Origin of the sequence: Trichococcus sp. K1Tr (assembly GCF_028309625.1) — a bacterium.
Classification (GTDB): Bacteria; Bacillota; Bacilli; order Lactobacillales; family Aerococcaceae; genus Trichococcus.
This window is the reverse complement of record NZ_JAQMHR010000005.1, coordinates 106,725-164,395: the sequence shown is the minus strand read 5'-3', so window position 1 is coordinate 164,395 and position 57,671 is coordinate 106,725. Positions and strand designations below refer to the sequence as shown.

The window sequence follows — 57,671 nt, the reverse complement described above, 5'->3', positions numbered from 1 at the left end:
TTACGAGTCGCTACCATTCCTCTCGATTGGAATCCTCATTAGCCAGCTTGCTCATTGATGAAAAATCGGCAACCGTGATTTAGCGATACTTCTTCACCCTCTGTATCTATTCGAAGTGAACTTCGTATGTTTATGGTAGGTTCTATTTGACAACAACGAAAATACGTACTATATTTCGTATGAAGAAAGAGGTTTACTATGGACTCAAGGGAATTGATTTCGATAATCATGAATGACGGTTGGGTATTAGTTAATATAAGAGGCAGTCACCACCATTTCAGACACTTTCAAAAACCTGGTCGCGTAACAGTACCGCATCCAAAAAAGGATTTGCCTAAAGGCACAGTGCACAGCATCCTCAAGCAGGCGGGATTGAAGTAATCCCTTGCCGTCTTAATTTATTCAACAATAGAAAGGAAGTATCCTGATGGTTTTATATTATGCAATTTTCAACCCGGAAGGCACACAGTTCAATGTATCGTTTCCGGATTTACCAGAGTTGTTCACCAGCGGGGATGACATGTCTGATGCCCTCCACATGGCAAAAGATGCTTTGGAAGGATATCTGCTTTGGCTTGAGGATGAAAAAGAGGCTATTCCTCCGGCATCCGAATATGATGAAATTTCTCCTTCTAAGGGAGATTTGTTGATTCCAATCGAAGCAAATCTCGAAGTGGCAAGACTCAAGGAAAACACGAAAATGATCAAAAAAACTTTGACGATTCCAAATTATGTCAATGCACTCGCGGAAAAAGAAGGCATCAATTTTTCGCAAACATTGACAGAAGTGTTGAAGGAGAAGTTGCAGATACAATAAGCCGTTGGATTGTTCTTATGGAGCAGGACTATTAGGAGGACCTCCCCTGTTTGAGCTGCTGATCTCCGATGAAACAGTTGTCGTCGGAAATCGAGTCGGTTTAAGTTTGCTTATCTCCTGTCAAACAACCCTCCCCGGAGATTCATGCATTTATGATATGCTGTCCTCCGACCAAACGGCTTTAACCGGAGAACCGATATAAACAAACCTGCCCAAAAAACCCATCATCCTCTATTTTGCATAAAGGATGATGGGTTTATTTTGTTATGTAAATTCCGGCTAGCCGGATGATTTTATCTAAAGAACAGCAGCAAAGGTTTCCTTCAACAGCTTGATTTCTTTGGCTGATGTGCAGCAACAGCCGCCGATCCATTTGCATCCTGACTCATGCCACTTCAATGCTTCGTTTGAGAAAACTTCGTCTACAGCATGACTGTGTGTCCATACCTTGGTGGTAGGGTCATAAATTGCGCCTGAATTTGGATAAGCAATCAACGGCTTTGTCGCAATTTCCTTAAGATATTCCAAGGAAGGCAAGACCAAATCAGGCTGCACGCAATTGACGCCGTAGGCAATGATTTGCTCGGACGACTCTGCCAACAGCTGGAACACGCGCAGATCGGTCCCATCGCATAAATGGTGCGCGTCCTTCAAGGTCACTGTCAGCCAGGCTGAAGCCTTGGGATTTTGCGCCAACAATTCAATCAGTGCCTGGATTTCCGTTATGTCCGGAATGGTTTCGATGGCCAAAAGATCAGCCCCTGCTTCCAGTAAAAGTTCCAGCCTTTCGCTGTGGAAATCAACTAATTCGGTTTGCGACAGTCCGTAATTCCCCCGGTATTCGGAGCCGTCCGCCAAGAAAGCACCGTATGGTCCGACCGAAGCCGCCACCCATTTTTCTTGCGAGCCTTGGCTTTTCGCCTGGGCCTGTTTCGCAAGCTCGACCGTTTTTTTGATCAATGCTCGGCTCTCTTCGGTTGTGTGACCCAAACGCTCAAATCCGGTTACCGTCGCTTGATAGCTCGAGGTGATGGCAATGTTTGCCCCTGCATCGTAGTAGTTCTGATGCACTTTTTCAATTTTATCCGGTTCATTCACTAATGCTTTTGCGGTCCATAACGCATCGTTCAGGTCCAAGCCTTGTTCCTCCAGACCTAAAGACATTGAACCATCGATGAGGATCACTTTTTGATTCTTTTGCCACTCTTTAAAATTCATCGGAAAGCTCACCTACTTCTTGATTCTCGATTGCTACAGAAGCCTTTTTGCTGAAGAATAATTGGTAATAAAAGAAGCATAAGATTGTGAACGGGATGCCGATAATCAAGGCAATCCGTTGGTTTGGATCAAAAGCGATGCCGATGATCGACACGGAGCAAAGGATGATGACGAGCCAAGGAACGATTGGATAGAATGGCGTTTGGTAATCCAGTTCCTCCAGTTTATGCCCCGATTTCAGATAGTGTTTGCGGAAATTCAGTTGTGCCCACGCGATGCTCAACCAAACAGCCACGACCGCGAATGCCGAGATGGATACCAAAGCAAGGTAAACAGTGTCCGCGGAATAAATGCTGGAAAACAGCGAGAGGAGTCCACCCAGAATGGTCAGCAGCAACCCATAGATCGGCAACCCGCGCTTGGATAATTTGGCGAAGCGTTTCGGCAGCGTTCCTGCATTTGCCAGCGACCACAGCATTCTCGACGCGGCGTAGACCCCGGAGTTTGCGCCGGAAAGAACTACAGTGATCAGGACGAGGTTCATGATGTCGGCGGCATATGGGATACCCATCAAATTCAGGATGACGGTCACCGGACTTTCATCCAAATTAGCCGCAGAATCCGGAAGCAACGCACCGATCACAACAATCGTCCCGATGAAAAGGACCACCAGAATGACGATTGTCTGCAGGATCGCTTTCGGGATATTTTTCTTGGGATTTGTCGTTTCGCCAGCGGCTACGCCGATCAATTCCGCACCTGAAAAAGCAAAGTTAGCCGACAGGATCGCCAAGAAAACGGAGCCTGCTCCTTTCGGGAACCAACCATTTTCCGTCAGATGATTAAAAAGTGGTGCTGATTCATTTCCCTGAATCGGTATAAACCCAAAAATGCCACCTAGACCCAGGATAAGGAAAATTGCCAGTGCGAGCACTTTGATCAGCGACATCCAAAATTCGCTGACTGAGAACCAACGCACATCAATAATATTTGAAAGTAAAATAATGCCGATAAAAAAAATGCACCAAAGCCATGTGGGAATGCCAGGGAACCAGCGCTGCGATAAAATCGCCAAGGTGATAAACTGCGAACCCAATGCCACTGTCCACGTCAACCAATAAAGCCATGCCACCACGAAACCTGCTCCGGGATGGATATATTTTGAAGCGTAGTTGTGGAACGAACTCGTACTAGGCTCGTGAACCGACAATTCGCCCAAGCACATCATGATTAACGTCACCAAAAACGCTCCGATCAAATATGCGATGATGGTTCCGATCGAACCCGTGGTTTGAATCAAATACCCGGAACTCAAAAAGATTCCGGTTCCTATAACTCCACCCAATGAAAGCATAACTAAATGCTTTGATGTCATTTCTCTTACAAATGATTGCTCCATATTTTCGCCTCCAAAAATGTTTTAAAAATATATAAAAAAAAGCACTCCCCCTATTGAAAGGGCGAATGCTCGCGTTACCACCTTTGTTCATAATCATAAAGATTATCTCAGCAAGGGACTGTCATCCCTTCACGCTCTATCGGGCGTACCCGTCTCTTGCTAAGTTTCCCTCACAAGCGATAACTCAAAGACCATTTTCGCTGATTCCGAAACATCTGCTCTCACCATCCGCAGACTCTCTGTGGTTTCTTTCCCAACTACTTATCTCATCAAAGTTTCATATATTTTTAATAAATATACAAGAATGCTAGTAGGTTGTCAATTAATTTGTGAAATATTTTCTGCTTACTTTCATTCTTGTTGTTTTGGTTGGTGTGGGTTTTGGGGCTAGCCGGAGGTGGCGGTCCGTTTTGGTGCTGTCCTCCGGCCGAGCGGTTTTGGCAGGAGCTACGTTACCAATCACGTCGCTCTGCTCCGGCGGGGAGACTCTGGACGGAGAACAGATTTTTTGTCGGTGCTCTCCTCCGTCCAAACATTCCTTCATCGGAGGAGAACAATCCGGTAACATTCAGAAGACACAAAAAGAAAGCCTGCTGCACTATGTCATGCGGTGCACCGGGCTCTCTTTTTAGTAATATTTATTTACCAAGGCTGAATTGTCGGTCCGATCGTAAACTCGTTTACGTTGGTATCCTCGGGCTGATCAATCGCGAATGCGACCACATTGGCAACGCGATCTGGGCTGATGCCGTATTGTTTATAAATGATCCCCATATCTTTGGCTATCTTATCGTCGCTGATGGTTTCCAGCAATTCCGTGTTGATTGCGGCCGGATAGATCGTGGCTGTTCTGATGTTGGTGCCTTCCATCGCTGATTCCATGCGCAACACTTCCATCAGATCGCGCACTGCCCATTTAGTGGCGCCATAGACTGCTCCGCCCGGGTATGCTTTAAGGCCCGCAACGGACGATGTGGTGATGACATGACCGGATTTCTGTTTCACGAATTCCGGAAGGACCGCTTCGATCCCGTTCAGCACGCCTTTGATGTTGACGTCCACCATAAGATTCCAATCCTTCGATTTCAACTTCGATAGCGGCGAATTCGGCATCACGCCGGCATTCAGGAAAATGACATCCACTTTGCCGAATTTTTCTTTTGCCAGAACAACCAGTTTTTTATTATCTTCGATTTTGGTGACGTCCGTAACGTGGTAAACAGCTTCCCCGCCAGCCTGGACGATTTCATCAACCAATTTCCTCAAATGCTCTTCTCTGCGCGCGCCCAAAACCAACTTGGCTCCTTTGCTTGCCAACAGTCGGGCTGTCGCCTCGCCGATTCCTGAAGAAGCTCCCGTGATGATTACTACTTTGTCTTTGATTGCCATTATCTTCATCCTTTCCATTCTGACCCGGAGTATCAATAAAGAATCGAAAAACGGTTTTCTGCAGCTGACAACTGTTTGTCCATTTTCATTATACCACCGGGCACCCGTTATAGGCTTACCAGAACCTTACTCCTTAACCTTGAGGTGAAGTCAAGGGATAGCAGTTGGAAATTCTGAAAATTCGCCTAACCTCTGAACGGTAATCTCCGGTGAAGCAGCTTTGGCCGGAGTTGGGATTCTGTTCGTTTCGCTGTTCTCCGGTTAACCGGTCTACATCGGAGGACAGTCCCGGTATCTCCGCTCACCTACGGCCAGCAGCCCCTCCCCGGAGGTGAACCCACCCCGCTCATTCAGAGTGGTGCCCTCCGGTGAATAGGGTTTCTCCGGTAATTCGTCTTCATATTTGAACCCATCATTACCGGAAACCACAAAAAGGAGTGCTCAACTGGTTGGTGAGCACTCCTCTGTTATTTGGTGAAACTCGTTTACTTCGCTGTTCTCCGATAAAGCGGCTTTGGTCGGAGTTGGGATTCCGTTCGTTATGCTGTTCTCCGTTTAATCGGTCTACACCGGAGGACAGGACCGGTATCTCCGTTCTCCTCCGGCTAGCAGTCCCTCCCTGGAGGAGAGACCGTCCCGGTCACAATACACAAGGACGCAACACTGGATCTATCCCTCCAGCAATCCTCGCTCGCGGTACCACTCGTCCGGTCTCCAGACCCACTCATGGTTCTCTTTTTTCAACAGATCAAACGCTTCTTTTGGTCCCATTGTTCTTGCCGCATACTTGGGAATCTCGGTATCTTCGCTGTCCCACGTTTCGCGGATCGCGTCAATGATTTTCCAGGATTGCGCGACTTCTTCCCAGCGCGCAAAGTTGGTTGCATCGCCCAAAATAACGTCATAGGTCAGGCGTTCGTATGCTTCCGGCGTATTCTCCATCATTTCGCTGTCATGGCGGTACTCCAATTTGATCGGCTGGGTATTGAATCCCTGTCCGATTTCTTTGCGGTTCATAGTCAAAGCAAAGCCTTCTGTTGGCTGGATATAGATGGTAAGATCGTTTGCTGGGACATCCTTCTCTGCATCAAACGGATTGACGGGAACTTTTTTGAAAACGATATTGACGCGCGTTCCTTTATCGGTCAGGCGTTTTCCGGTTCGAACATAAAATGGCACTCCGTTCCAACGCGGATTGTCCACCATGAATTTGCCGGCTACAAACGTTTCAGTCTTCGAATCGCTTGCGACATTCGGCTCTTCTTGATAAGCAACAAATTCCTTATCACCCAAATGCCCTGCCGCATACTGTCCTCTGACGAAGTTTTCGCGGACTTCCTCCGGCGAATAGACACGCACATCATTCAGTGCTTTGATCTTGGCTGTCTGGATATTCGCTTCGGATACGGAAGCTAAAGGTTCCATCGCCAGCAAGGACAACACTTGCAGAATATGATTTTGGACCATATCCTTCAAGGCTCCGCTGTGATCATAGTAGCCACCGCGCTCTTCCACGCCCAATTCCTCGGCAAACGTGATCTGAACATTTTCGATGTAATCACGATTCCACGAGGATTCCAGGAACGGATTCGTCAAACGCACGGCCAAAATATTTTGGATCATCTCTTTGCCCAAATAGTGGTCGATCCTGAAAATATCCTCTTCCGGGAACACTTTTGTGATTTGATCATTCAATTGCTCGGCTGATGCATAATCCATCCCGAACGGCTTTTCGATGACGACGCGGTTGAACCCTTTGTCCGTCACAATATGCTGCTCTTTCAAATGGGTCACAATCGGTCCGAAAAATTGCGGTGCCATCGCCAGATAGTACATTCGGTTCTGATCCAAATCATATTTCGCATCCAATATGTCAGCCAACTCTTTGAGATGCACGTAATGCTCCACATCGGAAACATCATGCGCACGATAATAAAAGTGGCTTAAAAAGGCAGTTTTTTCCGCTTCTGTCGGTTGGAATGATTGAATCGATTCAGAAACCACATCCCGAAAATGCTCGTCGCTCCACTCTCTTCTTGCCGTCCCGATCACTGCGAAACGTTCTGCCAACGCACCGCTTCGGAATAATCGGAAAAATGAAGGATATAACTTTCTTTGAGCTAAATCACCTGTCGCACCGAATAATACAATCAATACTGGATTTGTTTTTACCACTTTATCGCCTCCTGCGTTACTTAATATTTCCATAATACCATGATTAGCGCAAAGTTCCTTCACTCTTAGAGAATTTGAGCACCTGAAAAATCAAAAACATTTTTAATAAAAGGATGGTTTCGGAAAATCTGTGTTGGGTTCGCTGACGCCCAGGCTTTTGTTTGAATAGACAGCCGGATTTTCAATGATGTCCATGATCAACCGCGCGACCGCTTGGCGAGCCACTTGCGCACCGATGAAAGGTTCCCCTTTTTGACTGATCCTATACTTTTCGTTGCCTTCCTGATTGTAAAGCCAAGTCAAGCGCAACAAAGTATAATCAATCCCGGAATCTTCGATGATCTTTGCCGACTCTTTGTGGCGGTTTGTTCCCGTGCGGCCGACCATTCTGGCATTCCATTTCCCGAACTCGCCGACCACTTCGTCATAAATCCCAAGAATGGTGGCGCAAATTATTTTGGCAACACCGGATTTTTTAGCAGCATTGACAATGGTTTGGGTAGCATCCGGAGAATTCATGTCATTCAGATAAACAATCTCCACACCTTTCATGGCGTCCATCAACTTAGCTGAATCGTTGAAATCCCCGTCGATGATCGCGATTCGGCTTGGGTCACTGTTGGCGATCCGTCTGTTCGCATTACGGGCATACAGAACTAATTCTGCATCAGTTTCCTGCAATAATCGGTTGGTTAACATCTTCGAGATTTGTCCTGCCGCCCCTAAAATCAATATTTTCATGTCAAAAACCCCTTTTCTTCTAGTCGATATCCATAGTGTAGACCCTGAAGTTCACTCCAAGTCAATCGTAAACTTTATCGATATGGTTGTTCGTTTCATATGGATACCGTAAAATCTGGCCGATTGTGCATTGTAAAACGAGAAAAACGCGAATTGGCATAAGGAAAATCGGTTTATAAACTGAAAAAACAAGCAGAAACGTTGAATAGCTAACGTTTCTGCTTGTTTTGTTGCATTCGGATCTTCGGGTTTGCTTATTTTTCTCCGGTGATACGGTTCTTGCCGGAGAACAGCACTGTTTCGTCGTAGTCTCCTCCGGTCAAGAGACCTTCATCGGAGATCAGATTCCATTTTCACCGTCCATCTCCGGCGAGGCAGCCCTCATCGGAGATGAGGACCCGTACTCCGTTTTGAAAAAATATAGTCTTACCAATTTTTCATTAAACCTTTATAAATCATCAGTAGTATATTCTGTATATCCCTCGTAATAATAACTGACATCGATACCTTTCATGTATACTTCCCTATCATCAATTGACGTAGTCAAGGCATTACTGATCAAGTATCTGATTTCCAAGTCATTTACAGGACTGCGTTCCATGGCAGAAAGATAATTATCTTTGTCGATCAGGTTCCAGTCTACTACTTTCCCCAGTTCTTTCTTCAGAATCAAGTCCAACCAGATGCGTGTACTGCGTCCATTTCCTTCACGAAAAGGATGCGCAATATTCATTTCAACATATTTCGCTACAATTTCCTCGATAGTGGATTGTGGCATACCGTCAATGTGATTCAAAGAAACTTCCAAATACATAACGGGTGCAAATCTGAAGTTTCCCTTCGAAATATTCATGGCACGGGTCTTTCCCGCAAAGTCATAAATATCATCAAACAAATATTTCTGAATGTCTGTTAAACCTTTGTACGTACCGATTTCCAGATCATTGATATCACCAGAATCATATAAACGTTTAGCGTTAGCTTTACTGATTCGTTCTTCCGCTTTCGCCAACTCAACTTGATTCGTGATTCCCAATTTGTTATCTAACACGGCTAAGCTCCTTTACTTGAAAATAAGCTATTCATCTAATACTACTATTATAACCAATCATCGGTTTGTCGTCTAAGGCGAGAAGGAAATGATGTTCTTCAACAACTAGCGCTCCTCCCCGCCTAATCAACATTCGCGGCAGCTCCGGATACGATTGCATTTGAGCATTAGCTTTTTATCCGTTACTGATAATTGCAAACTATACACAAAAGACTTGAAACGTCATTTCGTCGTTTCAAGCCTTCTTATTCACAAAATTTAGTAAGACACTACTATTTCAAAATTCCATTCTGAAATGGCACCAACTTGAGGACCTTTTTGCATGATTTTTGTCTGGAAAACAATCAAGCTTCCTCACTGAACCCCATAACGTAGGTAAGCCCAAATCCCAGAACGAATGCAAGCAATGCTCCAGCGCAAGCCAGTACAAAATTGCTCATGCCTTCTCCGCCGATAAAAATCGGCAACGACAACAGATTGGGGCTGGCTATTGCATAAGCCTTAACTTTGAATATTCCTAAAAATGCTCCCGAAATTCCGGCGGCTGCACATGCAGCAATTAGTGGTCTTTTCAGTCGAACCAAACATCCATAGAGTGCTGGTTCTGTGACGCTCAACAGAGCTGTTACTCCTGATGAAAAACCTGAAGATTTGTTGATCGATTTCTTGGCTTTGAATCCAACCGCAAAGGCAGCTCCTGCCATTGCAAAGTTTGCCGCTAATGCACGGTCAAGCACAAAGGAATATCCGGTCATAGCAACTTCGTTTGTCATAATCGGCGTAAACAGGTAATGCATCCCGAACATAACTGTGATTGGATGCAGGGCGGATAGAACAGCCAATGCAATGGGTCCGGTGGTTTCCAGCAGCCAGATGCACGCATTAGCCAGCCCGCCACCTATAAGTGAGCCTACCGGTCCAAACACAACCAGCATAGCAGGCAAACAAACTACTACCATTATCAACGATTTGAGCGTAAAATGCGCAACACTCGGGATGTATTTGTCGCATAATCTATCAACGACGTACAATAACGGAACCATAAGCAAGACAGGGATTATGCTGTTCATGTACTTGATATTCGGAACAGCAAGGTTGAACAGATTCAACTCTGCTTGCTGGTTAAATACATTAAGCGTGATTAGTGAAATAAAGGCTGCAATAAATTCGTTCGTTCCTATATGTCTGGCGGCAGAAAAAGCTACGAATACCGGCAGGAAAGCAAAACCCACATTCACAACAGCAATCAGTGTGGTATATGTAAGACTTTGATTATCCATACCCATAGTTACAGCGATCGCCAACAGTGCACTGATCATACCTGCAGATATCAACACAGGCAATGTCGGTTGTATCGACCCAGAAATATAAGCCAAAACTTGGTCGACAACCTTTGTTTTTGATGGATTTGATGCATTTTCCGAATTCTCAAGACTCGCTCCATCAAGAGCAAGTTCACCTGCGCCTTTTTGATTTTTCAGTAGTCCTGCAAACCTGTGGTAAACTTGTTCGACAGCAGGTCCGATAATGATTTGTGTTTGTCCCCCTTTGTTTATGACTCCGAGGACACCATCGGTTGATTTCAGAGCATCATAACCGACTTTACTGTCATTAATCAATTGGAATCTCAACCGAGTAGCACAATGTGTGTAGCTTTTGATATTCTCGGATCCACCAATATTTTTTAAAATCGTCTCTTCCAACTTGTAAATGTTTTCTGCCATTTTTACGCCTCCTAATTAGTCAATGATTTTTCCGTTCGTTTTGATTACATCCTTGTACCAGTTAAATGAATCTTTCTTTATTCTGCGATTGGTCCCTTTTCCCTCATCATCAAGATCAACATAGATAAAACCATATCTTTTGCTCATCTGCGATGTTGAAGCGCTTACAATATCAATGCAACCCCAAGCAGTATAGCCAAAGACATCCACACCATCTATTACCGCTTCCTTCAATTGTTTAAGGTGTGCGTTTAAGTATTCAATCCTATAGTCATCATGGATTTCGCCGTTTTCGACTTTATCCAACGCTCCGACACCATTCTCAGCAACCAATATCGGAAGTTGGTATCTATCATACAATTGGTTTGCAGCAACTCTGATGCCCTGAGGATCAATTTGCCAGCCCCAATCACTGATTGCTAAATACGGATTTTTGACGCCCTTAACCAACAAGTTCCCCGCCACTTTTTCGAATTTATCCGGCTCGCTGCTTACTGCGGTCGTCATGTAATAACTGAAGCTCACATAATCCACTGTCCCCTCTTTTAAGACAGCCCAATCCTCGTCCTCTGTCTCCAGCGAGACACCTATGTCATCAAACCAGCGTGCGGTATATGCAGGATATTCTCCCCTGACTTGAACATCACTGAAGAAGAGTGTTTCCCTTTGCAAATCAACTGCCGCTTGCACATCGCTGGGATTGCAACTGTACGCAATAGGCAGCTGATAGCTGATCATACAGCCCATTTTTGAGTTTGGATACATTTCGCGCAATTTTTTTGTGACTGCCGCACTAGCTACAAACTGGTGATGCGCCGCCTGATAAACCTCAGTTTTCAGATTCTGGTTATTCTCTTCCAAAATTCCGGCACTTGTGAACGGGTGCTTCAGTATGCTGTTTATTTCATTAAAAGCCATCCAATATTTTACATATTTTCCGAAATTTTTGAACAACACTTCTGAATACTTTTCAAAAAAACCTATCAGTTTTCTGTTGGTCCAACCGCCATAATTGATGGAAAGGGCTAAAGGCATCTCGTAGTGGGATATTGTTACAATTGGTTCGATACCGTATTTTTTTAATTCTTCAAATACGTTTGTGTAAAAATCCAGGCCTGCTTGATTGGGCTCCGCTTCATCCCCGTTTGGGAAAATTCTCGTCCAGGCAATTGACATCCGGTAACATTTGAAGCCCATTTCAGCAAATAACCTGATGTCTTCTTTGTAATTTTGATAAAAATTTATTCCCGTTCTTTTCGGGAAATAATGTTTATCCCCTTCATTTAAAGCCCTTTCAATTTGCTTGCTGGTCATTTCATGCCATTGATCGCTCCAATTTTCTCTGGGCAGATTTTTGTCGAATGAATAACAATCAGCTACTGAAATCCCTTTTCCACCTTCTGAGAAACCGCCTTCAATTTGGTTGGCTGCAGTAGCGCCGCCCCATAAAAATCCTTCAGGCATTTCTTTTTTTAATTCTCTAATCATCTTAACCCTCCCGTTTCTTCTTTATGCTAATAATATAATTTATCCAACAATAAAACACCATTCCTAAAAAGTCTCTGTTGACGAGCACTTTTTGAGAATGGTGTTTTCTGCTTGCTGATGCTGATAAGTTTATTTGATCAATCCGGTGACAGCCTGAAAAAACTCTTGTTTGGAAGGATAATCTTCATCACAGGAAACAAGATATACTTTTTGAACAGACTGGTTCTCAATGCTGATTTCCTTCTCGAAGACATATTTTTTCACCGCTTGTTTCAGGCCAGCTTGCATATACAGAATCAATAATTCATTGCCATGTATAGTAAATTTACTTGCAAAATCGCTGGGGATGGCTTCGATTTCATCCAGGATATCACGTGCCGATTCTTCTTTGGCTACATGCATTTCAGTAAACTCAATTTTGCTCATTGTACTCTGAATACGCTCTTCCGATTGCTTCTGATCCTTCAGGAATACCAGGGAGATGTTCTCATCGGACGGGATCGCATCCATCAACTCGAAAAAAGGATAACGGACAGTGATCTCATCTTCCGTTGTTATGAATATGTTGTATTTCCCAAAATTAAAGTTCCCATCGTCGAGAAAATACTGAGGCAAGTAGTGCACATGCGCATCTGCTTGGTGCACCTCAAACTTGTACTTTATGTTTTCCAGAACTTCCATATTGGATTTACTGACCAAAAGAATATTTTTCCCTTTCCTGCTCAGTTCATCAATGTATAAATTGATCAGCAGGACGATTCTGGAAAGTTCCTTATCGATTGACAATTTCAAATCATTTTTGAATAAAAGATAAGTATGATGGGCTGCAAAAAGGTATTTCTTGATTATTTCGTCATTCAGAAGATTCAGGCTAGTGATACCAAGCTTTTGCTTCCTTTTTAACGCCGAGAGGGTCCGAACGACTTCATCCGTAATGGTTTCATTTTTATCCCCATGTGCCTCGTGAGCATGCAATGGTTCTGCAATAGTCCGCAATTTTTTCTGAATTAATGCATACTCTGCCTGATTGATAAAATCCGTCGTCCGCATCGAGAAAATATTGATTAAATTTTCAATCTCGCTTGCTTCAAAATTTGATAACAGATAATCCAGTTCATTCTTGATCTCACTGATTAATTCGTCCATAAACACTGGCTGAGTAGTGTGCATTTCATCCGCAAATTCAAGAAGAGCGCCGGCTTTACTTCTTAAAATCGAAATGACGATGTATTTGCTTACCCGATTAAAATCCATGTCGGAAATAAAAATGTGATTGTTTATCAAAAAATCCCTTAAAATCCTGGTGATTGCTGAAAGATACTTTTGATATTCCTCTTCAGCATATTGTTCGAGCATCAGTTTTTTTAAGCTTTCGTTGTGGATGATGTTGGATATATAAATCCTTTTATATCTTTCCTCGCCTACAATTTTAAAGCCGAGCCTGTTTTTTTCAAGCGTTAATCCCTTGGTCCTTTTTATCCATCGTTTCACGATCGAAAATTCTTTTGCCACGGAAGTTTTTGACATATAAAACGTATCCGAGATGTTCTGGAGGCTGACTTCTTTTCCCATAAAAATAAGGTAAAGGATGAAAACAATCGGACTATCTTTTAAAGTGTGAAAATTTTCTTTTTCAAACTCTGTTTGGATGATTTGCTCTTTCATTTGATCGGACAAATTTTTAAACCTGAAGCCTTTGTTCCTCACATATTCAATAAAAAGGTCATTCTGATTAATCTCGTTTATCGAATTGATTTCTTTTAAAACTGTCTTGCTGCCGACATTCAGGAACGCAGCCAACTCTTTTGTCTTTACCCAATCCTTGAGGTTCAATAAATAAATGAGTAACTTACTTTGCCTTTGCGTAAACATATTTCCTCCTATAAAAACAAATGCTGTATACAGAATCTGCGACACAACAAGAGAATACGCTTTTTCATCTGATAACACTATTATAGCCTATCATCGGTTTAGAATCTTTAGTAAAAGAGAACTGAGATCCATTTTGAGAAATGTCGCCAAAAAAACAGATTAACGCGCTTACGTTTAAATTTAATCCGTATCACTATCAAATCCAGACAATAATATTCCGGTGTAACGTGTTTCGCAGATGTTTGCGTATATTAAAAATAGTACAGTAAATAATTGATTTATAAAATGTTTGTCTATAAAAAAGGTAGATTTACTCATTTACCATCAACGACAAGTGAAGAATAAAATGATATAGTTGTCGTAATAAATGACTGCAATGAAGATAAGTATTTTTCTGGGTTTGTTCATTTAAATATCACTGATGATGAAACTTACGTTGAAGCTGGTAGGATTCTGGCATTCATCACAAAAAATACTAATTGTCACTGACAAGATGGAGATGACTGTAATTTGGAACAGGCACTTTTCGACGAGTTATTTAATTGTCTTAAGATACTGGAGAAACAGATATTGGAATTCCCTCATATCGGCAGTCAAAATCACCATCATTTAAAGAGCCCAGAATTAATAAACGAAAAATTTGACATGCTCATCAATCGAAAAGGCCATTTGAACATAGACAACCTCACCTACCTTATGCGTTCAAAAAGGCATGGCTTAATGGTAAGGTTGGATATGACTGGACCACCTCATGTAGGATTGAATGGAGTTGATATTGATACTCCTCATGTCCATATTTTTGATGAAGAGCATTACAATGGCACCCAAGTTGAACCACTTAATAAAATTAGTGACGAAGAAATCATAAATGAATTACATGACAGCTTAGTTGCATTCTTATTATATAATAACGTTGATATTAAAAACACAACGATGCCACTGACATAGAAAATGAAAGGAGTCGAACAATATGCCCAACACATCCCAACAGTTGATCAGTGATTACGTGGACTGGTTCAAAAACAAATATTCAATTAAACAACTGGAAAATGCTGATGAGATTGTCACTCCTTTTGTTAACCACTTAAATGACCGGATCAGATTATACATTGAATTGAAAGCAAACAACACAATCCGAATTTCTGATGATGGAAATACCTTCAATGAACTTGCAATGTATGGATTGGACATCAAGACTAATACGAGGCAAAAATTAATTCATAATACCTTATCCAACTTCGGAATCCAGTTGAATGATGAGATTTTGTATGTTGAAGCAACCATAAAAGATTTCCCTTTGAAAAAACATAATCTTATCCAAGCGATTTTGCGCATCTATGATATGGTTCTCCTCTCAAAACCGAATATCATAAGTCTATTCAACGAAGAAGCCAAACAGTATTTATTCGATAATGAGTTAGGCGGTAATTTTGATATCAAAATGACTGGAGATTCTGGGCTAGAGCATCAGATAGATTACAGTCTTGGACCGACAAAATCCCGGCCTGAAATATTGATGCAGTTCATCAACAATCTGTCATTCGGGGATGTCACAAAAGAAGGTTTCATATACGATGACTTGAATAAGAAAAGAAAAACCAGTAAGAACCAAGTTCGCTATATTTTGGTCGCAAATGACATTGATAACAAAATTCCGGATAAAGCCATTACAGCAGCACAAGCATTAGAAATTGATATCCAGCCTTGGTCAAAAAAAGAAGAGCTATTGAAATTGAAATAGCTCCATAAAACATCAGTTTCTGTGTAGATCAACAGCTCCAAACGTTATCAATTCAACGATTGGGGCTGTTTTTAGAATTTTCCAAATGGACATTTTAGGCTACATCACATTGAGTCCAAGCCGACAAGCTTTCATTGTTTACAGACGGCTTCATCCGCGACATATTTCAATACCGTTTTGAACTCCTAGTGAGTCGCATTTTTAGTAAAAGTACTTAAGTTGCGATTATATTTCCCCATTATTCGCTCTGACTTTTCTTTATCATTCATGCAAATTCTCCTCCAATATTTCATGAGAATGCTGTTTCAGTAAAACTAGATTCAGGTTATCCATATTTTCAAATACGTCTGAAATCCTATTTTGATAGTAACTATTATTTCAATCGATTCACCAAAGTGTTATTTGATTATTGCGAAAGTTCCTTTGAATTTGAAATAAGTGCTGTCGCATTCTCATGACTTCAGTCGATAGTTAGGTAGCACAGCTTTTCCCTTACTTCACGTTTTGCGAACACAAGTTCGGAGGTGTATAATGAAGCCAAGGAGGTGAGTTTCATGCTGAAAGCCTATCAGTTTCGTTTGTACCCCAATCAGGAACAGAAAATCTATTTCGCAAATTGTTTTGGCTCCGCAAGATTTGTCTACAATCAGATGTTGGCTGACCGAAAAGAAATTTATGAAACCTACAAAGACGATAAAGAACTGCTGAGAAGCATCAAGCCACGCACCTACACGTCCTTCAAAGAAGAATTTCCGTTCCTGAAAGAAGTGGACAACCTGGCCTTGGCAAATGCCAGCCAAAACCTAAATAAGGCCTACAAAAACTTCTTCCGCGACAAAGCCATCGGTCATCCGAAATTCAAAGCCAAACATAAATCGAAAGCGTCCTACACCACCAACAATCAGGGCGGCAATATCCGTATCGAAGACGGAAAGATTAAACTCCCAAAAATCGGCTTCGTATCAATTAAACAGCACCGGAATTTTGATGGGCTAATCAAATCCTGTACCATTTCCATGAACAAGGCCGGCAATTATTTCATTTCCATTTTGGTGGAACAGGAAACACCGGAATGGCTGCCTGCTGAACACAAAATCGGTATTGATCTCGGCATTTCCGACTTCGCCGTCACCACAACCGATGCCGGCGAATCCGTGAAATATGCGAACCCGAAATGCCTGTCCCGATCTGAACAGAAAGTCAAGAAAGCCCAACGCGCCTTGTCCCGCAAACAAAAAGGCAGCAAGAACCGAGAAAAGGCACGATTGGTACTGGCAAAAAAACACGAAAAGATTGCGAACCAACGCAAGCATTTCCTGCACAATCTCTCCAATAAAATCACGGACGAAAACCAAGTCATCGTGATTGAGACGCTGCGGAGTTCGAATATGATGAAGAACCACAGTCTTGCGAAAGCGATTGGGGATGTCAGTTGGTCCGAATTCTGCAGGCAGTTGGCGTACAAAGCCGAATGGAAAGGCCGGACGCTCATCAAGGCTGATAGGTTTTATCCGTCCACCCAAATCTGTTCCACTTGCGGACATCGGGACGGCAAGAAAGCCCCACATATCAGGGAATGGACCTGTCCGGCTTGCGGTGCAACCCACGACCGGGACATCAATGCCAGCAAGAACCTCTTGGCGTTAGCCAAGTAAAAGAAAATACATGAGGCAGGTACTGCCTTTTGAGCCTACTAAATATCCACTCCCTCTGCCTGCAAAGACATACGTAGGTAAGGAAGGAGTTCGTAGGAAGCGTGCGACTTAAGTCGTGAGTAGTTCACCAAAAACTGTCTAAAGTTGAACACTCTTTGTATGCTAATTCAGATGAGAATGCAAAAAATAATTGTATTAGAGCCTATTTTTATACGTCTGGCTTAGGGATGAACAGCCTGTTTTTTTGTGTTGGTTCCTCCGGCCAGGCGGGCACAGTCACGGAAGTAGCGCCACGAAAAAACGATCGAGTCACTTCGATCGTTTTTTGCGTGGGTCATTATTTTTGTGAACACAACAGTCGGAACCAGCGCACCTGTTTCATTTCCCTAATGTAACGTAATGGAGAGGATCTCTAAAGCATCCGCTTCAAGGGTCCCCAGATCATCCACGATTGCTTCGCGGTCGAACGAAAACAGATCGTCGTTCAGTTTCACACGGTGAGAAAAAAGTTGCCCCCAGTAGAAATATGCTTGGCCGTCCTCATCGATGAACACTGCCTGATCAATGCCGCCACAAGGCAGTTGGCCCGGATCGTAGAATAGACCAGTTGGATTATCGGCTAACGTGACTCCTTCGCTGTCGTCAGGCATGCAGAAATACAGATAATACTTCCCGTCTTTATGGACGGCATCCGGCGCGAACAGTAGCGGGGGCTTCACTGCTCGGGTGCCGTTTCGAACTTTTCCTTCTCGGCTACGTGGTCAATGCTTTCGAGCATCTTCCAGATGAATGGAGTAGGATTACTCCATTCATCTGGGGTACTTGGGCGCATCTGGATTGTTGAACCAAGGAACGTCATTTCCTTCCAATGCTGTCCCGTGCATTTCCCAGTTCGCCAAATCGGCAGTGGAAACGACATGGTACTCCTCGCTACAAAAATACATCCGAACGTTTGTCGAAGCTGCCGGAGATGTGGAGTTTCCCGTCCAGCATGACGTGGGCCTCGCCGGCCGGAACAGCTGGCCGGACTTGACCGGTGGAGCGGGCTTCATCGGAGATGAATGTTGTTTTCGGTATTGTTCTCCGGCCAGATGGTCGCTCCCCGGAGGTAGGGCTCCCCCGCAAGTCCCGCACACATCATTTTCCATCCCCGCACAAAAAAAATAAGCAAAAACGCCGAAAATGACTCTCGGCGTCTTTGCTTATTCGTTTATCTGGATTTGCAGGCCGCGGGGACCGACATTTGTTGAAAAAACAATATGCGTTTTGGTATCGCCAAAGCGTTGCAGGTCCGTAATGAATTCATCAAGCTCGATCGTATTTGTAAAGTAGACCTTCAATAACATCGAGAAATCACCCGTAATGCAGTCGCACTCCACGACATTGGGGATTTCTTCGATATAACGGTAAAAATCTTGTTTATCCTTTGCATTGACCGCACAATTCACATAGGCCTTTATCAAAAAGCCCAATTTCTGATGATCAAGAACAGCTTGATACGTACGAATGTAACCCATACTCTCCAAATTCTGTAAACGCACGGATACAGATGGAGACGAGATGAAACAGTCTTCGGCAATCTGTTTGACAGTGATCCGGCTATTTTTTTGCATAATATTCAAAATTTTCCGATCTAACACATCCATAATGGCCCCTCCATTCTCTCATCATATTCTTAATTTTAGTAAGAAAGGATAAGAGTTGCAAGGCTGGGCTCACAAGATGTGTCATGCTTTATGACATTTGCTTCTTCTTGCCATCAAACAGAAGGTAAACAAACAGAGCTGCTAATCCAAACCCTCCACAAAAGAGGTACATGACTTGAAAGCCATACACACTGGCGATGATGCCCCAAAGCATTGCACCACCCCCGTACGCTACGTCCAGAGCAGCCGAGAAAATCGCTATCGCGCGTCCGCGTTCATGATCGGAAATACTTTGCAAAACAATCGTATTCATGACCGGCAGCAAACTGGCAAAACCAATTCCGTATAGGACCGCCGCTAAAAGAAGATGAACAAGATCATCGGCATAAGCAAGCATGCCAAACGCTGCACTGATACTCAGGATACTGCCGCAAATCAAAAACGTCTGATTGATGCGCTTCAACATTTGTGGGAAGAGAAAACGAATGAGAACCGTGACAACCGTCATCACGGTAAAATAATAACCAGCTCCGCTTATTTTCTTTTCGATCGCAAACTGCGCGATAAATGCAATGACACCGGAATTCGCAAAGCAAATCAAAAACATGATCAGGCTCGGAAACGTCACACCCCGATTCTTCATGACGGACAACGCTTCCGTCGCTCCACCCTTCGTCTTTGGCTTTTCTCCGAAAAAAAGCGTTCTTGGCGACTCCGTACTTAAAAAAAAGCTTAAAACAAAAGCGATACTTGTCAGCAAAAGCGCCACTCGAAACAACGCCTCAAATCCGTATGCTTCCACCACCGACAACCCCAGCAAGGGTCCGATTGCGCCAGGGACCGCCTGGGCGATGCTGAAGTAGCCTAAGCCGACAGATAACTGTTCCTTTGGGATAAAATCCGCCGCCATCGTCGCTGCGCTTGTCGCTTGGATGCTGTTGCCGATGCCTTGGATCAAACGTAAACAAAACAGCATCAAGAGCGTTTGCAGCACATTCAATAAGGCAAAATCGAGAAATAGAATCCCTAACCCGATAGTGAGCAACAGCCTGCGACCGTATCGATCCAATAAGATTCCAATCGGCAAGCGGAAAAACAAAGCCGAAATGCCTAAAATCCCTACGATACTTCCGGCAACCGCTTTAGACCCACCCAGTGCAGTAACGTAGAGGGGCAACGTTCCCATTTGGGTCGTGATTGCCGTCATTGCCAAAAACGTGATGCAGTTCACCAAGAGGAAATCTTTGGTCCAAAGCTTGCTTTTTACTTCCGTATATTCCACATGTCATCCCTCTCAGACTGCTGTTTTGAAACGGACTTGCATCAAAAATTGTTTTGTCCGTTCTTGTTTAGGGTTATCAAAGACTTCTGCAGGTGTTCCGGCTTCAACGACTACCCCATCCGCCATGAAAACAACTTTGTCCGCCACCTCTTGTGCGAATTGCATCTCATGGGTGACGATGATCATCGTTTGACCCGTGTCGGCCAATTTTCGCATCACATGCAGCACATCCCCGACAAGTTCTGGATCAAGGGCTGATGTGGGTTCATCGAATAACAGAAGTTCTGGAGACAGCGCCATCGCACGGGCAATGCCGACCCTTTGCTGTTGCCCACCGGATAGTTGAATCGGGTACATCCCTGCTTTGTCCGCCATGCCCACTTTTTCAAGGACGGAGGTGGCAATTTGTTCTGCCAGCTTTTTGGGAACTTTTCGGGGTGTAACCAATCCTTCCATCACATTTTGCAGAACCGTCATATGACTGAATAATTCATAAGATTGAAAAACCATCGCTGTTTTCCTGGCAATTTCACGGCTCTGGTGCGAACCGATACGACTGAGGTCATAGCGAAGGTCGCCGAGTTCATACATGCCTGCATCCGGCCGTTCCAAGAGATTCAAACAACGCAAGAAGGTGGTTTTGCCAGAGCCGCTCGGGCCGATAATGCAGACAACTTCGCCTTTATTGATGGTCAAACCTACGTTTTTCAATATCTCGTTCTTACCGAAACTTTTTTTCAGTCCACTTATTTGCGCCTGGATCATCTTCATCTCCTCCTTCTTTTTGTTCTCAAAGTGAGATCGTGTTGCGCGAACTTCCTGCTATTATGATATCCCGCGCATTGTTTAACGAGGTCTCAACAATTTCTTGCACGGCCAATTCTGTATGGTAGGCAATATGGGGTGTGATCATCACATTCGGGAAGGCCATCAAGCGGGAATAATAGGGGTTCTTTTCCCAACCGACGGAAAAATATTTTTCCTCGTCTTCCAACGCATCCAATGCTGCACCAGCCAGTTTCCCGGTTGCCAAAGCTTCGATCAGCGCTTCGGTATCGACAATTTTTCCGCGCGCTGTATTCACAAGACAGCTACCGGGTTTCATTTTCGCAAAAGTTTCCTCTGAAAATAGATAAGTCGAATTTTCAGATAAGGGGATGTGTATGGACAGAACATCCGATTCTTCCAAGAGTTCTTCAAAAGAAACATAGCTGACTTTCCCTTTCAAGCGCGGATTTTCTTTTGAACTCGAGGCGATCACGCGACCGCCCAAAGCATGGATCCCTTCTGCGACCACACAACCGATCCGACCAGTTCCTAAGATGCCGACCGTCACATCCTGCAGTTCTCTGCCGATCGTTGTTTTACGGGATGAATTAGTTTGCAGGACGGTCGGGATATTCCGCAGGACCATCAAAATCGACATGATCGCAAAATGACCGACTGAAGTGGGACTGTAGGAAGGAACGTTCGTCACGGTCAATCCGTATTTCTGGGCCCATTCGAAGTTGATCCCATCCACCCCGGTCGACTTGACCGACAATTGGTGGATGCCTTGTTCCCTCAATTTGCGGTAGAGCAGCTCGCTTTGGCGCATTTCCGGACTTGGATACAGGCAGACCCCGTCGTGTGGGCCGGCGAAATGGACATTTTCGCTGGATATGCCTTCGTTGATGATGGTCACGGGTATCTTGTTGCTGAAACTCCACCGCTTGATGAATTTTTCTTCGTCAGCACTGACCCCATAATAAATCAATCTCATAAATATCCTCCTTAAATCACTTGTTTGGATGATGCAGGTGTCGCTTGTTTCAAAGCTTCACCGATTACTTTTACCCCGGCCACGATTTCCGAAAGTGTAGGTTTGGTGAAATTCAAGCGGAAATAACGTTCATACCCTTCTTGCGCCACGCTCATCACATTTCCAGGGATAACGGCGACCTTGGCTTCGTCCAATGCCGTATAGAATGTTTCCGGATCCAATTCATCCGCCATTTTGCAGCAGATAAAATAGCCGCCAGTCGGTTTGATGAACTGAATTTTGTCTTCAGGCAGCGCTTCAAGACCGGCAATCATCGCTTCAAATTTCCCCTTATAATACAGTTTCAACTCCGAGACATGTTCTTCAAACTGATGATTCTGCATGAATTCCGCCAGCATCACTTGCCAATAAAAATTGGTATGGGAATCAGATACTTGCTTGGCTAAAGCCAGTTTTTCCATGATTTCATCTGGCGCCATAATGAAGCCTAAGCGTGCGCTGGGTGCTAAAATTTTGGAGAACGAACCCGCATACATGACGCGCCCGTCCGTATCCATCTCCTTCAGCTTCATGATCGGCTCACCGTAGTACAAGAGATCCCCGTAAGGGTCATCTTCGAAAATCAGCACATCATATTTTTGGGCCAAACTGTAAATCGCTTGGCGTTTTTCCAGAGGAATCGATGTCCCCAATGGATTTTGGAACGTGGGAATGAGGTAGATGAACTTGATGCGTTGGTCGAAACGCAACAGCTCTTCCAGTGCATCCAAATCGACGGATTCTTCTGAGACATTCATCGGGATCGGTACGGGAATGGCTCCGTAGCCTTTGATCGCATTTACCGCCCCTGAAAAGGTTTGTTCTTCGCAGAGCACGACGTCTCCCTCATCACAAAGGACCTTCACGGCGATATCCATCGCTTGGGTGGAACCCGATGTAATCAACACCTGTTCCTCATTCTGAAGATTGGCGGTTGCCGCGAGCCTTTCTTTTACCAGCTTACGCAGCAAGGGATAGCCTTCTGACGCACCATATTGCAAAAACGTTTCCGGATCGACTTCTGTGTATAATTTTTGGGAAATTATTTTCAGAGTCTCCATCGGAAAAGCCTCAACCGGCGGAAATCCGTATGCAAATGAGATCACATCTTTGAGTTCCATGTTCTTACTTGCATTTTCCCTTAAAGGAGATGTTTTCAATTCCTTGATACGATTTGCGAAACGATATGCCATCTTTTTTCCTCCCCTATTTAGCCATTTGAGTTGTGAAACGGGCCAAAAAGGCTTTGGTCCGTTCTTCTTTTGTTTGTTCAAACACTGCTTTTGGTGTTCCTTGTTCAACAATTTGGCCATTCTCCATAAAGATGATTTTGTCTGAAACTTCATATGCGAATTTCATCTCATGTGTCACCAGCACCATCGTTGCGCCGGTTTCTGCGATGTCCCGCAGGAGCGTCAGTGTTTGTCCGACTAATTCCGGATCCAATGCTGAGGTCGGTTCATCGAACAAAATCACTTTGGGATTCAGCGCCAACGCCCGCGCAATTCCGATCCGTTGCTGCTGGCCGCCGGATAATTGGCTGGGATAAAAATCTTTGCGTTCGGTCAGGCCCACTTGTTCCAACAAAGCATCCGCAACTTCATACGCTTCCTGCTTTGTCCTTTTTTTCGTCAGCAAAAGCGGCATCACGATATTTTCGCGCGCTGTCTTGTTATGGAACAACGCATAATTTTGAAAGACCATCGCGGTTTGGCGTTGGTGCGCCAAAATCTCTTTCGGATTGGCTTTGTTTACGATCGTTTCGGTCTCTCCCAACAGAATGCTGCCTTCATCTGCCCGTTCCAGAAAATTCAGACAGCGGAGAAAAGTTGTTTTGCCGGAACCGCTTGGCCCCAGAAGGGTGACAACTTCCCCTTTGGCGACATCCATATCGATGCCTTTGAGGACTTCCTGCTTGCCGAAGCGCTTGTGGATATTGCGTACTTCCATCATAAAATCGCCCTCCTCAATTTACGGGTCATGCGCTGTTCAAGGATTTGCGCACCTTTTTCGATCACCAGGCTGATTCCCCAATAGATGACCGCAACCGCCACATAGGCTTCCAGGAACCGGTAGTTTTGCTGGGCTGTGATCTTCGCAGCTGCAAATACATCGACGACACTGACCATCGAGGCTAAGGAAGAAGCCTTAACCAAGCTGATCAATAAATTACTGAACATCGGTAATGAGATAGGGATTGCTTGCGGCAAGAGTACCCGGCGAATCGTTTGCATGTTGGTCATGCCCATCGATTTGGCTGCATCGAACTGCCCTTTTTTGATAGCTGCAAATGCCCCGCGAAAAATCTCACTGCTGTTGATTGTGGCCAATAGCGTCAATGCGGAGATGGCGATCCATACCATGTTGAAATCTCTGAACCGAAGCGACCAATTCATGGATTCCGACCAAACATCAAACTGTTTGGAAGCGATCAAGTACAGAGCGAGAATGATCAGTACCATCGGAATACCTTTCAACAATGTGACCACCACTTGGAAAAACTGGCTCAGTCCTTTGATGCGATAGAGCCGGATCAGCGCTATCCCTAACCCTAAAATAACGCCGATGACTATCGATGTGATGGCCATGAATAATGTTGTGCCAATGTATTGGCTTGCTACTTTCAATGATTGGATCATCACCTCAAATTTGAAACTCATGGCCCTCATCCTTTCTTATTCTGGCACGTAATCACCATCTAAGTATTCTTCGGAAAGTTCTTTAATGGTTCCATCCGCTTTTAATTCCTCTAATGCTGTGTTCACGGCATCGATAAAGGTTTGATCGGTTTCTTTATTGAATAGCAAGTAAGCATCCGAATTATGGACTGGTGCACTGCCGATTGCTAAGTTTTCATCAAAGGAATTATTCCAGTTATCAACTTGATATTTTGGCGCTAAACTTGCGTCCACTGCTCCTGAAGTAATAGCTTGAACAATCTGTTCGTTGTTGTATTCGCCATAAACTAGTTCAAAAGCGCCCGGATTTTCTTCTAAATACGTTTCAGCCATTGCTGCCTGATTCGTCGCAGTAGTGGCGTAAACTTTTTTCCCGGCAAGATCGTCAAAGGATTCATAAACCGTTCCTGCATCCGGATCTGAGACAATATACGTATCCCATACAACGTAACCAACATCCCCGTATACAAATTTCTCTTGGCGCTCTGCATTTACTTCATATTCATAAGCCGCCATGTCAACCTTATTGCTCTCTAAATTTGATAATGTTGTGGGAAAGTCCGCTCCTTCAAAAGTGAACGTGTAATCCGTCAGTTTTTCATCAATGGCTTTTACTACAGCGACATCATAGCCATCGTATTCGCCATTTTCATCCAAATAAGCATACGGCAGAGCTTCATTCCCTGTACCTACTTTAATCTCTGTCGCTCCGCTGTCTGCTGCACTCTCAGTATCAGCAGAACCGCTGCTGCACCCAGCCAATACAACCCCTGCTACCAATAAACTTGCTCCGAAACCCAATGTTGACTTTTTCATAATAATTCCTCCTTCAATTTATCTCGATTTTTTGAACCTTTTTGATTTGAACCTTTTTATTTTTAATAAGTAGTAATCTCGGCAGTTGGAATGAAGATTTTTTTGCTTCTGTGAAATTCATCCGTTTCTCCAACAAGGCAAAAACTCGTTCAAGAATAATGCTCAATGCAATAAACAGAACAGCCGCGCCTACGTAGCCTTCCAACGTGTGGAAGGTCACAGCACCAATGGCCCGCGCTTTCCCGACCACATCCACAATCCCGATCGTAAATGCCAACGATGTATCCTGCAGCAATGCGACGGTAGTGGTACCAAATGATGGTAATGCCACGAGAACAACTTGAGGAAGAATGACACGCAGGTACATTTGCGACTTCGTCAATCCACATGCGATGCTTGCTTCTTTCTGCGTGATAGGAACACTCAAGATTGCGGCTCGAATGGTTTCGGATTGAAACGCTGCGGTATTCAATCCATACGTGATGTAGATGAAAATAATTTTGTCCCATGATGACACATCAATTTGGATCGCCTGTAAGAGGCTGGGCACACCGTAATAAACGATGTATAACTGGACTAGAATCGGCGTCCCACGAATAAAGGAAACAAATACTGCGGCTATCTGATTCAATATCGGTATTTTTTCCACCCGTACGAACGCAATAAAACTTCCTAACACCAAGCCTACAAGAGTCGCAATGCCTACAATCAACAATGTCACGGGCAACGCACTGAGAATTTTAGGGAAAAACTCCCACACTAGATCCCAACTAAAGAAACTTGACATTTTATTCCCTCCTCTCACATTTCGTTAAATTCATTACTGTCAGAACTTTCTGAACTTCTTGAATTTCCAATAGAATACCTTACTACCCGCTTCTTCCACAATATGCTAGGGCTTTTCTATAACTTAATTCGTAAATATCGTGCTTTTGATTATGAAAATAAAAAATGAAGCGTAACCATGGTTATTTTATTTTGTGGGGAAAGAGGGAGGGGATTGCTTGGATCGCAGGGCAACCGGAGGAGCGAAATCTGTTTTTTGCTCTTCTCCGGTTGCCGGGTCCTCGCCGGAGATCAGATCCCACATTGACCCCTCTCCTCCGGTGGCGCGTTCCTCATCGGAGATGAAGGATCATTTTCGGTGTTGACCTCCGGCCTGAGGGTCCTTGGCCGGAGGTGGTGCCATTTTCGAGGTCTCCGGTGATCAACCGCCATCATCTGTAACACGCAAAAGAACCGCAAACGTCAATATATCAACGGTTGCGGTTCTTTATTAGTGTAATTTTATTTTGCATCAGGTTATTAAACCCAATGTCATAGGTAATAATATAAAAATCAATTAAAACCTGACTCTATAACATCAAACACTTAGAAGAGTTCTTCTCTGGTAAGAAATCCTATTGTTGACCCTCGAGAAACTAAAAAATTCAATATCGTCAATAAGTTTTCTCTAAAAGTCGTATTTTTTCTGACATCATTTGCATACTCTTTAGAAAATCTAAGCACCATTTCTTCTAAATAATATACAGTATTAGAGTGTAGTTGTGAATGAACTAAATAACCATTTTCTGAAATCAGAGTTGATATCCATGTCACGCCTTCTTTAGTGAATGAATAACCAATACTATTAGCAAACCTCGCTATTGCCTCTAAAGTTACTGGTAAAAAACCTAAATCTTTTACTACTTTATCAAAGAAACTTAGGTGCTGTATCTTAAATCCAGCCCATTCTTTTTGTTTATTTCCCCAAAAGTTCCAGGCAAAACAATAGGTAGAAATTACGCCATCAAAATCATAAGAATTTTCATTTTTAATCACTAATTCCTTATATGGGTTGACAAGTCTGACTATGGGCTCATACAAACTATTCCATATTTGCCAAAAAATGCGATTATCTTTTGATCTATCATGTTCGCTTATTATATGAGACAGGTAACTTTCAAAATCTCTAGAAATAGCCATACAAGATTCTAATGTTTCAATTAAATCTTTCCTTATTTTCTCAGTTGTATGGTATGTGTGTTTTGCTAACCAAAAAATATATTGAGCTTCTACATCATAATTCCTATATCGCTGAGTATCTCCTCTATAACCATCTTCAAATATCACTTTCCATATTGGAGGGCCTAATTTCTTTAAAACAGTCCAATTTGACTCGCTAAGAGTATCAAGTAGCATCATTGTCTCCATTAGTTCATTATAATTTAATGATGAATACTCACTCTCATCTATTTTTACTGTCCCTTTAAAAATTTTCCGAAGATACATCTTCTTTTTTTTGATAAATTTTTCAATTGACTTTGTACTAACCCCTTCTGATTTAATCCAATCATTGAATTCCTTTTTAAGCAATACAAATATCTCAAAAATTAGCTTTGCTTCAACTGGATTCTCGCTCCACATCTTACTAGAAAATATCTTATAAAAGTCCTTTTCTCTAGAATTATCTAATAATAATGCAATTGAAAATGAAATACTGTAATTAAATTTTTCCTCCAAATCATTAGCGTTCCTAATCAAATATGGCAAACTATCAACAATAGCAATAGTACCATTGGAGATGTTATCTATCTGATTTGTGGTGTTCAACAAACTTAATTTTTCTTCCAATATTTTTACACAATACTCTTTTTCACCAATTGAAAGTTGTTTTTCAAAAAATCTTAGTAGCACTGCAGATATATAAACAGGAGCACTCTCTATTATATTATCATATACATATCCTTTATTTATATTATCTAGTATCATTTTCATTTCATTAATTGCTTTTGCTGGCTGCGTCTCATATTCTTCGTATTTTTCTGTAGATGATATTTCTTTAAATTTATCTCTAGCCCATAAAGAAACTCTTAAAAATTCATATTTCAGATTTGTTTCTTTTTCGTTTTTTTCTCGCAATACTCTTAAGTCCTCATCCTCATCAGCTTCTAAAACAATGTATTTTTTTCCATCTATAATTTTTTCTGGTGTATTACTAATCTTAAAACGTCTTAAATCTATTCGATTTAACGCATAACGCAAAGTTGTATTTTTAGTATCTATACTCTCACTTAATAAATCAAGACAACTATAAAGTATTTCAGTTCTTTCTATGAATTGTTTTTCTTCACGAATCCCAGATGATATCTGATAATCAACTATTACTTTTTCTAAGCTTTTTTCTCTAAAAGGCAGGGCATTTGATTTAAACCGTTCTTGATCGTACTGATAACTAGTTCCTAATATGCCTCTAGTCATATTTGCCATATCTTCACTTGCTAACCGCCCGTTATCTAAAGAAAAAATATGCTCTCCTAAAGATATTAAGCTGCAAGCAGTAGGAAATAACTTGTCAGGGAAAGACAGCACTACACTATTTATTACAGAGGTTATTGCAATAGACTTTGAATTGCGTAAAAAATGTTCACATAACATATTAGCCTCATCATCATCTACAGAAGAAATAGTATGTAAAAGCCACTTTTCTAACGCCATTAGAATGCAATCTAATAAATTAGGTCCTGCCGATACCCCTCTATGCGACATCCACAAACGATGGCTACATATCTGAGTAACTTCTGTGCCATCCTGCAGTTTCAAAATAACTTGATAAGTTTCCATATACTCTTGATTTCTTTCAGAAGCTTCAAAATTTCCTGTAATTTCATTTATAAACTTTAAAACAAAAGGAATACCTTTATTGGGAACATGTTGGAGCAACATAAAGGTAGGAGTCCACAAAGCACTTGTTGGATAGTAGTCATGATTTGTACTATTCTTTAATCCAAAATCACTTTCAATACTATCTCTATCATAAAATCTTGGACTAAATGGATCATTTGATTCCTCAGTCTGATTCCTCTTCCAAAATACTTCACAAAGCTTTATAACCGTGTCAGGCATAACTTGGCAAGGTATATAGCTATTAACACAATTCCCCAAAAGAACTTCAACTAAATCATTATACTTGTGGCGATGATTTAAATAATTTTCTTCAAGCATAGAATTAAAAATTTGTAGTAGCTTCTCTTTTAGTTCTACTGAAGCTTCTAGAATAGTTACACTTATTTTTTCTTTTAAGTCTCTATCTATTCGATATTTAAATTTAGAATCTTCAAACAATCCGTACAGATACAATGCAATAATCCCCGCATACTTTGTTGTTGCCCCATGCTTAACATTTTTTATCCAACTTGAAACCACTTCATAAACCAATGGTACCAAACCTTCATTCCAGTTTATTTCTGTTAAATGCATATATACATATTTAATCAAATACTCCCAACCAGCACCTGATGGCTTTGTATATCGATATAATAGATTAACTCTAGAATCTATTTCTTCTTGAGTTAGAATTGAAGAAGCAGAATTATAATCTATCATTTTACATGCAGTTTTCAGTAAAAAAATGGAGCGCATAAGTAATTCACCATCTTCATTAAACAGCTCTTCTAACAGACTGAGCGCTCGATTATCCGTTTCAAATTCCATTAAGGTAATTAAAATTTCATCTTTCCATATCTTGTTAATAGTTTTATTAGTAATTGATTTGACAATAAACTCAGCGAAATCATTATCCTCAGCTTCATACAATCTGTCATAAAGCCACAATCTATAATGCTTACGCATGATCATACTAATATGGAGTGAACTATGAAATTCTATCTCATTTCCTGAAATTTCATACACGGACGTGATTAAATATCGAGCAACTAGTTCTTCGTAAATGTCATGCGCAAAATAATATCCCTTGTACACATCATCGTAGTCAACAACTCCATCCTCTTTTAAATTTTGTAGCATTTCTCTCTCTTGAGAAACCTCACTGAAATAATAAGAAGAGGTGGTCTCTAAAATCCCTTTAAACATGTTGAAAATCGTCTTCTCACGAGCAATTGAATTGAATTCAGTATCGTGAGGGATTCCTTTAATCCTAGTATCCCAAATGTGCTCAAAAAATAGATTTCTAGTCTTAAAAGAATCATTGTTTTTATGATAGGTACGTATATATAAGTCCAAATAGAATAGATTACGTATCAAATCTTGCATTTTTTCATTTGTCGGACAGGGGATATCACAAAGTTCTAGGAAATCTTGCATTTTTTGAATTGAGATTAATTCTAATTGTTTTTCTGAGCAATCATTATCTTTTAAAACATAACTAATATAATTACCTTTGTAGGAAAGTCTAATTGTATGAACTATTTTCCAGTTATGTTTCACTGCCTTATTCAAAAATAAACCTAACACTTCTTTTGGCATACTAAATATTTTTTCAGCTGAATCTATTATAATTATTTTATTTTTGCTATCATCAAATGCACTAAAAAAATCATCTAAGCTACAATCTCCAAACTGCCTACTGAACTCAGAAAGTGTATTAAAACCAAAATCAGTTGCTTTATATACAAAGATTGGAATATCACTGTAATTTTCAGTGTAAAATGATTTAATGAACCCAGATTTTCCAGTACCAGAATCTCCATATATCAGCAAGTGTTTTTGGTCAGAACCTAAAAATTCTGAGAAAATAGAATCTGTGTACTCAGTTTTTAATTCTTGACATTCGTATTCAATTAAATTATCTATTGTTTCAACTAGCGTCTCCGAATGTGACCTATTTTGTTCAATAAACTGTCTGATTCCTTTTTGGGGGTTGAAAAAGAAATCCCTGATATATTCAGGAATTTCAGGTAAAAAAAGCATACGTTCTATATGGCTTGGTACTCTCCATTCTATACGTACATTTCTTACTTTTGCATAATTTTCAATATCTGCCTGATACTTTGGGATTTTCCTTTCTTTATTGCTACTTTCTGATAGTTCCTTATTTACATACACAATAATTTTAGTTAATGCGAAATTTTTTTGTGTTGCTTTATCTACCATATTTTGGAACTCAGAAACCCGATCTGATATCTTTGTAGAAGCATCATAATATTTTGCTTGAAATCCAATAACCTGATTATCAAATTCAATAGGTTCAGTTTCTATACCCGCCTGATTAAAGTATCTAAACATTCCAGTTTCTTGATTGAATTCATGACAAAATAAAATATACGCTAAATATTCAAATGTATACTGTGTACGACCTGAAAATATATATTCAAAAGATTTCCAATCTACTTCAACATTATGATACATTCCGTTCACCTCCTAAATAATTTGAAAAGGAATTACTATTTTCTGGTCAAAAAACTCTTCAAATATCCTTAAAAGGATACAAAAGCTGTTTGTTAATCCTATTATATTCCATATGTATTTAATATTCAGCGCAAAAAATATTTAATCACATAGAATTTATTACCTGAATAATTCATACCTGTACAATAATGATCCATTGCTATAAATTATTCGGAAATCAGTACTTTTTGTTATGCTTCAGATTTATCCCAAAGATGGCTGTCATCAATCTGAATAAAGCCTTCCGCCGGTTTCAAAAGGTTGTGGTTTGCTTTTAAACGGATCACAAAGGAACAGTCATAAGCATCACAGAGATCGTAAAGGTCCGGAGTAGCAACCCGCTTTCTCCACGGACGAGAATATTGCCGACAGGAACCCCTTGGTTGTAATGCTCAAAAGAGGCTCTACAATAATGCTATTGCCAGTAGACGTGTAGACATTGCCAGAACGAAGTTCTGCTTTTGAGAAATCTCCCGTCAGACCATCGAACGCGACTAACGGATGTTACCCATTGGTTTGATCATGAGCATTGTAATTAGTTTTCTCTTGTTTTCCATACGTATCTGAATGTATTGCACACAAGTCAAAGATTATTTCAGTCGTATTTCTTGCCAACCGCACCTTATCGATCATGGCTTGGTTAAGCCCTTACAGCTGAGAAATATTTTCTTCGCTTTTGCAATCCCGAAATCGGGAAAGTGAATCCTGTGAGGCAAGACCGGATTTATCCAAAACCATCTTGAAAATAGGGTCTTGCTTCATTAGGTTTGCGGAGGAGTCGGTCGAATAGCCGGCGATGTTTTGATAAATTAGCTGTTCCATCAAAGAAAAATTATCATGGGTATGATAGAGTCGTTTGTCCTCTATTTCGAGGCATTGTTTTGATAGGTCGAAAAAATTAAAGAAATCCATAAATTCTTTGAGAAGAATCCGTTCAAAGTCAGTGGATAGATTTCCACCCGTATTTGAAACTGTCATTTGAAACCGTCATTTTATAGTTGAATTCCATCTTTTTTCATGTAATGCAGCCATTGAGAGAACCCCTTTCTATGGTTGTGTTGTGGTGACTTAACCATATCAGATTGGGGTTCTTTTTGTATACCCAAGGGGTATTTATCGAAAAAGTGAAAAATGCTATTGCAGCAATGCTAGTAATAGCTGTTTGAAATTGTATCAATTATTCAGGTCATATTGGTACTAGTATTGGTTCTACTGTTATTTTCCAACATCAAAAAAAGCTAGGAACATCGAATTAACGACGTTCCTAGCTTCTATTTTTTCATTATCCCACTGACCCTTCCATCTCATACGCAATAAGTCTGTTCAACTCGACTGCATACTCCATCGGAAGTTCTTTGGTGAATGGCTCCACGAAGCCCATGACGATCATTTCGGTCGCTTGGGATTCGCTGAGGCCACGGCTCATCAGGTAGTAAAGTTGCTCTTCGGAGATTTTCGAAACTTTCGCTTCGTGCTCCAGGGAGACTCTGCCGTTGTGGATTTCGTTGAACGGAATCGTGTCGGAAGTGGAGATGTCATCCATGATGATCGTATCGCATTCGATATGCGAGATCGATCCTTCCGATTTCTTGCCGAACTTCACTTGTCCGCGGTAGTTCACTGCCCCGCCGTCTTTGGCGATTGACTTGGAGACGATCGAGCTGGACGTGTACGGTGCGTTGTGGATCATTTTCGCGCCGGTATCCTGCAGTTGTCCTTTGCCGGCGAAAGCTACGGAAAGCATCGTTCCTTTGGCACCACGTCCGTTCAGGAAGATACTTGGGTATTTCATGGTCACTTTGGCACCCAAGTTGCCGTCGATCCATTCCATTGTCGCATTTTCCAGGGCTACTGCACGTTTCGTCACCAAGTTGTAGACATTGGCTGACCAGTTTTGGATGGTCGTGTAGCGGCAGTAAGCATCCTTCTTCACGATGATTTCAACGACTGCGGCATGCAGGCTGTCGGCCGAATAGGTCGGTGCGGTACAACCTTCAACATAGTGGACGCTGGCGCCTTCGTCGACGACGATCAACGTGCGTTCGAATTGGCCGGAGCCTTCGTTGTTGATACGGAAGTAAGTCTGCAACGGCACATCGCATTGGACGCCTTTGGGCACATAGATGAACGTGCCACCGGACCAAACGGCCGAATTCAAGGCCGCTTGGAAGTTATCTGTCGGTGGTACAACAGTGGCAAAGTGTTCCTTGAAAATTTCCGGATATTCCTTCAGGGCTGTATCCGTATCGGTAAAGATGATGCCCAATTTCTCGAACTCGTCCTTCATGTTATGGTAGACGGCTTCCGACTCGTACTGGACCGTTACGCCGGCCAGATATGCGCGCTCGGCTTCAGGTATCCCGATTTTTTCGAAGGTTTCCTTGATTTCGTCAGGCACATCATCCCAAGTCCGGGCGACTTTATCAGTGGCCTTCTGGAAATAGGTGATATCATCGAATTTCAGAGTGGATAGATCCGGTCCCCAATTCGGTAACCCTGCTTTTCTGTATGCTTCCAATGATTTCAGACGGAAATCCAACATCCATTGCGGTTCATCCTTTGAATGGGATATTTCCCTGACGATTTCTTCAGTCAGTCCTTTTCCGGTCGAATAGAGGATTTTTGCGTCGTCATGAAAGCCAAATTTATAATCGTCAACTACTGGTACTTCGCTCATATAATCTCTCCTCCATGCGGGGATTCCGCTTGTTCTTCCCCTTTTTCTTTTTTGTCTTGGAGAATCGCTCTTTCCAAAGCCTTCCAAGCCAAAGTGGCGCATTTGATGCGGGCCGGGAATTTTGCGACGCCGTTCAAGACGATCGCTTCGCCGAGGTGTTCTTCATTCGGCTCAATTTTGTCCTGCACCAGCAGGAAAAATTCTTCCGCCAAGGCCAATGCTTCTGCCTTCGTTTTGCCGATGACCACGTCCGTCATCATGCTGGCGCTGGCTGTGCTGATGCTGCAGCCGTGGCCTGAAAATTTGGCCTGCTTGATGATGCCGCCATCCATCGCCAACTGCAACGTGATGACGTCGCCGCAGGTCGGGTTGTTCAGTTCGATCTGTTCGTCGGCGTTTTCCATGGTGCCGTAATTGTGCGGATGACTGGAGTGGTCAAGAATGACATGGCGGTATAGGTTTTCTAGTTTAGATAAAGCCATCTTTGAAAAACTCCTTTATTTTATGCAAGGAGGCGATGAATTGATCGGCCTCTTCGAATGTGTTGTAGAAATAGAAACTCGCCCTGGCTGTCGAAGATACGTCCAAATAACGCATCAACGGCTGCGCGCAGTGGTGGCCGGCGCGGACAGCGATGCCTTCCATGTCGAAAGCCGTAGCCAAGTCATGCGGATGGATCCCTTCCAGATTGAAAGTGATGACGCCCGTGTGCTTTTCCGGATCGGCAGGACCGTAGACAGTGATGCCTTCGATCGCCTGCAGTTTCGGCAGCACGTAGCGAACCATTTCCTTCTCATAGGCTTCAATGGCATCCATGCCGATCGCTTCCAGATAGTCAACGGCAGCGCCAAGGCCGATTCCGCCGGCGATGTTCGGTGTGCCCGCTTCGAATTTCCAAGGCAGAACACTCCAAGTGCTTTCCTGATCGTAGACGAAATCGATCATTTCGCCGCCGAATTCGACTGGCTCCATTTTTTCAAGCAAGGCTTCCTTACCGTAAAGCACACCGGATCCGGTAGGACCGAGCATCTTGTGGCCGCTGAATGCGTAGAAGTCGGCATCCAATGCCTGCACATCGACCTTCATGTGCGGCGTCGATTGGGCGCCGTCCACGACGATGTAGCCGTTGTGCTGGTGGATCAATGCGGCCAGTTCCTTGATCGGGTTGGTGATTCCCAACACGTTTGAGGAATGGCAGACCGACAGGATTTTGCCTTTTGCAGTGATGACTTCGGCCGATTTTTCGACATCAACGAAGCCGTCCGCAGTCAACGGCAGGTAGACCAATTTGGCCTTCTTGCGTTTCGCCAACTGTTGCCAAGGAACCACGTTGGAGTGGTGTTCCATCGGCGTGATGTAGATTTCATCGCCCTCTTCGACGATCAGATCGCCGAACCCGACAGCAACCCAGTTCAGGCCGGTTGTCGTGCCACGGGTGAAGAGGACTTCCTTCTCAGAAGCGGCATTGATGAAGCGGCGCAACTTTTCGCGGGCGGCTTCATAGGCTGAAGTCGCGCGTTCCGCCAAAGTATGCACGCCGCGGTGGATATTGGCGTTGTCCTGCTCATAGTAATGTTGGATGGCTTCCAGCACCTGTTTCGGTTTCTGTGAAGTGGCCGCGTTGTCCAGATAGATCAGCGGCTCGTCGTTCACGGTCTGGAAAAGGATCGGGAAGTCTTGTTTGATTTTTTTTGCATCGATCAAAGCTTCATCAACTTCCTTTCGATCATCTCAACCAAACCGTCACGGATTTCTTTGACCGGGATGGCCGCGATGACCGTACCCAGGAATCCGCGTATGACCAGACGTTCGGCTTCTGCCTTAGGGATACCGCGGGAAAGGAGATAGAACATCTCTTCCGGATCGACGCGTCCGACGCTGGCGGCATGGCCGGCTGTGACGTCGTTCTCGTCGATCAACAGGATCGGGTTCGCATCCCCTCTGGCGTTATCGGACAGCATCAGAACGCGGCTTTCTTGCTGCGCGTCGGCGCCCTTCGCGCCTTTGATGATGTGGCCGATGCCGTTGAAGGTCAAAGTAGAACGGTCCATGATGACCCCGTGCTGCAGGATATGGCCGATCGAGTGCTTGCCGTAGTTCGTGACGCGGGTATCGATGCCCTGCACTTGTCTGCCTGTGGAAACAGCAACGACTTTTATTTCGCTGTGGGAACCGTCGCCGATCAGATCGGAATCGAAATCGGAGATGACATTGCCGTCATTCATGACGCCGATCGCCCACTCGATGGAAGAATCCTTCAACAGATGGCCGCGGCGGTTGATGTAGACGGATGTGCTTTCGCCCATGGTGTCGACTGCAGAGAATTTGACTTGCGCGCCCGTTTTCGTGATGACTTCAACGATGATGTTGGCGCTGTTCTTTTCGTTGCCTTCGGTTTCGTAGCGCTCCACGTATTTGACGGAGCTGTTCACGTCAGCGACCAGAAGCACGTGTTTGACGAAGCTTTCCTTCACGTGGGAATTCTGGATGAACAGAGCTTCCAACGGTTCTTCGATGACGACGTTCTTCGGCACGTAAAGGAAGACGCCGCTGTTCATGAAGGCTGTGTGGAAAGCGGTGAAACGGTCTTCTTCCGGCTTCACTGCTGTCGTCATGTAGTATTCTTGGACCAATTCAGGATAATCCTGAGCGGCTGTATATAAGTCGGTGAAAATGACGCCTTGATCGATCAAATGCTGTGGCAATTGCTCCATCAGCGTCACATTTCCGTATTGTACGATTTTCGGTGTGTCGCCCAAGTCGTATTGGAGACCTTGGCTGTTGACCAATTCCTCGCCGTATGCACCGGCAGAGATGGTTGTGTCAAGGAGCGGCCAACGGTGGTAGCTGATGCGTTCCATCAATGGGAAAGCTTGCTCTTCGTATTTTTCCAGCCATTCCAAACGCTTCGTGCGCATCCATTCCGGTTCTTCCTTTTCAATGGAAAACAGGCGAACCGCATCCAACAAGGACGTTTTTTCTTCGTTCAGCATGTGACGTCCTCCTATTCTTCATCCAAATGGATATCTAGACCTAATTCGTCGCGGATGCCGCGGTAGCCTTCCGCTTCCAGACGTTTCGCCAAGCTGGCGTCGCCGGATTTCACGATGCGGCCGTCCATCATAACATGGACGAATGTAGGGTGTACATAATTCAAGAGACGTTGGTAGTGGGTGATGATCAGGACGCCGAAGTCAGGACCGGCCATCAGGTTCACGCCTTTGGAAACGACTTTCAAAGCATCGATATCCAAACCGGAGTCGATTTCGTCAAGGATGGCGAATTTCGGTTCGATCATCATCAACTGCAGGATTTCGTTGCGTTTCTTTTCTCCGCCTGAGAAGCCTTCGTTCAAATAGCGTTCAGCCATTTCTTCCGGCATGTTCAGGATTTCCATTTTTTCGTCCAATTTTTTGATGAAATTCATGACCGAAATTTTGTCGTCTTCCGGGCGGCGGGCATTGATGGCTGCGCGCATGAATTCAGCGTTTGTGATGCCGGCGATTTCACTCGGATATTGCATCGCCAGGAACAGGCCTGCGCGTGCGCGTTCGTCGACTTCCATTTCCGTCACATCTTGGCCGTCCAACAGAACTTGGCCTTGTGTGATCGTGTAGCTCGGATGACCCATGATTGCTTGTGACAAAGTCGATTTACCCGTTCCGTTCGGCCCCATGATGGCATGGATTTCACCGGTGTTCATCACCAGGTTGACACCCTTCAAAATTTGTTTATCCTCAATGGAGACATGCAGATCTATTATTTCTAAAGTAGACATAAATTAACTCCTCACAATCTATATATTTTAATCGAACCTTCATAATTAACACTACGACTATTTTAACCCAATTGAAAACCTTTCGCAATGGAATCATTATGAAAACCCCATTAATCAACGATAATTTTTTTCAATTTATAATCATTATAAACTATCGGCCAGTTTTGTCCACTTATAAGACCGATTCTTTCCCATATTCCCGATTATGATGTAAAATGGTAAAAATCAGTCAAGAACGAAAGGAAGACAACATATATGAGACCATTGATCGGCATAACCGGCAACCAATTACTGGAAGCTGTCCCTGCTTTCTCAGGGATTTCCGTCGCCTACACACCCATCGGATTCGTGAAAGGGGTCCAGGCCGCTGGAGGCAATCCGTTGATCATTCCGATCGGCGCCCCCGAAACAGCAGCCGACTACGTCGCCAAAATCGACGGGCTGTTGTTGACGGGCGGACAGGATGTTTCCCCGAACTTTTACGGCGAAGAACCGAGCCTGCACATCGGCGCGACCTTCCCATTGCGCGACGATTTCGAAATGGCCCTTGTGGAGGAAGCTTTGAAGCAGAAGAAACCGATTCTGGCCGTCTGCCGTGGCCTGCAGATTTTGAACGTTCAGATGGGCGGCAGCCTTTACCAGGACCTTGCGCATGAATATCCGGAAATGCGCATCCAGCATCAACAAAAGACCGACTTCAAATATGCGACCCACTCCGTCATCGTGATGGAAGGTAGCCACCTCCACGGACTCGTCGGCGAAAAGCTGTCGGTGAATTCCTTCCACCACCAAGCGTTGAAAGTCGTCGCCAAAGGTTTGCAGCCGGTCGGATACAGCCCTGACGGCCTTGTTGAAGCCGTCGAAGCGACCAATCCGGAACAAAGCATCGTCGCCATCCAATGGCACCCGGAGACGATGATACCGGAAGCCATAAACATGCGACTGTTCTTTGAGGATCTGGTGGCGCGGTCTGCGCGCTAGGCATTTAGAGGTCGCCAACTCCGGTGAGTGGGCGTCGGTCGGAGTTGATGACGGAAAAGTTTCGTGTCCTCCGGTGAGGAAACCCTCACAGGAGGAACGCACAGTGTAATCGAGCTGTCCTCCGGCCAAGATTCTCTCGCAGGAGGACAGCACAATCCGCGGCCGGCTCCTCCGGCCAACCCGGCCTTCGCCGGAACAAAACAACAATAAAAGGCAAGCACTCAGACTCAATGTCTGGCTGCTTGCCTTTTTATCTTTTCACATTCTTTTACAGTCCTGATTCGTTCTGCAAAGCCTCGAAAGCTTCAGCGGATACGTCCGTCAGTTCGACGATCCAGTTCACTGTTGCATCGGTGCTGTTCAGGTTCTCCGGATTATTTTCCAATGCTTCGTTGACTGCCGTGATCGTGCCAGCCAATGGCGATGCCAAGTCGGTCATCGCTTTGGCGGCTTCCACGCCGATCAGAGTGTCGGTCGTTTTGATCGCTCCCGTTTCCGGCAGGTCGATGAAGCTGACTTCGCCCAGATCGTCATGGCCTTTTTCGGAAAGGCCGATGATGTACTTGTCCGCTTCCTTCTTGATCCAGAAGCCGTTCTCGCTGTATTTCACTGTATTTTCAGTCATATTGTTTTCCTCCTTCGCTTATTTCCAGGTAGTGGTTAATTTCTCTTCGTCGTGGCCGACCGTAATCTGTTTGCCGTCCGTAACGAATGGCCGGCGGATCAACATGCCGTCCGCTTCGAGCAGGTCCAGCGCTTCCTCCAGGTCCATGCCGTCAAGTTTGTCCTTCAGCTGCATTTCTTTGTACAGGTTGCCGCTCGTGTTGAAGATGCGACGCAGCGTCAGATTGCCTGATGCGATCGCTTGGCGGATGCTTTCCCGGTCCGGACGCTCTTCGCGGATGTCCTTCAATTCGTAGGCGATGCCCTCTTCGTCGAACCAAGCGCGCGTCTTTTTGCAGGTCGAGCATTGGGGATGTTGGTAGATGGTGATCATGCAATTCCTCCTTAAGTTAGGGTCAGATGCCGAAATGTTCGTCCTCGTCCGAGAACATGTAGCTGCGGTAATGGTAACGCATCGACATGACCAGTCCGATCCCGAGCATATTGCCGAGGAGCGCCGAGCCCCCTTGCGAGATGAACGGCAATGGGATACCGGTGATCGGCAACAGCCCGATCGTCATGCCAATATTTTCCAATACGTGGAACAGGATCATCATGATGACGCCCGTCGCCATGTAGGCATAAAATTCATTTTTCGTATCGAAACAGATGCGAATCATCTGATAGATCAGCAGGAAGTAGATGAAAATGAGAAAACACCCGCCGATGAAGCCGAAATTCTCGCCGATCGTGGAGAAGATCATATCGGAAACGCGAACCGGCACGTAGACTTCGGAAACGCCGAGGCCTTTGCCGAACAGTTTGCCTGATCCGATCGCTTTCATGCTTTGAGCCAGTTGATAGGCATCCCCGGTGCTGTCCCCAAACGGGTCGAGCCAGGAATCGATCCGGGCGAATTGGTAATTCTGGAAGCCGAAATTCAGGAGCACATCGCGGTTATAGACAACCAAGTAGATGAGCAGCGATCCAAGGGCCCCGATCGTCCCGAATACGGGAAGCAGGATTTTCCAGGATACGCCGGAAAGGAACGTCATGCCGATGATGATCGCCAGGAACACGAGCGTCGTCCCAAGGTCATTCTGCAGGATAACCAGCAGCAGCGGCGGTGCCGACCACATGGCGATCTTCAGGAGCAGGTTCATGTCGGTCTTTTCGGTCCGGTCATCAATCTGCATATTGTGTTCGGTGATGACCCGCGCCAGCATGATGATGAGGGCGACCTTCACGACTTCAGACGGCTGGAAGGTGACGCCACCGAAGCGGAACCAACTTTTCGCCCCTTGCAGCGCATAAGTATTGCGGTCATAGAAAATGAGGACCAGGAACAGTAATAGGATGCCGGCCCCGTATGCAATCGGCGCGACTTTCCAGAGTTGTTCGGAATCGAAATGCATCACGATGGCAGCGGCGATGATGCCGATGCCGTACCAGACGAGCTGCATGATGGTCGTACCGATGCCGCCGTCCGTCTGCAGGACAGTAGTTGAATAAATCGTCAGGACGCTGATGATGGCCAGAAGGAACACGGACAGGATAATGCCGTAATCGATCTTCGAAACATCCGCATTCTGCGTAGTTTGTTGATTTCGCATGATTAAATCCTTTCTTTCAAAAACAATAGGCGTGCTATCTATTCATTATATAGAAACTTCGCCCAAAAAAAAAGGCGAGGAGGTTTAAAAAAACCTAAACCTCTCTGCCTCGTCATTCCGGATTCAATCACTTGTCTGCTTGTTTGTTCCCTTGGATGCGCAGTTTTTTACGGATCAGGCGCCGTTTCAAAGATTGTTCGTTGACGGTCAACGCCAATGCGTTCTTCGAATAACGGATCGCATAGCGGCTCTCTTCCTTCAGGACAATCGGCAACGGTCGGAAATAATGGTACAGCATCACATTGAGGAAGCCACCCAATATCAGCACCGTCCCCATCAGATACAGCCACAGCAGCAGCGTGATCACGACCCCGATTGCACTGTTTCCGATGGCCTGGCTACCGGCGAGTCCGACATAAAAGGAGAACAGTTGCGAAATCAACAGGAAACCGATCGTTGCGAACGCCGCACCCGGCACCGAAAATTTGAATGACCATCGCACGTTCGGCACCACGAAATAAATGACCGTCATGATGATGGAGATGATCAGGAATGCCCCGATCCAACGGACATTTTCGAAGGCGGTGATGAAATCCAACTGGATGGACAAAAACTCTTCGAAGAAATCACGGATATATCTGCCGAACATGAACAAGAAAGCGACAAGCGAAATCATGGCGACCAACAGGAATGCGATCACAAACGAAAAGATCCTGTGGACGATGATGTTCTTCCGCATCTTCGTATTGTAAACTTGATTCAAAACGTTCTGAAAGACATTGAATGCTTTCGAAGCCGTCCAGATCGACAGAACCAGCCCGAATGAAACCACCCCACCACTGCCGCTGGACAAGTATTCTTCCAGTATTGGTGTGAGCGTATTGCTGACTTCAAGCGGCAAGGCCATCTCCACGTAGGCCAACACCTGCTCCCGCGGTAACGGCAACAACGGAATGACGTTCCCCAGCAACAACATTGTCGGAAGCAGCGCCAACAGCACATAGTAGGCCATCTCAGCCGACTGCCGTCCGATCTCCATCCGGCTCCAATGTTGCTGGAACAAGACGAGGATTTGGCGAATTTTTGGATTTTTGATGTATTTCCTTAATGCGTTCATTCCTTTTTCCTCCCGCCAAGCTCTATAGGTTAATCATAGCCAAAAGCGGCTGGGAATGCCACAGATAAGCATTACGTGTGAGATTTGTGTGGCTCCGGGGAAGGTAGTCCTCGCCGGAGATGGAGACTACAGAAAAATGTCACCTCCGGCCACGTCGGCTTCGCCGGAGTTCGCCTGACGGATACCGCCCTTCCTCCGGCCAGCATTCGCTCGCCGTAGTTGGTCGTTGGCGCGCACGCTGTTCTCCGGGCAGAGTCCCGCTCATCGGAGCTGACGTCCTCCTCCGGGGAAGGCAGTCCTCGCCGGAGATGGTGGTCCCAGAAAATGTCACCTCCGGCCACGGCGGCTTCGCCGGAGTTCGCCTGACGGATACCGCCTTTCCTCCGGCCAGCATTCGCTCGCCGTAGTTGATCGTTGGCGCACACGCTGTTCTCCGGGCAGAGCCCCGCTCATCGGAGCTGACGTCCTCCTCCGGCGAAGCCGGTCCTCGCCGGAGATAGGACCGCAATAAAATGTCACCTCCGGCCGCGTCGGCTTCGCCGGAGTTCGGCTGCCGCAAATCGCCTGTGCTCCGGCAAGCATTCGCTCGCCGTAGTTGGTCGTTGGCGCACGATCTGTTCTCCGGGCAGCACACCTTTCACCGGAGCTGACGCTCACCCCCGGTAGTCGGCAAATCAAAAAAACAGCTCTCCTCCAGCACAAAGGCCTTGGGAGAGCTGCATTGTCATCTATTTGCTTAGTCTACTTTCACGATCCAACCTTCAGGCGCTTCTAAGTCGCCGAATTGGATGCCTGTCAGTTCTTCATACAATTTGCGCGTCACAGGTCCGACTTCTGTTTCGGAATTGAAGACGTGGAAATTGTCACCGTACTGGATGCCGCCGATCGGAGAGATGACTGCGGCTGTACCGCAGGCGCCGGCTTCGCTGAACTCATCCAGCTTGTCGATGAAGACATCGCCTTCCTCGACTTCCATGCCCAAGTGGTGCTCAGCCAAATACAACAAAGAATACTTGGTGATACTCGGCAAGATTGATGGTGATTTTGGAGTCACGAAACGGTTGTCCTTCGTGATGCCGAAGAAGTTCGCGGAGCCCACTTCTTCGATCTTCGTGTGCGTTGCTGGATCCAGGTAGATGCAGTCGCTGAAGTTGCGATCATGCGCTTCTTTACCTGGCAGCAAGCTGCTTGCGTAGTTTCCGCCGACCTTGGCTGCACCCGTGCCGTGCGGAGCGGCGCGGTCGTAATCTGAAACGATGAAGTTCGTCGGCGTCAAGCCGCCTTTGAAGTAAGGGCCTACCGGCATCGCGAAGATGGAGAAGATGTATTCGGTCGCTGGGCTGACGCCGATGTTGTCGCCGACACCCATCAAGTAAGGACGTAGATAGAGCGTGCTGCCAGTATTGTATGGCGGCACCCATTTTTCATTGGCTTTGACGACCGCTTTAGCCGCTGCGACAAATTTTTCCACCGGAAACTCAGGCATCAACAGGCGTTGGCAGCTGTTGATCATCCGTTTAGCATTTTCGTCCGGGCGGAACAGGTTGATGCTGCCGTCTTTTGTGCGATACGCCTTCATCCCCTCGAAGCAGGATTGGCCGTAGTGCAGCACTGGAGACCCTTCGCTGATGTGGACTTTGTTGTCAGTCGTCATTTCGCCGTCGTCCCATTTCCCATCTTTCCAATAAGAAATGAAGCGATAATCAGTCTTGATATAACTGAATCCTAGATTTTCCCAATCGATGTTCAACGCTTTTTGTTCTGCTGTCTGTGTCATTTCTGTCATCCAAACCACTCCATATCTATATTATTTATCAGAATTAACGATGAGAAAAGCTGAACGGGTTCGTTCAGCCCTGAAAGAAATTTAGGAAATCGTGCCGACTGAGCATCGTAGAGCGCAATAGGTACGATTTATCTAATTTCCGAAGGGCTTACCCGTGAAGCTAGCCAACTGTTTTGATTGCATAAAACATTTTGCAAACCTGTAAAACACCAAAGGTGATGCACTTTTGGATTCAAAACATTTTATACTTTTCAACTCTATAAAAAAAGAATGAGCCTATGTGATTAGGCTCATTCTTTAATGAGAGCCCAATGAAACGGAAAGAGGACTCTACTTGTAGTAAGTAAGAATCCTGGGCTAAATCACTTTTAGAATGACTAGGGCATCGAATGAGAACGACGCTTTCTTTTTGTTCAGTAGTGTGCACATTCCGCAAGTCGCATCCATTCTCATTCTCCCCCTTCTGTTTGTTAGATTATGATGTAATTCTATGCCTGTATCTAATGAATGTCAAATGCTTTTTTCATCATTTTGTAATAAATAGGCTTTGAAACGTTCAGAAAATCATTTCGGCAAGCGGTACGTTGCCGGGAAGGCTTGCTGGATCAAAGCGATGTCCTCTGCATCCAAACGGACTTCTGCGGCTTCGAGGTTCTCAAGCACTTGCTGCCGGTTGCGTGCACCCGGAATGACGGCGTCGACGACATCCTTGGACAAGTAATAGGCCAAAACGACATTCTGCAGCCCGGTCCGGTGCTTCTTAGCGAGCGGCCGGATCTGATCCACACGTTTTAGGATGTCCAGATAGGTACCCCCCTGGAACTGCGGACGCTTCTGTTGTTTCTCCGACAGGACCGAAGCTTGCGTGTACTTGCCGGCCAAAAGCCCGGACGCGAACGGGAAGTACGGGATGAAGGAGATGCCCTGTTCGCGGCAATAAGGGAAAAGCTTCTCTTCGGCCGACTGGTTCAGGAGGTTGTATTCATCCTGGACAACGTCGATGTAGCCGTTGGCGTTGCCTTCCTTCAGCTGCTCCAGATTGAAATTGGAGACGCCGATGGCACGGATTTTCCCTTGTTCCTTCAGTCGATGCAGCGCGCCGACAGCTTCGGCTTTGGGTGTCTTTTCATCCGGAAAATGGATGTAGTAAAGGTCGATATGATCGGTCTGCAGACGTCTCAGGCTGTTCTCGACCTGCTCCGTCAGGAAAGCCGGATTGTTGTTCAGGACGATGCCGGCTTCGGTCACCTCGTGCGCGCCTTTTGTGGCGATGACCACGTTATTGCGCAGGTTGTGTTCCTTCAGCGTCTTGCCGATGATCGTTTCGGAAGTGCCCATTCCATACATAAACGCCGTGTCGATGAAGTTAAGTCCTTTATTGATCGCGCTCAAAAGCACGTCGCCGCCGTATTCGGTGTTCGTTTCCGGATCGGCTGCGGCAATTTTGTTCGCCCCCAGCCCGATTGGATGGATCAGTAGGTCGGTTCTTCCCAATTTCACAAGTTCTGTCATATCGTTTCCCCTTTCCTTGCCCGTTCATTTATTCATTCGTTTATTTTTTGCCAAGATGGACCCGTTTGGACCAGAAGCCGCCGTGGATGTACTTCGGATCGTATGAAACCATGAAAGCTTTCGGATCGATTTCCAACACTTTATTTTGAAGATGGCGTTCGGCTTTCCGCGTCAGCAGGATTTCGAGCACAAGACGCTCGCCGTCCCTCCCGTGGGCTCTGTAGCAAGAGACCCCGTAGCCAAAATCGCGCAGTTGATTCGGCATTGAGCTGTCCACGTCCTGCGTCATGACTGTGATCATCGTGTACCCAAGCGCGAGCAAATCCTCGATTTTGATGCCGATAGCGATACCGGCGCCGTACCCGAGCGCATAGGCTGCCAGATTGAGCGGGTTGTCCAGACTGTTCATGACCATCGACAGACCCAAAACATAGATGACGATTTCCACCATACTCAATAGTGGCGCCAAAACGCGGTAGCCTTTTATCGTCAACATGAACCGGATCGTGTTCATCGTCACATAGCTCAGACTGATCGCGAATATTTTCGCCAATAATCCCCAATCGAACATCGTCATCACCCTCTCCTTTTTTGATTCAAACCTATCCTGTTAGTATTGTGCAGGATGGCGGGTGTATTCCCCTGTTACGATATCCATTTCCAGCAATTCCCCGGTCGTTCCGTTGTAGCGGTAAAAACCGACGGAGCTGGCTATATCGGTGCCGTTTTCGCGGATGTTGATGGTGACTTCATTGGCCTCGACCGATTCTACGATGAACAGGTACACTTCGCTTTCGACATAGCCTGTCAATTGTGTGATTGTTTGTTTTGCCTCAGTGATCAGCGTGTCCTGATCGGCGGTCTGGGCAGTATCGTTTGTTGTTGCGGGATCTGCAGTGGTGCTGCTTGCGGACGGCGTTTGTGCCTGTACGCTCTCAGCCGCTTCCAGACTGCTGGCTCTTGAAGCAGCCTGATTGCTCGCTTCGGTCGTCGTTTGTGAATCTGCAACCTGCGACGTGCTTGTCGCCGCCTCTGTAGCTGTCGTGTCTGTTGCCGGGTTTTGGCACGCGACAAGCAGCCATGCTGTTGACCCTAAAAGAAATGCGGATAATCTTTTCTTATGCATAATTTCCCCTCTTTCATCCAGTATGTGGTTCTATTGTACCTTTTTTGCGTAGAAAATGCTTTTCCCATCCATTAACTTAATCGAACCTTTACAATTTTATTGGATGCGGTGCAATATCGCGGCAGCTCATTCGGTTTGCCCGCTTCGATCAAATTTGGCAAAAAGTGGCTGCCGAAGAAGAGCAATGCAAACTGGCCCTCAGCTCCGGCGAGGGTTCATTCGCCGGAGGAGACCGGTAATAGATGGGCGCTCCTCCGATGAGGCTTCTGCTGGTCGGAGGAAACCATCCAAATGCGGTCCTGTCCTCCGGCGAAACACCCCTCACCGGAGGACGACAATCGTTATGCGCCACGAAAGCAAAAAGCACCCCGGTGAGGGTGCTTTATGGTTGTATGTTGTGTGTTCGGTGACTTGCTGTTGGCTTTTAGCCCTTCAGCCCTTCCTTTTCGAGGATCAGGTCGTAGCAAGCGATTCCCTGCAGTAGCACCTTCTCGTCGAAGTTGAAACGGCTGCTGTGGAGCGGGTGCGTCCAACCCATGTCGGGACGACCTGTCCCCAGCAGGATGAAGGCGCCGCGGATGCTCTCTTGGTAGAAAGCGAAGTCCTCGGCCAGCATCAATGGTTTGACGACCTCGTAGGCATCGCCCGGCAAGGCGTCCATCAACGTTCCGATCATTTCCGCATCGTTGGTGACTTCCGGATAGAAATCGCGGATATCCAACGTGCAGATGACACCACTCATGCGCTCGATGCCTGCGCAGATGTCGGCAAGGCGTTCCTTGATGGAAGCATAAACTGCTTTGTCGTAACTCCGGATCGTTCCGGTCATCTCGGCTTTTCCGGCCACGATATTGCGGGCTTCCCCGGCATGCAACGTGCCGATGTTCACGACAGCTGGTTGCAACGGATCAAGATCGCGGGCCAGAATGTTCTGGACCGAGAGCAGGATCTGCGCGGCGGCAACCAAGGCATCCTTGCCGAAGTGCGGCTGCCCGGCATGCGAGCTGACGCCCTCAAGCGTGATGTCGAATTCACCGTTGCGCGCCATCAAAGGTCCTTTGGCCAAGCCGAGAATGCCTTCAGGCAGACTCGGATACAGGTGGTACCCGTAGATCTTTTCGACCTGCAGTTCCTGCAGGATGCCGGAATCCATGATCCATTTCGCGCCGCCCGGTCCCTCTTCAGCCGGCTGGAAGACCAAAACGACGGACTTTTCCAAAATAGGCAGGGACTTCAGGTATTTTGCGAAACCCAACAACAAGGCCATGTGCCCATCGTGTCCGCACGCATGCATTTTGCCCGGATGAAGGGAAGCGAAATCCGCTCCAGTTTCCTCGGTTACTTCCAAGGCGTCCATGTCCGCACGGAAAGCGATTGCTTTCGGGGACTTGCCCTCCAGGACGGCTACCCATCCTGTTTCGGCGGTGCTGATCGGTTCATAACCGAACGACACCAGCTTTTGGCGGACGTATTCCGAAGTCAACGGCAGATCGAAGCCGATCTCCGGAATCTGGTGGAGCTCCCTTCGGATCGTCTTCACCGTATCGTATAATTCTGCAATCTGCATGCTGTTCACCTGGTCCCTCTACATGTATTTATTAGTCTCTTAAGTCAGCCAATAATTGGGTTTTTTCGCTTGTCTGAGCGTCTTTCATCTTCACGATCTTTGCAGGGGATCCCGCAACAACCGCGTTAGCCGGTACGTCTTCCAAAACGATTGCGCCAGCTGCGACAACAGCGCCTTCGCCGATGTGCACGCCTTCGATGATGACAGCGTTCGCGCCGACCAAAACACCGTCTTCAATGATGACTGGTGATTTCGAAGGTGGCTCAAGTACGCCTGCGACCACTGCGCCTGCTCCGATGTGGCAGTTTTTGCCGATCGTGCCGCGTGCGCCGACTACCGCGCCCATGTCGATCATTGTGCCTTCGCCGATGATTGCGCCGATGTTGATGACTGCACCCATCATGATGACGGCACTCTTGCCGATCGTCACGTGATCACGGATGAATGAGCCTGGCTCGATGCGCGCTTCGATTTTGGTAGTGTCCAACAATGGAATTGCGGAATTGCGTCTGTCGTATTCCATGACGTGGTCTTTGATCTTATCTTTGTTTTCTTCCAAGAAAGGATAGATCGCTGCAGCGTCGCCGAAGACCGTGTAGCTGTCTCCGTTTCCGAAGAACTTCAAGCCTTCGTAGGCAGGATTCTCGAAATCCCCTTTGATGTATAGTTTTATAGGTGTTTGCTTTTCGGCAGCCTTGATGTAAGCCGCGATTTCGTAAGCATCTGTCAATAATAGTTCGCTCATTTTGATGTTTCCTCCCGATCATTTTTTTCTGTTCCAACATGCCCATTATAGCATGCCAGCCTGTGTTTGCCCTATGCGGCGGACGGCCGTTTGTTCCTGAAATGCAAAAAAAATAGCGGTAAGCGAGTGCTTACGGCTACGGAGACCTGCATTCGCCCAACCAAGCTAAAGCGCAATCCATTGTCATCGGGCAACGACAATGGAACAGCCCCACATTTGTTCAACCTGGGTCCAGCATCTGCATGCTTCGGCGACCGTCCCTTTCCCTTGCGGTACTCTTGACCAGACGCGACCTCTTTTTGCTTGGCGATTCATTTATTTTTCTAATCGTACACTTATCCGGCAAAACTGTCAACCGATTCGGGGCAGAAGCTGGATTCCGCTTGGTTTTTAAGTGTTTCGGGGTTGCGCATAATGGATTAAGCTGACCTCCGGATCGGAAAGTGGCGGGAAGGATCGGCCACTCCTATGTGAAAACGCTCATCAAACTCGCGGTTTTCTAATTTTCATCCAAGTGTGTGCAACTTTGCATAGAAATACGCCTGCAATCGTGTTATGTTATTTTCATGATATTGGACGTCAGCAATCGGCTGGCGCACGTTCGACTATACATTGATTAAGGATATTTCATCCGGAGGAGATAAATTATGAGCAGAGAAACGAACCGTTTTGTGAAGCAACTGAAAGGATCGCCCATCCGTAACTTCGATGCCGCCATCAGCGATGTGAAGGACCTGATCCGTTTCACGATGGGGGAGCCCGATTTCGATACGCCGGAATTCATCAAGGCGGCGGCCGAAGAGGCGCTGAAACAGAATCAAACCCACTACGCCCCTTCCGCCGGCGTTCTAGAGACCCGCAGAGAAATCGCAAAATTCATGGAGCGGAAATACGGACTGCATTACAACGCGGATACCGACATCATCCTGACTGTCGGCGCGACGGAAGCGATCACCGCCTCGATGTTCGCGCTGATGAATCCGGGCGACAAAGTGATCATCCAATCGCCGGCCTTCCCGCAGTATGAATACGTCACGCATTTGGCAGGCGGACAGAGCGTCAAGATCGACACATCCGAGACGGGCTTCCTGATCACGCCGGAGGACCTGACGGCGGCGTTGGATGCGAATCCGGAAACGAAGATGGTCGTGCTTACCTATCCGAACAACCCGACCGGCGCTACTTACACGCAGGCGGAAGTCGAAGCGTTGGCCGAAGTCATCAGGAAATATGATGTTTTCGTGCTTAGCGATGAGATCTACAGCGAACTGACCTACGACGGCAGCCATACCTCAATCGCCAAGTACATCCCTGAGCAGTCCATCGTCATCAACGGCACTTCGAAAAGCTACGCGATGACCGGCTGGCGCGTCGGCTTTGTCGCTGCCCAAGCGGACTTGATCCGCGAAATTTTGAAATATCACCAAAGCCTGGTCACTTGCGGCTCCACGCCTGCACAGACCGCAGCCGGAGTTGCGTTCCGCGACGGTGATGAAGCGACTGCCACGATGAAAGCTGCCTACCTCAAGCGCAGGGACATCCTGCTGGAAGGTCTGACTGCTGCCGGGCTGAAGATGAACAATCCGGACGGCGCCTTCTACCTGTTCCCGCGCATTCCGGAGCAGTACGGCAACGATGACTGGAATTTCTGCATCGACTTGGCACGCAAAGCCGGCGTTGGTGTCATCCCTGGTTCGGCTTTCGGCGAATCCGGAGTCGGCTATTTCCGCATGAGCTACGCCGCCAGCGACGAGAACGTCGTTGAAGGCTGCCGACGGATTGTTGCATTTCTGGATGAACTGAATGCGAAATAAGTGAATAAATGTTTAACCGCACAATCGGGCGATTGTGCGGTTTTTTCTGTCGGGTTTAGGCTTTTGGTTTTTGGCCGGGGATCCGGCCCGCATTCTGAGGGCTTGCTCCGGCGAGAGCCGGCCTCGCCGGAGGTACGGCTGACATTTGGCTTTCTCCTCCGGGGAGGGTGGCTTCCCCGGAGATGCGGGTGACATCATGTTCTGTCCTCCGGCCAAGACTGCCTTGGCCGGAGGAGCAGCCGCCCGCCCATCACCACAACAAAAAGAAGCACGCACCGACAGCAATCCGGCGCGCACTTCTCTCATAATAACTCGTTATCTTCTTACTCAGCTACCATCGCTTCGGCTTCCATTTCGCGGATCGATTCCGCGACTTTCACCATCATCGAGCATTCCACGCGTTTGCGGAACAGGTCGCAGCTGAATTCATAATTGCCTTTCAAGGATCCGGTTGCATGCAGCGAGTTTGCAGGGCAGCCGCCGCTGCAGTACAATTTAGCCCAGCAATCCTGGCATTCCGGCTTGGAATAGCAGTTGACTTCCTTGAACTGGCATTGCAGTTCCGGTTTGGTTACGCCATCCCAGATATTGCCCAGGCTGAATTCTTCATCACCCACGAATTGGTGGCAAGGGAATATTTCGCCCCAAGGAGTGACAGCCATGTATTCCGTTCCTGATCCGCAGCCGGAGATGCGTTTCTGGATGCACGGGCCTTCGGAAAGGTCCAGCATGTAGTGGTAAAAAGTGAAGTCGTTGCCCTCTTCGCCGCGCTTCAGCATTTCCTCCGCCAAGATTTCATACTGTCTGTACAGTGCCGGAAGATGTTCCTCCGTCAAAGCGTAAGGTTCGGATGGATCGCAGATGACTGGTTCCATCGACAGTTTGTCGAAGCCAAGATTAGCGACGTGGAAAATATCGTTTGTGAAATCGACGTTATTGCCTGTGTAAGTGCCGCGGACGTAGTATTCCTTGTCGCCGCGCCCTTCCACGAATTTCTGGAATTTCGGCAAAATATAGTCATAGCTGCCTTTTCCGTTAACAGTACGGCGCAGACGGTCATGGACTTCCTTGCGTCCGTCCAAGCTCAAAACGACATTGTACATTTCTTTGTTCAGGAACTCATTGATTTCGTCGTTCAAAAGCATCCCGTTCGTTGTGAAAGTGAAACGGAAAGTCTTGTTGGACTCCTCTTCTTTACTGCGAGCGTACTCAACGATCTGCTTGACGACGCGCCAAGCCATCAACGGCTCGCCGCCGAAGAAGTCGACGTCCAGATTACGGTGGAAACCGGAATTCTCAAGCAGGAAATCGATTGCTTGCTTGCCGACTTCGAATTTCATGATCGCTCTGTCGCCATTGTACTTGCCTTGGCTGGCAAAACAGTAATCGCAAGTCAGGTTGCAAGTATGCGCAACGTTCAGGCAAAGAGCCTTCACGAATGTTTGGCGGTTCTTCAAATCGATGGAAAGGTCTTGATACAAGTCTTCCGTGAACAATTCCCCATTTGACTTCAATTCTTCGACATCCGACAGCGTATCGCGGATTTCCGTTTCGTTGATTTCCGGGTCGTTCGCATATTGTTCCAGCATCATCGTGACGATCTCTTCTACCGGCGTCGCTTCGTACAGCGCGATGATATCGAAGGCAAGGTCGTCGACGACATGCACGGCACCGCTGTAGGTATCCATTACGATATTGTATCCGTTCAGTTTATATTGATGAATCATTTCGGTTTCAAACTCCTTTTTTGTCCATAAAATTGCCGCCCAACTGGAATCAGTCGGGCGGACTCTTTTTTTACTTCGCTGCTTGTCTAGGGTTCACACAGCTTTGGTTGGCGATTCCGCAAGAAGTTTTGCATGCGGATTGGCAAGATGTTTGGCATGCTCCGCAGCCGCCGTGTTTGGCAGTATCCTTCAGGTTGCGGGTGCTTAAAGTTACGATTCTTTTCATAACGACATCTCCTCTGAAATAGGTTAAGGGAGCATATTGCTTGACAGAAAAATGCTCCCTTTGTGAATTATTTTACCAACAAATTGTTAGTCCGTCAATCTACCGGCCTATCAGCATAGTGACCGTTTTTATAAAAATCGTGATTCATCCAATAACTATCAAAATGTAAGTTAATGAGCAAGGATTTTGTGATGTACAATTCGGATATTTTTCGGAAGCCCTTCGGCATCGCTGTAGACCTTTATCCCCTTTTCCAATAGCGTATGGATTTGGCGGATAAAACCGTTACTGATCCGTTCCCCAGGCACCAACAAAGGAATTCCGGGCGGGTAAGCCCAAACGTATTCGGCTGCCGTTTGCCCTATCGCGTTTTCAATCGGGCAATCTATTTTTTCCGATTCCAAGGCCTGCCAGATTTCGCATTGCTTTTCGGGTAAGGAGAAAAGCAACGTTCCGTTGTACAGTGTGTGCCCTCCAGACTTAGAGTCGAGCGTGCCGTCGATGGCCAACAGCGCATCGGCCAAAGCATCCATAGCGGCATCTGTATCGCAGACGCTGGTCATCGCCAACGCATGATCGCCGTAAGCCATCTCCATTTCGATATGGTATTCGCTCCGCAACATTTCGGAAAGTTTCTGTCCGGTCAATCCGGTTCCTTGCGTCGAAATCAAAATTTTGCCTTTGTCGAAGGCGAAAAAGGTTTTGTGAGCGTCAAGTCTGTCTTTGCCATGGCAAAGCACCTTCAGATGCTGGAGCTGCTCCATTTTTTCCGAGAAGTCGGTTAACCTTTGATTGTAGGCTTCGAATAGCTGATCTCCCTCATCCCGCAGCAAACTGAAACAGCGGTCAATCGAAGCCATCAGCACATAGGAGGGCGAACTGCTTTCGAAGATGGCAAGTTGCCGGGCCAGTTCTTCGGGTCTGATCAGGTCGCTAGTAAGATGGGCCAACGACGTCATCGTCAACGAAGGCAACGTCTTGTGCAGACTCTGGATCACGATGTCGGCGCCGAGTGCTGTCGCGCTGGCCGGAAAATGTTGCGAATAATTGAAATGCGAGCCGTGCGCCTCATCGACCAGCAACGGAATCCCTTGCGCATGACAGATATCGGCAATCGCCGCGATGTCGCTGACCACCCCTTCGTACGTCGGCGATGTCAGAATGACCAGCTGCGTATCCGGATGCTTTTTCAGCGTATTGGCGATGCTTGCCGTCGAGATGACGCCGTGGATGGCGAATGCTTCATCCATTTCCGGCATCAGATAGACGGCCTCCAATCCGAAAAGTTCGATGGCATGATAGACGGATTTGTGGCAATTCCGGGCGACCGCAATCTTGCCGCCGCGTTTGGTAGCAGCGCGGACCCCAGCAAGGATGCCGCAAGTGCTGCCGTTCACTAGGTAGAATGAGCGCTTGGTGCCGTAGAAGTCTGCTATTTCTTCCATATATTCATTGAGGATGCCGCTCCCGCCGTGCAGATTGTCGAAGCCGTCAATTTCCGTGATGTCGATGTTGTAAGGAAGATCCGTGCCTAGCAGCGCAGTGTTCCGCTTATGCCCTGGCATGTGCATCGGGATGCTGTTGGACGACGCATGTGCTTTCAGCCTGTCCAACAAAGAAGGTTGTGTTGTATGTTTGTCCATAAGTATGTCCTTTTCCTGATGATATTGTTCTACTATCATTATACCAGAGGAAAAAAGCATCCAAACGTAAAAAATTGCCCGTTCTCACTCTTTATCGTGAGAACGGGCAATTTTCAATGTATTTATTTACCCAGCTTGACGCGGAACAAGCCACCCGCCAGTTCCTCTTCCGTCTCGCCGTCCTTCGCGGTCGTGATGTAGAGATACTCCAGATCCTTACCGCCCAGGCAGCAGGACGTCGCATTCTTCACCGGCATCCGGATTTCCTCCAGCTTCTTGCCGGTCTCCGGGTCCCATTTGCAGACTTTGCCGCCGCCGTATTGCGCCACCCAGATCATGCCTTCCGGGTCCACACACATGCCGTCCGGATTGCTGCCGTCGGTGATCTCGACAATGTATTTCTCGAAACTCGCTTCACCCGTTTTTGTGTCATAAGCATAGCGGCCCACTTTCTTGGTCGGCGTGTCGATGAAATAGAGCGTCTTTCCATCCGGTGACCATCCCATCCCGTTTGCCAACGTCAGGCCATCCAAAACCGTGCGGACCGTTCCGTCCTTTCCGATGGCATACAAAGCGGCTTCCCCTTCATAGGTGTCCTCATAGCTCATCGTCCCGACAAGCAGTCGGCCTTTCGGATCCAACTTCCCATCGTTGTAGCGCATCCGTTCGTCATCGTGAGCTTTTGTCACCTGTTTCTTTTCCTTCGTCTTTGGATTGATCCGGAAAATACCGCCTATTTCGGCTTCCAGAATCATTCCCTCCTGATCGATGACGGCGCATCCGACCGGCCCATCGGTCAAGTAGGTTCTCACCTCACCTGTTTCCGGGTCGATGGCGTAGATCATGTTGTTTTCGATTGAAACGCAATAAAGCAAACTGTTCTCCGCGTCCCAGTGCGGCCCTTCCAGCAATGTCGAACCCGCATAGAAAACCAGTTCCGGTTCCCTCACCTTAGCCTGTTCGGATTTCTTTTCCATATTCATCCACCTCATATTCCTGTGTCATTTATGGTTTCAGTATATAACAACGAAAAATGCATTCCAATTGATACGATTTTGTGGATAGTTTTTGATATTTGGATGCTCGCGATTTTTTGTTCTCCCCTGAAAAATGCTATACTTTATGTGACTGTTCGAAGAGAGCAATTCTTCTGAACACATCTCGTCAAAAGGAGAATGGCCATGGAAGATCGCAGTACGCTTCTGATCAATCAGAGCACCATCAAGGAATTATTGGACATTGCGGATTTCAACAATCTCGTGCATCAGACATTTCAGGGCCTCGGTGACGGCACAGTCATCAACCCGACAAAATTGACGCTGGATCTGGGTGAAACTGGCGGTTACCCACCGTACGAAGGGTTCATGAACGCAATGCCGGCCTACATCGGTTCGCAGGATATCGCCGGCTTGAAATGGGTCGGGGGATTTTTAGGCGAACGCAAAGCTGCCGGACTGCCTTATATCACAGGGATGATTTTGTTGATCAATCCGCATCTCGGTACTTTCACCGCTGCCCTTGAAGGCGCTTATATCACCAATATGCGCACCGGGGCCCAGACCGCAAACGCTTTGCGGTATTTGCTCAAGAAACCGACCGTCACGATCGGCCTCTACGGAGCCGGGATGCAAGCCAGTACCAATATCCGGGCAATCGCGGATCTGTTCGACATCACCGAATTGATCGTCTGGAACCACAGGCGCAGCACAGCGGAAGCATTTGCCGAAAAAATGCAGCAACACGTAAAAGGCGCCATCCGCATTGTCGACGATCCCCGGGAAGCCAGCCAGGCCGAGGTCCTCATCACCGTCACACCAGCGCAGACTCCCCTCATTAAAGCGGAATGGATAAAAAAAGGCACCATCATCTTTCCGATGGGATCTTTCCAGGAAATCGAGGATGCACTCATCCTGAAGGCGGACAAAATCATCGTTGACCATGTGGAGCAGGCTCTCCATCGCGGTGCTTTGAAGAAACTGACGGGTGAAGGGAAGCTGTCCGAAAAAGATGTTTTTGCGACGTTGGGCGAATTGGCGGTCGGAAAGAAAGATGCCGGCGACCTTTCGCAGGACATCACCATCTGCATCCCAATCGGCACCGGAGCGATGGATGTTGCGATAGCCGGAGAAGTTTACCAAAGAGCACTCAAAAAAGGAATGGGCTACGCCTTTGATTTTGAAGCATAAAAAGTAGGAACGAACAGGAGGGATTTTTATGAATACCAACAACATCGAAAAACAAAACAGCCACTTGGACTTGCAGGATCAAGCGGTGCAGGATATTTTCGCGCTTTATCAGGATTATCCGGAAGTGCCTTACATTTCCAAAAAACGCGATAAGGAGGGTTGGCTGAACGCCGTCCGGATCGGATCGGAACAGCTCGTCCCCAAACGCAACATGATCCGTTTTGAGGAAGATATCTTGCCGGGTCATCTGATCCTGTTATGGCGCATCCAGTTCGGCACGTTCACGAACGAGAGCGGCTATCCGAAATATTTCGAATACAACTACGGCATCAACGGCCCTCAAGCGTTGGCTGAGGTGATCGAAAAAGGCTATGCGGTGGAGCTGTCGGCGACCGATTCACTGGATTACCTGAACGCAGCCATCCTGAAAGCCATCCTGAAACACTACGAAGTGGCCGGCTATTCCAAGATGAAGAAGCCGGAATTGATGGAGCTCGCGAAACAGGAATTGAGCGAGGAACAGCTCGCCTCCCAGTTCCCGCTGAGGGGATACCGCATCACTCCGGAAGGCGAAGCGATCCTGGCAAAATATCCGGAAGTCGTCGACCGCCATCCAAAGAAGAAATATTGATGGAACACAAACAAGCATCCAGAATTCGATTTCTGGATGCTTGTTTTGTGTGCGTTTCTCCGTTGAGGAGTTGCTTCATCGGCGGACAGCTTGCTGAAGGGGTTCGGATCTCCGGCCAGCGCAGCCAGGCCGGAGAGCATTTGGCTGATTGCGGTCGGTCCTCCGGTGAATGTTGTCCCAACCGGAGCTGGGACAACAAAAAATACCGAAAAAAAGAACCCGATCCGAAGACCAGGTTCCTATAAGTTTAATTTTGAATTAAGCTTTGTTTACGTTTGTTG

General features: G+C 46.1%; 48 protein-coding genes, 1 pseudogene, 1 riboswitch and 1 other annotated feature. Of the genes and pseudogenes, 9 read left to right on the top strand and 40 right to left on the bottom strand.

Annotated elements, in window-relative coordinates:
- Window positions 1–198 precede the first annotated feature (198 nt).
- Entirely contained in the window at window positions 199–381 is a 183-nt protein-coding gene (locus PH235_RS10065; RefSeq protein WP_272162205.1) for a type II toxin-antitoxin system HicA family toxin, read from the top strand.
- 46 nt (window positions 382–427) lie between these two features.
- Window positions 428–817: a type II toxin-antitoxin system HicB family antitoxin gene (locus PH235_RS10060; protein ID WP_272162204.1), complete on the top strand. Its 390-nt coding sequence runs from the start codon at window positions 428–430 to the stop codon at window positions 815–817.
- A gap of 297 nt (window positions 818–1,114) precedes the next feature.
- Here the strand turns inward: PH235_RS10060 and mmuM are convergent, their stop codons facing one another.
- From mmuM to PH235_RS10015, 9 genes are all read right to left on the bottom strand, one after another.
- Entirely contained in the window at window positions 1,115–2,035 is a 921-nt protein-coding gene (mmuM, locus tag PH235_RS10055) for a homocysteine S-methyltransferase (protein WP_272162203.1), read from the bottom strand.
- On the bottom strand, window positions 2,025–3,434 hold the full coding sequence (locus PH235_RS10050) for an amino acid permease (protein WP_272162202.1): 1,410 nt from the start codon (window positions 3,432–3,434) through the stop codon (window positions 2,025–2,027). The genes mmuM and PH235_RS10050 overlap by 11 nt, the downstream gene beginning before the upstream one ends.
- A 54-nt stretch (window positions 3,435–3,488) precedes the next feature.
- Window positions 3,489–3,716 (bottom strand) — a binding site (T-box leader).
- Window positions 3,717–4,076: 360 nt separating this feature from the next.
- On the bottom strand, window positions 4,077–4,823 hold the full coding sequence (locus PH235_RS10045; protein WP_272162201.1) for an SDR family oxidoreductase: 747 nt from the start codon (window positions 4,821–4,823) through the stop codon (window positions 4,077–4,079).
- A 669-nt stretch (window positions 4,824–5,492) separates the two neighbouring features.
- Window positions 5,493–7,031 carry a glucose-6-phosphate dehydrogenase gene (zwf, locus tag PH235_RS10040; RefSeq protein ID WP_443080870.1) on the bottom strand — a complete coding sequence of 513 codons (1,539 nt, stop codon included), beginning with the start codon at window positions 7,029–7,031 and terminating at the stop codon, window positions 5,493–5,495.
- 69 nt (window positions 7,032–7,100) lie between these two features.
- Entirely contained in the window at window positions 7,101–7,739 is a 639-nt protein-coding gene (locus tag PH235_RS10035) for an NAD(P)H-binding protein (RefSeq protein WP_272162199.1), read from the bottom strand.
- A 448-nt stretch (window positions 7,740–8,187) separates the two neighbouring features.
- The gene (fic, locus tag PH235_RS10030) at window positions 8,188–8,790 is read right to left on the bottom strand and encodes a protein adenylyltransferase Fic (RefSeq protein WP_272162198.1); all 603 of its coding nucleotides are present in this window, start codon (window positions 8,788–8,790) and stop codon (window positions 8,188–8,190) included.
- A 344-nt stretch (window positions 8,791–9,134) separates the two neighbouring features.
- A complete protein-coding gene (locus PH235_RS10025) occupies window positions 9,135–10,514 on the bottom strand; it encodes a PTS transporter subunit EIIC (RefSeq protein WP_272162197.1) in 1,380 nt (459 codons plus the stop codon).
- A gap of 15 nt (window positions 10,515–10,529) precedes the next feature.
- Window positions 10,530–12,002 carry a glycoside hydrolase family 1 protein gene (locus PH235_RS10020; RefSeq protein ID WP_272162196.1) on the bottom strand — a complete coding sequence of 491 codons (1,473 nt, stop codon included), beginning with the start codon at window positions 12,000–12,002 and terminating at the stop codon, window positions 10,530–10,532.
- A 129-nt stretch (window positions 12,003–12,131) separates the two neighbouring features.
- Window positions 12,132–13,874, bottom strand: a complete 1,743-nt coding sequence (locus PH235_RS10015; RefSeq protein ID WP_272162195.1) for a helix-turn-helix domain-containing protein — start codon at window positions 13,872–13,874, stop codon at window positions 12,132–12,134.
- Between the two features lie 510 nt (window positions 13,875–14,384).
- Here PH235_RS10015 and PH235_RS10010 point away from each other — a divergent pair.
- The 3 genes from PH235_RS10010 (at window position 14,385) to tnpB (ending at window position 17,270) form a co-directional block, all read left to right on the top strand.
- Complete coding sequence (locus PH235_RS10010) at window positions 14,385–14,822, top strand: DUF6978 family protein (RefSeq protein WP_443080869.1); 438 nt, start codon at window positions 14,385–14,387, stop codon at window positions 14,820–14,822.
- A 22-nt stretch (window positions 14,823–14,844) separates the two neighbouring features.
- Entirely contained in the window at window positions 14,845–15,615 is a 771-nt protein-coding gene (locus PH235_RS10005) for a DUF1828 domain-containing protein (RefSeq protein ID WP_272162193.1), read from the top strand.
- 554 nt (window positions 15,616–16,169) lie between these two features.
- Window positions 16,170–17,270, top strand: coding sequence for an IS200/IS605 family element RNA-guided endonuclease TnpB (gene tnpB / locus PH235_RS10000; protein ID WP_272162192.1), 1,101 nt, complete (start codon window positions 16,170–16,172; stop codon window positions 17,268–17,270).
- Window positions 17,271–17,656: 386 nt separating this feature from the next.
- Here the strand turns inward: tnpB and PH235_RS09995 are convergent, their stop codons facing one another.
- From PH235_RS09995 to sufC, 17 genes and pseudogenes are all read right to left on the bottom strand, one after another.
- Window positions 17,657–17,989, bottom strand: a complete 333-nt coding sequence (locus PH235_RS09995) for a family 43 glycosylhydrolase (RefSeq protein WP_272162191.1) — start codon at window positions 17,987–17,989, stop codon at window positions 17,657–17,659.
- Window positions 17,990–18,472: 483 nt separating this feature from the next.
- Window positions 18,473–18,916, bottom strand: coding sequence for an Lrp/AsnC family transcriptional regulator (locus PH235_RS09990; protein WP_272162190.1), 444 nt, complete (start codon window positions 18,914–18,916; stop codon window positions 18,473–18,475).
- An 88-nt stretch (window positions 18,917–19,004) separates the two neighbouring features.
- Window positions 19,005–20,198, bottom strand: coding sequence for an MFS transporter (locus PH235_RS09985; RefSeq protein WP_272162189.1), 1,194 nt, complete (start codon window positions 20,196–20,198; stop codon window positions 19,005–19,007).
- Between the two features lie 12 nt (window positions 20,199–20,210).
- Window positions 20,211–20,963: an amino acid ABC transporter ATP-binding protein gene (locus PH235_RS09980; RefSeq protein WP_272162188.1), complete on the bottom strand. Its 753-nt coding sequence runs from the start codon at window positions 20,961–20,963 to the stop codon at window positions 20,211–20,213.
- Between the two features lie 25 nt (window positions 20,964–20,988).
- Window positions 20,989–21,960, bottom strand: coding sequence for an NAD(P)-dependent oxidoreductase (locus PH235_RS09975; RefSeq protein ID WP_272162187.1), 972 nt, complete (start codon window positions 21,958–21,960; stop codon window positions 20,989–20,991).
- A gap of 11 nt (window positions 21,961–21,971) precedes the next feature.
- A complete protein-coding gene (locus tag PH235_RS09970) occupies window positions 21,972–23,192 on the bottom strand; it encodes an aminotransferase-like domain-containing protein (RefSeq protein ID WP_272162186.1) in 1,221 nt (406 codons plus the stop codon).
- 13 nt (window positions 23,193–23,205) lie between these two features.
- On the bottom strand, window positions 23,206–23,952 hold the full coding sequence (locus tag PH235_RS09965) for an amino acid ABC transporter ATP-binding protein (RefSeq protein WP_272162185.1): 747 nt from the start codon (window positions 23,950–23,952) through the stop codon (window positions 23,206–23,208).
- Window positions 23,949–24,659, bottom strand: coding sequence for an amino acid ABC transporter permease (locus PH235_RS09960; RefSeq protein WP_272162184.1), 711 nt, complete (start codon window positions 24,657–24,659; stop codon window positions 23,949–23,951). Before PH235_RS09960 ends, PH235_RS09965 begins: the two co-directional genes overlap by 4 nt.
- A gap of 15 nt (window positions 24,660–24,674) precedes the next feature.
- On the bottom strand, window positions 24,675–25,493 hold the full coding sequence (locus PH235_RS09955; protein WP_272162183.1) for a transporter substrate-binding domain-containing protein: 819 nt from the start codon (window positions 25,491–25,493) through the stop codon (window positions 24,675–24,677).
- Between the two features lie 13 nt (window positions 25,494–25,506).
- Entirely contained in the window at window positions 25,507–26,280 is a 774-nt protein-coding gene (locus tag PH235_RS09950; RefSeq protein ID WP_272162182.1) for an amino acid ABC transporter permease, read from the bottom strand.
- Window positions 26,281–26,864: 584 nt separating this feature from the next.
- Window positions 26,865–31,619 (bottom strand): ATP-binding protein, encoded by a 4,755-nt coding sequence (locus PH235_RS09945; RefSeq protein ID WP_272162181.1) that lies wholly within the window; start codon window positions 31,617–31,619, stop codon window positions 26,865–26,867.
- Window positions 31,620–31,855: 236 nt separating this feature from the next.
- Window positions 31,856–32,636 (bottom strand): annotated as a pseudogene (locus PH235_RS14590) (transposase); the annotation flags it as partial.
- A gap of 304 nt (window positions 32,637–32,940) precedes the next feature.
- Window positions 32,941–34,335 (bottom strand): Fe-S cluster assembly protein SufB, encoded by a 1,395-nt coding sequence (gene sufB / locus PH235_RS09935; RefSeq protein ID WP_272162179.1) that lies wholly within the window; start codon window positions 34,333–34,335, stop codon window positions 32,941–32,943.
- Window positions 34,332–34,817 (bottom strand): Fe-S cluster assembly sulfur transfer protein SufU, encoded by a 486-nt coding sequence (gene sufU / locus PH235_RS09930; protein WP_272162178.1) that lies wholly within the window; start codon window positions 34,815–34,817, stop codon window positions 34,332–34,334. The genes sufB and sufU overlap by 4 nt, the downstream gene beginning before the upstream one ends.
- Entirely contained in the window at window positions 34,804–36,039 is a 1,236-nt protein-coding gene (locus PH235_RS09925; protein ID WP_272162177.1) for a cysteine desulfurase, read from the bottom strand. The genes sufU and PH235_RS09925 overlap by 14 nt, the downstream gene beginning before the upstream one ends.
- Complete coding sequence (sufD, locus tag PH235_RS09920) at window positions 36,036–37,328, bottom strand: Fe-S cluster assembly protein SufD (protein WP_272162176.1); 1,293 nt, start codon at window positions 37,326–37,328, stop codon at window positions 36,036–36,038. Before sufD ends, PH235_RS09925 begins: the two co-directional genes overlap by 4 nt.
- Before the next feature lie 11 nt (window positions 37,329–37,339).
- On the bottom strand, window positions 37,340–38,113 hold the full coding sequence (sufC, locus tag PH235_RS09915; protein ID WP_086629058.1) for a Fe-S cluster assembly ATPase SufC: 774 nt from the start codon (window positions 38,111–38,113) through the stop codon (window positions 37,340–37,342).
- 255 nt (window positions 38,114–38,368) lie between these two features.
- Between sufC and PH235_RS09910 the strand changes: the two genes are divergently transcribed.
- Entirely contained in the window at window positions 38,369–39,094 is a 726-nt protein-coding gene (locus PH235_RS09910; protein ID WP_272162175.1) for a gamma-glutamyl-gamma-aminobutyrate hydrolase family protein, read from the top strand.
- Between the two features lie 268 nt (window positions 39,095–39,362).
- On the opposite strand, the gene PH235_RS09905 is transcribed toward PH235_RS09910, so the two are convergent.
- From PH235_RS09905 to dapD, 10 genes are all read right to left on the bottom strand, one after another.
- Window positions 39,363–39,719 carry a glycine cleavage system protein H gene (locus tag PH235_RS09905; protein WP_272162174.1) on the bottom strand — a complete coding sequence of 119 codons (357 nt, stop codon included), beginning with the start codon at window positions 39,717–39,719 and terminating at the stop codon, window positions 39,363–39,365.
- Window positions 39,720–39,737: 18 nt separating this feature from the next.
- Complete coding sequence (locus tag PH235_RS09900; RefSeq protein WP_272162173.1) at window positions 39,738–40,091, bottom strand: Spx/MgsR family RNA polymerase-binding regulatory protein; 354 nt, start codon at window positions 40,089–40,091, stop codon at window positions 39,738–39,740.
- A 22-nt stretch (window positions 40,092–40,113) separates the two neighbouring features.
- Window positions 40,114–41,310, bottom strand: coding sequence for an FtsW/RodA/SpoVE family cell cycle protein (locus tag PH235_RS09895; RefSeq protein ID WP_272162172.1), 1,197 nt, complete (start codon window positions 41,308–41,310; stop codon window positions 40,114–40,116).
- A gap of 127 nt (window positions 41,311–41,437) precedes the next feature.
- Window positions 41,438–42,427 carry a YihY/virulence factor BrkB family protein gene (locus PH235_RS09890; RefSeq protein ID WP_272162171.1) on the bottom strand — a complete coding sequence of 330 codons (990 nt, stop codon included), beginning with the start codon at window positions 42,425–42,427 and terminating at the stop codon, window positions 41,438–41,440.
- Window positions 42,428–43,163: 736 nt separating this feature from the next.
- Complete coding sequence (locus tag PH235_RS09885; protein WP_272162244.1) at window positions 43,164–44,204, bottom strand: branched-chain amino acid aminotransferase; 1,041 nt, start codon at window positions 44,202–44,204, stop codon at window positions 43,164–43,166.
- Between the two features lie 573 nt (window positions 44,205–44,777).
- Window positions 44,778–45,725 carry an aldo/keto reductase gene (locus PH235_RS09880; RefSeq protein WP_272162170.1) on the bottom strand — a complete coding sequence of 316 codons (948 nt, stop codon included), beginning with the start codon at window positions 45,723–45,725 and terminating at the stop codon, window positions 44,778–44,780.
- Window positions 45,726–45,765: 40 nt separating this feature from the next.
- Window positions 45,766–46,296, bottom strand: coding sequence for a DUF2179 domain-containing protein (locus PH235_RS09875; protein ID WP_272162243.1), 531 nt, complete (start codon window positions 46,294–46,296; stop codon window positions 45,766–45,768).
- Between the two features lie 39 nt (window positions 46,297–46,335).
- On the bottom strand, window positions 46,336–46,851 hold the full coding sequence (locus tag PH235_RS09870) for a hypothetical protein (protein ID WP_272162169.1): 516 nt from the start codon (window positions 46,849–46,851) through the stop codon (window positions 46,336–46,338).
- 424 nt (window positions 46,852–47,275) lie between these two features.
- Window positions 47,276–48,418 carry a M20 metallopeptidase family protein gene (locus tag PH235_RS09865; protein ID WP_272162242.1) on the bottom strand — a complete coding sequence of 381 codons (1,143 nt, stop codon included), beginning with the start codon at window positions 48,416–48,418 and terminating at the stop codon, window positions 47,276–47,278.
- Between the two features lie 31 nt (window positions 48,419–48,449).
- Window positions 48,450–49,163: a 2,3,4,5-tetrahydropyridine-2,6-dicarboxylate N-acetyltransferase gene (gene dapD / locus PH235_RS09860; RefSeq protein WP_272162168.1), complete on the bottom strand. Its 714-nt coding sequence runs from the start codon at window positions 49,161–49,163 to the stop codon at window positions 48,450–48,452.
- A gap of 160 nt (window positions 49,164–49,323) precedes the next feature.
- Window positions 49,324–49,469, bottom strand: a riboswitch (Lysine riboswitch).
- Window positions 49,470–49,810: 341 nt separating this feature from the next.
- On the opposite strand from dapD, the gene PH235_RS09855 reads away from it, so the two are divergent.
- Window positions 49,811–50,977, top strand: coding sequence for an aminotransferase class I/II-fold pyridoxal phosphate-dependent enzyme (locus PH235_RS09855; protein ID WP_272162167.1), 1,167 nt, complete (start codon window positions 49,811–49,813; stop codon window positions 50,975–50,977).
- Window positions 50,978–51,300: 323 nt separating this feature from the next.
- On the opposite strand, the gene scfB is transcribed toward PH235_RS09855, so the two are convergent.
- The 4 genes from scfB to PH235_RS09835 form a co-directional block, all read right to left on the bottom strand.
- Window positions 51,301–52,704 carry a thioether cross-link-forming SCIFF peptide maturase gene (gene scfB / locus PH235_RS09850; protein ID WP_272162166.1) on the bottom strand — a complete coding sequence of 468 codons (1,404 nt, stop codon included), beginning with the start codon at window positions 52,702–52,704 and terminating at the stop codon, window positions 51,301–51,303.
- Window positions 52,705–52,774: 70 nt separating this feature from the next.
- A complete protein-coding gene (gene scfA, locus PH235_RS09845; protein WP_084253821.1) occupies window positions 52,775–52,930 on the bottom strand; it encodes a six-cysteine ranthipeptide SCIFF in 156 nt (51 codons plus the stop codon).
- Between the two features lie 170 nt (window positions 52,931–53,100).
- A complete protein-coding gene (locus PH235_RS09840; protein ID WP_272162165.1) occupies window positions 53,101–54,573 on the bottom strand; it encodes an aminotransferase class I/II-fold pyridoxal phosphate-dependent enzyme in 1,473 nt (490 codons plus the stop codon).
- Between the two features lie 122 nt (window positions 54,574–54,695).
- A complete protein-coding gene (locus PH235_RS09835; protein WP_272162164.1) occupies window positions 54,696–55,550 on the bottom strand; it encodes an SMP-30/gluconolactonase/LRE family protein in 855 nt (284 codons plus the stop codon).
- 204 nt (window positions 55,551–55,754) lie between these two features.
- Here PH235_RS09835 and PH235_RS09830 point away from each other — a divergent pair, with 204 nt between their 5' ends.
- Both PH235_RS09830 and PH235_RS09825 read left to right on the top strand, forming a co-directional pair.
- Complete coding sequence (locus PH235_RS09830; protein ID WP_272162163.1) at window positions 55,755–56,759, top strand: ornithine cyclodeaminase family protein; 1,005 nt, start codon at window positions 55,755–55,757, stop codon at window positions 56,757–56,759.
- Window positions 56,760–56,787: 28 nt separating this feature from the next.
- The gene (locus tag PH235_RS09825) at window positions 56,788–57,390 is read left to right on the top strand and encodes a hypothetical protein (RefSeq protein WP_272162162.1); all 603 of its coding nucleotides are present in this window, start codon (window positions 56,788–56,790) and stop codon (window positions 57,388–57,390) included.
- The last annotated feature ends 281 nt before the right edge of the window (window positions 57,391–57,671 follow it).

Bases quoted from the DNA above. Each gene is read 5' to 3' on its own strand.
- PH235_RS09945 (WP_272162181.1), bottom strand. From the start codon at position 31,619: ATGTATCATAATGTTGAAGTAGATTGGAAATCTTTTGAATATATATTT.
- PH235_RS09990 (WP_272162190.1), bottom strand. From the start codon at position 18,916: ATGGATGTGTTAGATCGGAAAATTTTGAATATTATGCAAAAAAATAGC.
- PH235_RS10050 (WP_272162202.1), bottom strand. From the start codon at position 3,434: ATGGAGCAATCATTTGTAAGAGAAATGACATCAAAGCATTTAGTTATG.
- PH235_RS09950 (WP_272162182.1), bottom strand. From the start codon at position 26,280: ATGTCAAGTTTCTTTAGTTGGGATCTAGTGTGGGAGTTTTTCCCTAAA.
- PH235_RS09865 (WP_272162242.1), bottom strand. From the start codon at position 48,418: ATGCAGATTGCAGAATTATACGATACGGTGAAGACGATCCGAAGGGAG.
- PH235_RS09965 (WP_272162185.1), bottom strand. From the start codon at position 23,952: ATGATGGAAGTACGCAATATCCACAAGCGCTTCGGCAAGCAGGAAGTC.
- PH235_RS09855 (WP_272162167.1), top strand. From the start codon at position 49,811: ATGAGCAGAGAAACGAACCGTTTTGTGAAGCAACTGAAAGGATCGCCC.
- PH235_RS09905 (WP_272162174.1), bottom strand. From the start codon at position 39,719: ATGACTGAAAATACAGTGAAATACAGCGAGAACGGCTTCTGGATCAAG.
- PH235_RS09870 (WP_272162169.1), bottom strand. From the start codon at position 46,851: ATGCATAAGAAAAGATTATCCGCATTTCTTTTAGGGTCAACAGCATGG.
- PH235_RS09895 (WP_272162172.1), bottom strand. From the start codon at position 41,310: ATGCGAAATCAACAAACTACGCAGAATGCGGATGTTTCGAAGATCGAT.
- PH235_RS09955 (WP_272162183.1), bottom strand. From the start codon at position 25,493: ATGAAAAAGTCAACATTGGGTTTCGGAGCAAGTTTATTGGTAGCAGGG.
- PH235_RS09840 (WP_272162165.1), bottom strand. From the start codon at position 54,573: ATGGACAAACATACAACACAACCTTCTTTGTTGGACAGGCTGAAAGCA.
- PH235_RS09835 (WP_272162164.1), bottom strand. From the start codon at position 55,550: ATGGAAAAGAAATCCGAACAGGCTAAGGTGAGGGAACCGGAACTGGTT.
- PH235_RS09880 (WP_272162170.1), bottom strand. From the start codon at position 45,725: ATGACAGAACTTGTGAAATTGGGAAGAACCGACCTACTGATCCATCCA.
- sufD (WP_272162176.1), bottom strand. From the start codon at position 37,328: ATGCTGAACGAAGAAAAAACGTCCTTGTTGGATGCGGTTCGCCTGTTT.
- PH235_RS10060 (WP_272162204.1), top strand. From the start codon at position 428: ATGGTTTTATATTATGCAATTTTCAACCCGGAAGGCACACAGTTCAAT.
- PH235_RS10065 (WP_272162205.1), top strand. From the start codon at position 199: ATGGACTCAAGGGAATTGATTTCGATAATCATGAATGACGGTTGGGTA.
- PH235_RS09900 (WP_272162173.1), bottom strand. From the start codon at position 40,091: ATGATCACCATCTACCAACATCCCCAATGCTCGACCTGCAAAAAGACG.
- PH235_RS09975 (WP_272162187.1), bottom strand. From the start codon at position 21,960: ATGAGATTGATTTATTATGGGGTCAGTGCTGACGAAGAAAAATTCATC.
- PH235_RS10015 (WP_272162195.1), bottom strand. From the start codon at position 13,874: ATGTTTACGCAAAGGCAAAGTAAGTTACTCATTTATTTATTGAACCTC.
- scfB (WP_272162166.1), bottom strand. From the start codon at position 52,704: ATGATTCATCAATATAAACTGAACGGATACAATATCGTAATGGATACC.
- sufB (WP_272162179.1), bottom strand. From the start codon at position 34,335: ATGAGCGAAGTACCAGTAGTTGACGATTATAAATTTGGCTTTCATGAC.
- PH235_RS09960 (WP_272162184.1), bottom strand. From the start codon at position 24,659: ATGAGTTTCAAATTTGAGGTGATGATCCAATCATTGAAAGTAGCAAGC.
- PH235_RS10005 (WP_272162193.1), top strand. From the start codon at position 14,845: ATGCCCAACACATCCCAACAGTTGATCAGTGATTACGTGGACTGGTTC.
- PH235_RS09885 (WP_272162244.1), bottom strand. From the start codon at position 44,204: ATGACACAGACAGCAGAACAAAAAGCGTTGAACATCGATTGGGAAAAT.
- PH235_RS09980 (WP_272162188.1), bottom strand. From the start codon at position 20,963: ATGATCCAGGCGCAAATAAGTGGACTGAAAAAAAGTTTCGGTAAGAAC.
- PH235_RS10020 (WP_272162196.1), bottom strand. From the start codon at position 12,002: ATGATTAGAGAATTAAAAAAAGAAATGCCTGAAGGATTTTTATGGGGC.
- PH235_RS09875 (WP_272162243.1), bottom strand. From the start codon at position 46,296: ATGTTCGATTGGGGATTATTGGCGAAAATATTCGCGATCAGTCTGAGC.
- tnpB (WP_272162192.1), top strand. From the start codon at position 16,170: ATGCTGAAAGCCTATCAGTTTCGTTTGTACCCCAATCAGGAACAGAAA.
- mmuM (WP_272162203.1), bottom strand. From the start codon at position 2,035: ATGAATTTTAAAGAGTGGCAAAAGAATCAAAAAGTGATCCTCATCGAT.
- scfA (WP_084253821.1), bottom strand. From the start codon at position 52,930: ATGAAAAGAATCGTAACTTTAAGCACCCGCAACCTGAAGGATACTGCC.
- PH235_RS10025 (WP_272162197.1), bottom strand. From the start codon at position 10,514: ATGGCAGAAAACATTTACAAGTTGGAAGAGACGATTTTAAAAAATATT.
- PH235_RS09910 (WP_272162175.1), top strand. From the start codon at position 38,369: ATGAGACCATTGATCGGCATAACCGGCAACCAATTACTGGAAGCTGTC.
- PH235_RS09890 (WP_272162171.1), bottom strand. From the start codon at position 42,427: ATGAACGCATTAAGGAAATACATCAAAAATCCAAAAATTCGCCAAATC.
- zwf (WP_443080870.1), bottom strand. From the start codon at position 7,031: ATGGAAATATTAAGTAACGCAGGAGGCGATAAAGTGGTAAAAACAAAT.
- PH235_RS09825 (WP_272162162.1), top strand. From the start codon at position 56,788: ATGAATACCAACAACATCGAAAAACAAAACAGCCACTTGGACTTGCAG.
- PH235_RS09970 (WP_272162186.1), bottom strand. From the start codon at position 23,192: ATGGCATATCGTTTCGCAAATCGTATCAAGGAATTGAAAACATCTCCT.
- sufU (WP_272162178.1), bottom strand. From the start codon at position 34,817: ATGGCTTTATCTAAACTAGAAAACCTATACCGCCATGTCATTCTTGAC.
- PH235_RS10035 (WP_272162199.1), bottom strand. From the start codon at position 7,739: ATGAAAATATTGATTTTAGGGGCGGCAGGACAAATCTCGAAGATGTTA.
- dapD (WP_272162168.1), bottom strand. From the start codon at position 49,163: ATGAGCGAACTATTATTGACAGATGCTTACGAAATCGCGGCTTACATC.
- PH235_RS10045 (WP_272162201.1), bottom strand. From the start codon at position 4,823: ATGGCAATCAAAGACAAAGTAGTAATCATCACGGGAGCTTCTTCAGGA.
- sufC (WP_086629058.1), bottom strand. From the start codon at position 38,113: ATGTCTACTTTAGAAATAATAGATCTGCATGTCTCCATTGAGGATAAA.
- PH235_RS09830 (WP_272162163.1), top strand. From the start codon at position 55,755: ATGGAAGATCGCAGTACGCTTCTGATCAATCAGAGCACCATCAAGGAA.